Origin of the sequence: Pseudomonas sp. LABIM340, assembly GCF_040017195.2 — a bacterium.
Lineage (GTDB): Bacteria > Pseudomonadota > Gammaproteobacteria > Pseudomonadales > Pseudomonadaceae > Pseudomonas.
Genome location: NZ_CM200227.1, coordinates 667,235 through 720,490 on the forward strand (window position 1 = coordinate 667,235; position 53,256 = coordinate 720,490).

62 protein-coding genes and 3 riboswitches (2 of these 65 only partly in view) are annotated in these 53,256 nt (G+C 64.4%); of the genes, 47 read left to right on the plus strand and 15 right to left on the minus strand.

Annotated features, from left to right (window positions below; genetic code table 11):
* The 32 genes from fusA to bfr all read left to right on the plus strand — a co-directional run.
* Nucleotides 1-1,555, plus strand: the 3' portion of a protein-coding gene (gene fusA, locus ABKS89_RS03220; protein WP_045217356.1) for an elongation factor G. It extends 581 nt beyond the left edge of the window; 1,555 of the gene's 2,136 nt are visible here — the last part of the coding sequence; its start codon lies beyond the left edge, outside the window; the stop codon is at nt 1,553-1,555.
* 29 nt (nt 1,556-1,584) lie between these two features.
* Nucleotides 1,585-2,778 (plus strand): elongation factor Tu, encoded by a 1,194-nt coding sequence (tuf, locus tag ABKS89_RS03225; protein WP_054910987.1) that lies wholly within the window; start codon nt 1,585-1,587, stop codon nt 2,776-2,778.
* 155 nt (nt 2,779-2,933) lie between these two features.
* Nucleotides 2,934-3,245, plus strand: coding sequence for a 30S ribosomal protein S10 (rpsJ, locus tag ABKS89_RS03230; protein ID WP_003243886.1), 312 nt, complete (start codon nt 2,934-2,936; stop codon nt 3,243-3,245).
* 82 nt (nt 3,246-3,327) lie between these two features.
* Nucleotides 3,328-3,963: a 50S ribosomal protein L3 gene (rplC, locus tag ABKS89_RS03235; RefSeq protein ID WP_024767389.1), complete on the plus strand. Its 636-nt coding sequence runs from the start codon at nt 3,328-3,330 to the stop codon at nt 3,961-3,963.
* Nucleotides 3,964-3,977: 14 nt separating this feature from the next.
* Nucleotides 3,978-4,580 carry a 50S ribosomal protein L4 gene (gene rplD / locus ABKS89_RS03240; protein WP_017521904.1) on the plus strand — a complete coding sequence of 201 codons (603 nt, stop codon included), beginning with the start codon at nt 3,978-3,980 and terminating at the stop codon, nt 4,578-4,580.
* Nucleotides 4,577-4,876, plus strand: coding sequence for a 50S ribosomal protein L23 (gene rplW / locus ABKS89_RS03245; protein ID WP_015475322.1), 300 nt, complete (start codon nt 4,577-4,579; stop codon nt 4,874-4,876). Before rplD ends, rplW begins: the two co-directional genes overlap by 4 nt.
* A gap of 11 nt (nt 4,877-4,887) precedes the next feature.
* Nucleotides 4,888-5,709 (plus strand): 50S ribosomal protein L2, encoded by an 822-nt coding sequence (gene rplB / locus ABKS89_RS03250; RefSeq protein WP_024767388.1) that lies wholly within the window; start codon nt 4,888-4,890, stop codon nt 5,707-5,709.
* 16 nt (nt 5,710-5,725) lie between these two features.
* Complete coding sequence (rpsS, locus tag ABKS89_RS03255; RefSeq protein WP_017521902.1) at nt 5,726-6,001, plus strand: 30S ribosomal protein S19; 276 nt, start codon at nt 5,726-5,728, stop codon at nt 5,999-6,001.
* 12 nt (nt 6,002-6,013) lie between these two features.
* Nucleotides 6,014-6,346, plus strand: coding sequence for a 50S ribosomal protein L22 (rplV, locus tag ABKS89_RS03260; protein ID WP_015475325.1), 333 nt, complete (start codon nt 6,014-6,016; stop codon nt 6,344-6,346).
* A gap of 13 nt (nt 6,347-6,359) precedes the next feature.
* Complete coding sequence (gene rpsC / locus ABKS89_RS03265) at nt 6,360-7,046, plus strand: 30S ribosomal protein S3 (protein WP_015475326.1); 687 nt, start codon at nt 6,360-6,362, stop codon at nt 7,044-7,046.
* Between the two features lie 11 nt (nt 7,047-7,057).
* On the plus strand, nt 7,058-7,471 hold the full coding sequence (rplP, locus tag ABKS89_RS03270) for a 50S ribosomal protein L16 (protein WP_009617163.1): 414 nt from the start codon (nt 7,058-7,060) through the stop codon (nt 7,469-7,471).
* Nucleotides 7,471-7,662 carry a 50S ribosomal protein L29 gene (gene rpmC, locus ABKS89_RS03275; RefSeq protein ID WP_003093720.1) on the plus strand — a complete coding sequence of 64 codons (192 nt, stop codon included), beginning with the start codon at nt 7,471-7,473 and terminating at the stop codon, nt 7,660-7,662. Before rplP ends, rpmC begins: the two co-directional genes overlap by 1 nt.
* Nucleotides 7,663-7,664: 2 nt before the next feature.
* A complete protein-coding gene (gene rpsQ, locus ABKS89_RS03280; protein WP_009617165.1) occupies nt 7,665-7,931 on the plus strand; it encodes a 30S ribosomal protein S17 in 267 nt (88 codons plus the stop codon).
* Nucleotides 7,932-7,947: 16 nt separating this feature from the next.
* Nucleotides 7,948-8,316 (plus strand): 50S ribosomal protein L14, encoded by a 369-nt coding sequence (rplN, locus tag ABKS89_RS03285; protein WP_017521901.1) that lies wholly within the window; start codon nt 7,948-7,950, stop codon nt 8,314-8,316.
* 12 nt (nt 8,317-8,328) lie between these two features.
* The gene (gene rplX, locus ABKS89_RS03290; protein ID WP_045215317.1) at nt 8,329-8,643 is read left to right on the plus strand and encodes a 50S ribosomal protein L24; all 315 of its coding nucleotides are present in this window, start codon (nt 8,329-8,331) and stop codon (nt 8,641-8,643) included.
* A 19-nt stretch (nt 8,644-8,662) separates the two neighbouring features.
* Nucleotides 8,663-9,202 carry a 50S ribosomal protein L5 gene (gene rplE, locus ABKS89_RS03295; protein WP_017521899.1) on the plus strand — a complete coding sequence of 180 codons (540 nt, stop codon included), beginning with the start codon at nt 8,663-8,665 and terminating at the stop codon, nt 9,200-9,202.
* Between the two features lie 13 nt (nt 9,203-9,215).
* Nucleotides 9,216-9,521: a 30S ribosomal protein S14 gene (gene rpsN / locus ABKS89_RS03300; protein ID WP_045215313.1), complete on the plus strand. Its 306-nt coding sequence runs from the start codon at nt 9,216-9,218 to the stop codon at nt 9,519-9,521.
* Nucleotides 9,522-9,710: 189 nt separating this feature from the next.
* A complete protein-coding gene (gene rpsH, locus ABKS89_RS03305; RefSeq protein ID WP_015475331.1) occupies nt 9,711-10,103 on the plus strand; it encodes a 30S ribosomal protein S8 in 393 nt (130 codons plus the stop codon).
* Between the two features lie 11 nt (nt 10,104-10,114).
* A complete protein-coding gene (gene rplF, locus ABKS89_RS03310; RefSeq protein ID WP_015475332.1) occupies nt 10,115-10,648 on the plus strand; it encodes a 50S ribosomal protein L6 in 534 nt (177 codons plus the stop codon).
* Between the two features lie 10 nt (nt 10,649-10,658).
* Nucleotides 10,659-11,009 carry a 50S ribosomal protein L18 gene (gene rplR / locus ABKS89_RS03315; protein ID WP_017521897.1) on the plus strand — a complete coding sequence of 117 codons (351 nt, stop codon included), beginning with the start codon at nt 10,659-10,661 and terminating at the stop codon, nt 11,007-11,009.
* A gap of 3 nt (nt 11,010-11,012) precedes the next feature.
* On the plus strand, nt 11,013-11,513 hold the full coding sequence (gene rpsE / locus ABKS89_RS03320) for a 30S ribosomal protein S5 (RefSeq protein ID WP_009617173.1): 501 nt from the start codon (nt 11,013-11,015) through the stop codon (nt 11,511-11,513).
* Nucleotides 11,514-11,515: 2 nt separating this feature from the next.
* Nucleotides 11,516-11,692 carry a 50S ribosomal protein L30 gene (gene rpmD / locus ABKS89_RS03325; protein WP_009617174.1) on the plus strand — a complete coding sequence of 59 codons (177 nt, stop codon included), beginning with the start codon at nt 11,516-11,518 and terminating at the stop codon, nt 11,690-11,692.
* 3 nt (nt 11,693-11,695) lie between these two features.
* On the plus strand, nt 11,696-12,130 hold the full coding sequence (rplO, locus tag ABKS89_RS03330) for a 50S ribosomal protein L15 (RefSeq protein WP_138216856.1): 435 nt from the start codon (nt 11,696-11,698) through the stop codon (nt 12,128-12,130).
* Entirely contained in the window at nt 12,131-13,462 is a 1,332-nt protein-coding gene (gene secY / locus ABKS89_RS03335; RefSeq protein ID WP_024767080.1) for a preprotein translocase subunit SecY, read from the plus strand.
* Nucleotides 13,463-13,486: 24 nt separating this feature from the next.
* Entirely contained in the window at nt 13,487-13,603 is a 117-nt protein-coding gene (gene rpmJ, locus ABKS89_RS03340; protein ID WP_045215308.1) for a 50S ribosomal protein L36, read from the plus strand.
* A 130-nt stretch (nt 13,604-13,733) separates the two neighbouring features.
* Nucleotides 13,734-14,090, plus strand: a complete 357-nt coding sequence (rpsM, locus tag ABKS89_RS03345) for a 30S ribosomal protein S13 (protein ID WP_024767079.1) — start codon at nt 13,734-13,736, stop codon at nt 14,088-14,090.
* A gap of 18 nt (nt 14,091-14,108) precedes the next feature.
* Nucleotides 14,109-14,498, plus strand: a complete 390-nt coding sequence (gene rpsK / locus ABKS89_RS03350; protein WP_003093689.1) for a 30S ribosomal protein S11 — start codon at nt 14,109-14,111, stop codon at nt 14,496-14,498.
* 16 nt (nt 14,499-14,514) lie between these two features.
* Complete coding sequence (rpsD, locus tag ABKS89_RS03355) at nt 14,515-15,135, plus strand: 30S ribosomal protein S4 (RefSeq protein WP_138216857.1); 621 nt, start codon at nt 14,515-14,517, stop codon at nt 15,133-15,135.
* Nucleotides 15,136-15,157: 22 nt separating this feature from the next.
* On the plus strand, nt 15,158-16,159 hold the full coding sequence (locus tag ABKS89_RS03360) for a DNA-directed RNA polymerase subunit alpha (protein WP_009617182.1): 1,002 nt from the start codon (nt 15,158-15,160) through the stop codon (nt 16,157-16,159).
* Nucleotides 16,160-16,202: 43 nt separating this feature from the next.
* The gene (gene rplQ / locus ABKS89_RS03365) at nt 16,203-16,592 is read left to right on the plus strand and encodes a 50S ribosomal protein L17 (protein WP_015475338.1); all 390 of its coding nucleotides are present in this window, start codon (nt 16,203-16,205) and stop codon (nt 16,590-16,592) included.
* Nucleotides 16,593-16,864: 272 nt separating this feature from the next.
* Nucleotides 16,865-18,313 (plus strand): catalase KatA, encoded by a 1,449-nt coding sequence (gene katA / locus ABKS89_RS03370; RefSeq protein WP_348589782.1) that lies wholly within the window; start codon nt 16,865-16,867, stop codon nt 18,311-18,313.
* 134 nt (nt 18,314-18,447) lie between these two features.
* Complete coding sequence (gene bfr / locus ABKS89_RS03375; protein WP_015475340.1) at nt 18,448-18,912, plus strand: bacterioferritin; 465 nt, start codon at nt 18,448-18,450, stop codon at nt 18,910-18,912.
* A 120-nt stretch (nt 18,913-19,032) separates the two neighbouring features.
* Here the strand turns inward: bfr and uvrA are convergent, their stop codons facing one another.
* Nucleotides 19,033-21,867 (minus strand): excinuclease ABC subunit UvrA, encoded by a 2,835-nt coding sequence (gene uvrA / locus ABKS89_RS03380; RefSeq protein WP_348589780.1) that lies wholly within the window; start codon nt 21,865-21,867, stop codon nt 19,033-19,035.
* Nucleotides 21,868-22,081: 214 nt separating this feature from the next.
* On the opposite strand from uvrA, the gene ABKS89_RS03385 reads away from it, so the two are divergent.
* The 3 genes from ABKS89_RS03385 (at nt 22,082) to ABKS89_RS03395 (ending at nt 24,353) form a co-directional block, all read left to right on the plus strand.
* Nucleotides 22,082-23,470, plus strand: coding sequence for an MFS transporter (locus tag ABKS89_RS03385; RefSeq protein WP_138216860.1), 1,389 nt, complete (start codon nt 22,082-22,084; stop codon nt 23,468-23,470).
* An 18-nt stretch (nt 23,471-23,488) separates the two neighbouring features.
* Entirely contained in the window at nt 23,489-23,989 is a 501-nt protein-coding gene (gene ssb, locus ABKS89_RS03390; protein WP_081517086.1) for a single-stranded DNA-binding protein, read from the plus strand.
* Nucleotides 23,990-24,164: 175 nt separating this feature from the next.
* Nucleotides 24,165-24,353 carry a hypothetical protein gene (locus tag ABKS89_RS03395; RefSeq protein WP_348589779.1) on the plus strand — a complete coding sequence of 63 codons (189 nt, stop codon included), beginning with the start codon at nt 24,165-24,167 and terminating at the stop codon, nt 24,351-24,353.
* A gap of 159 nt (nt 24,354-24,512) precedes the next feature.
* On the opposite strand, the gene ABKS89_RS03400 is transcribed toward ABKS89_RS03395, so the two are convergent.
* From ABKS89_RS03400 to cobG, 7 genes are all read right to left on the minus strand, one after another.
* Entirely contained in the window at nt 24,513-26,957 is a 2,445-nt protein-coding gene (locus ABKS89_RS03400) for a TonB-dependent siderophore receptor (RefSeq protein WP_348589777.1), read from the minus strand.
* Between the two features lie 177 nt (nt 26,958-27,134).
* A complete protein-coding gene (locus tag ABKS89_RS03405; RefSeq protein WP_348589776.1) occupies nt 27,135-28,109 on the minus strand; it encodes a FecR domain-containing protein in 975 nt (324 codons plus the stop codon).
* A complete protein-coding gene (locus ABKS89_RS03410; RefSeq protein WP_348589774.1) occupies nt 28,106-28,603 on the minus strand; it encodes a sigma-70 family RNA polymerase sigma factor in 498 nt (165 codons plus the stop codon). The genes ABKS89_RS03405 and ABKS89_RS03410 overlap by 4 nt, the downstream gene beginning before the upstream one ends.
* A 145-nt stretch (nt 28,604-28,748) precedes the next feature.
* Nucleotides 28,749-30,410, minus strand: coding sequence for a precorrin-3B C(17)-methyltransferase (gene cobJ / locus ABKS89_RS03415; protein ID WP_348589773.1), 1,662 nt, complete (start codon nt 30,408-30,410; stop codon nt 28,749-28,751).
* Nucleotides 30,410-31,150 (minus strand): precorrin-2 C(20)-methyltransferase, encoded by a 741-nt coding sequence (locus ABKS89_RS03420; protein ID WP_138216866.1) that lies wholly within the window; start codon nt 31,148-31,150, stop codon nt 30,410-30,412. The genes cobJ and ABKS89_RS03420 overlap by 1 nt, the downstream gene beginning before the upstream one ends.
* Entirely contained in the window at nt 31,150-31,776 is a 627-nt protein-coding gene (locus ABKS89_RS03425; protein ID WP_348589772.1) for a precorrin-8X methylmutase, read from the minus strand. Before ABKS89_RS03425 ends, ABKS89_RS03420 begins: the two co-directional genes overlap by 1 nt.
* On the minus strand, nt 31,769-33,124 hold the full coding sequence (cobG, locus tag ABKS89_RS03430; RefSeq protein ID WP_518300984.1) for a precorrin-3B synthase: 1,356 nt from the start codon (nt 33,122-33,124) through the stop codon (nt 31,769-31,771). The genes ABKS89_RS03425 and cobG overlap by 8 nt, the downstream gene beginning before the upstream one ends.
* Before the next feature lie 78 nt (nt 33,125-33,202).
* Nucleotides 33,203-33,443, minus strand: a riboswitch (cobalamin riboswitch).
* A gap of 67 nt (nt 33,444-33,510) precedes the next feature.
* Between cobG and cbiE the strand changes: the two genes are divergently transcribed.
* The 4 genes from cbiE (at nt 33,511) to ABKS89_RS03450 (ending at nt 37,306) form a co-directional block, all read left to right on the plus strand.
* A complete protein-coding gene (cbiE, locus tag ABKS89_RS03435; protein ID WP_348589769.1) occupies nt 33,511-34,722 on the plus strand; it encodes a precorrin-6y C5,15-methyltransferase (decarboxylating) subunit CbiE in 1,212 nt (403 codons plus the stop codon).
* Nucleotides 34,723-34,724: 2 nt separating this feature from the next.
* Complete coding sequence (locus tag ABKS89_RS03440) at nt 34,725-35,822, plus strand: cobalt-precorrin-5B (C(1))-methyltransferase (protein WP_348589767.1); 1,098 nt, start codon at nt 34,725-34,727, stop codon at nt 35,820-35,822.
* Nucleotides 35,819-36,547, plus strand: a complete 729-nt coding sequence (locus ABKS89_RS03445; RefSeq protein ID WP_138216871.1) for a cobalt-precorrin-6A reductase — start codon at nt 35,819-35,821, stop codon at nt 36,545-36,547. Before ABKS89_RS03440 ends, ABKS89_RS03445 begins: the two co-directional genes overlap by 4 nt.
* Nucleotides 36,548-36,682: 135 nt before the next feature.
* Nucleotides 36,683-37,306 carry a glutathione S-transferase family protein gene (locus ABKS89_RS03450; RefSeq protein WP_138216872.1) on the plus strand — a complete coding sequence of 208 codons (624 nt, stop codon included), beginning with the start codon at nt 36,683-36,685 and terminating at the stop codon, nt 37,304-37,306.
* Between the two features lie 181 nt (nt 37,307-37,487).
* On the opposite strand, the gene ABKS89_RS03455 is transcribed toward ABKS89_RS03450, so the two are convergent.
* Both ABKS89_RS03455 and ABKS89_RS03460 read right to left on the minus strand, forming a co-directional pair.
* On the minus strand, nt 37,488-38,234 hold the full coding sequence (locus ABKS89_RS03455; RefSeq protein WP_348589765.1) for a vWA domain-containing protein: 747 nt from the start codon (nt 38,232-38,234) through the stop codon (nt 37,488-37,490).
* Nucleotides 38,159-39,166: a magnesium chelatase ATPase subunit I gene (locus ABKS89_RS03460; RefSeq protein WP_138216875.1), complete on the minus strand. Its 1,008-nt coding sequence runs from the start codon at nt 39,164-39,166 to the stop codon at nt 38,159-38,161. Before ABKS89_RS03460 ends, ABKS89_RS03455 begins: the two co-directional genes overlap by 76 nt.
* 143 nt (nt 39,167-39,309) lie before the next feature.
* On the opposite strand from ABKS89_RS03460, the gene ABKS89_RS03465 reads away from it, so the two are divergent.
* The 3 genes from ABKS89_RS03465 to ABKS89_RS03475 all read left to right on the plus strand — a co-directional run bounded on the left by ABKS89_RS03465 (nt 39,310) and on the right by ABKS89_RS03475 (nt 41,158).
* Entirely contained in the window at nt 39,310-39,444 is a 135-nt protein-coding gene (locus ABKS89_RS03465; RefSeq protein ID WP_348589764.1) for a hypothetical protein, read from the plus strand.
* Nucleotides 39,445-39,755: 311 nt separating this feature from the next.
* On the plus strand, nt 39,756-40,853 hold the full coding sequence (locus ABKS89_RS03470) for a 3-deoxy-7-phosphoheptulonate synthase (RefSeq protein WP_348589763.1): 1,098 nt from the start codon (nt 39,756-39,758) through the stop codon (nt 40,851-40,853).
* 26 nt (nt 40,854-40,879) lie between these two features.
* Nucleotides 40,880-41,158: a hypothetical protein gene (locus tag ABKS89_RS03475; RefSeq protein WP_518300985.1), complete on the plus strand. Its 279-nt coding sequence runs from the start codon at nt 40,880-40,882 to the stop codon at nt 41,156-41,158.
* A gap of 63 nt (nt 41,159-41,221) precedes the next feature.
* Here ABKS89_RS03475 and cobN read toward each other — a convergent pair whose 3' ends face one another.
* Together cobN and cobW are read right to left on the minus strand one after the other, a co-directional pair.
* Nucleotides 41,222-44,953 (minus strand): cobaltochelatase subunit CobN, encoded by a 3,732-nt coding sequence (gene cobN / locus ABKS89_RS03480; RefSeq protein WP_348589759.1) that lies wholly within the window; start codon nt 44,951-44,953, stop codon nt 41,222-41,224.
* A gap of 99 nt (nt 44,954-45,052) precedes the next feature.
* On the minus strand, nt 45,053-46,105 hold the full coding sequence (cobW, locus tag ABKS89_RS03485; protein WP_348589757.1) for a cobalamin biosynthesis protein CobW: 1,053 nt from the start codon (nt 46,103-46,105) through the stop codon (nt 45,053-45,055).
* Between the two features lie 95 nt (nt 46,106-46,200).
* Nucleotides 46,201-46,395: riboswitch (cobalamin riboswitch) on the minus strand.
* 60 nt (nt 46,396-46,455) lie between these two features.
* Nucleotides 46,456-46,674, plus strand: a riboswitch (cobalamin riboswitch).
* A gap of 102 nt (nt 46,675-46,776) precedes the next feature.
* Between cobW and ABKS89_RS03490 the strand changes: the two genes are divergently transcribed.
* The 4 genes from ABKS89_RS03490 to cobM all read left to right on the plus strand — a co-directional run bounded on the left by ABKS89_RS03490 (nt 46,777) and on the right by cobM (nt 49,076).
* Nucleotides 46,777-46,965, plus strand: a complete 189-nt coding sequence (locus tag ABKS89_RS03490) for a CbtB domain-containing protein (protein ID WP_138216880.1) — start codon at nt 46,777-46,779, stop codon at nt 46,963-46,965.
* Nucleotides 46,966-47,129: 164 nt separating this feature from the next.
* On the plus strand, nt 47,130-47,840 hold the full coding sequence (locus tag ABKS89_RS03495) for a CbtA family protein (RefSeq protein WP_348589755.1): 711 nt from the start codon (nt 47,130-47,132) through the stop codon (nt 47,838-47,840).
* 76 nt (nt 47,841-47,916) lie between these two features.
* Entirely contained in the window at nt 47,917-48,333 is a 417-nt protein-coding gene (locus tag ABKS89_RS03500) for a cobalamin biosynthesis protein (protein WP_348589753.1), read from the plus strand.
* Nucleotides 48,330-49,076, plus strand: coding sequence for a precorrin-4 C(11)-methyltransferase (gene cobM / locus ABKS89_RS03505; RefSeq protein ID WP_348589751.1), 747 nt, complete (start codon nt 48,330-48,332; stop codon nt 49,074-49,076). Before ABKS89_RS03500 ends, cobM begins: the two co-directional genes overlap by 4 nt.
* Before the next feature lie 5 nt (nt 49,077-49,081).
* On the opposite strand, the gene ABKS89_RS03510 is transcribed toward cobM, so the two are convergent.
* The 3 genes from ABKS89_RS03510 to ccoG all read right to left on the minus strand — a co-directional run bounded on the left by ABKS89_RS03510 (nt 49,082) and on the right by ccoG (nt 52,655).
* Nucleotides 49,082-49,513: a bleomycin resistance protein gene (locus tag ABKS89_RS03510; RefSeq protein ID WP_348589750.1), complete on the minus strand. Its 432-nt coding sequence runs from the start codon at nt 49,511-49,513 to the stop codon at nt 49,082-49,084.
* 236 nt (nt 49,514-49,749) lie between these two features.
* Nucleotides 49,750-51,159, minus strand: a complete 1,410-nt coding sequence (gene mapR, locus ABKS89_RS03515; protein ID WP_348589792.1) for a GntR family transcriptional regulator MpaR — start codon at nt 51,157-51,159, stop codon at nt 49,750-49,752.
* Nucleotides 51,160-51,245: 86 nt separating this feature from the next.
* Complete coding sequence (ccoG, locus tag ABKS89_RS03520) at nt 51,246-52,655, minus strand: cytochrome c oxidase accessory protein CcoG (RefSeq protein ID WP_348589748.1); 1,410 nt, start codon at nt 52,653-52,655, stop codon at nt 51,246-51,248.
* A gap of 345 nt (nt 52,656-53,000) precedes the next feature.
* Here ccoG and nirA point away from each other — a divergent pair, with 345 nt between their 5' ends.
* Nucleotides 53,001-53,256, plus strand: partial view of a nitrite reductase NirA gene (gene nirA, locus ABKS89_RS03525; protein WP_348589746.1) — the beginning only. The gene runs 1,421 nt beyond the window's last position; 256 of the gene's 1,677 nt are visible here — the first part of the coding sequence; it begins with the start codon at nt 53,001-53,003; the stop codon falls past the right edge of the window.

Consider the following 53,256-nt stretch of genomic DNA (forward strand, 5'->3'; position numbering starts at 1 on the left):
CGAAGACGACAAAGGCACTTCCTATCGCGAGGAAGAAATTCCCGCCGATATGGTCGAGCTGGCCACCGAGTGGCGCAACAACATGGTCGAGGCTGCTGCCGAAGCCAACGAAGAGCTGATGAACAAGTACCTGGAAGAGGGTGAGCTGTCGATCGAAGAGATCAAGGCTGGCCTGCGTCTGCGTACCATCGCCTGCGAAATCGTACCGGCTGTCTGCGGCTCCTCGTTCAAGAACAAGGGCGTGCCCCTGGTTCTCGACGCCGTGATCGACTTCCTGCCTGCTCCGACCGAGATCCCTGCTATCCAGGGTATCCACCCGGATCACATTGACGACGGCGACGAAGCTCCGAAGGACGATCGTCCTGCCGACGACAATGCTCCGTTCTCGGCTCTGGCATTCAAGATCGCCACCGACCCGTTCGTAGGTACTCTGACCTTCGTTCGCGTCTACTCGGGCGTTCTGGAGTCTGGTAACTCCGTTATCAACTCCGTGAAAGGCAAGAAAGAGCGCGTTGGTCGTATGGTGCAGATGCACGCGAACCAGCGTGACGAGATCAAAGAAGTACGCGCTGGTGACATCGCTGCTCTGATCGGCATGAAGGACGTCACCACCGGTGACACCCTGTGCGACATCGAGAAGCCGATCATCCTCGAGCGTATGGACTTCCCGGAGCCGGTAATCTCGGTAGCTGTTGAGCCGAAGACCAAGGCTGACCAGGAGAAGATGGGCATTGCCCTCGGCAAGCTGGCTCAGGAAGACCCGTCGTTCCGCGTCAAGACCGACGAAGAAACCGGCCAGACCATCATCTCCGGTATGGGTGAGCTGCACCTGGACATCCTCGTCGACCGCATGAAGCGTGAATTCGGCGTTGAGGCGAACATCGGCAAGCCGCAGGTTTCGTACCGCGAAACCATCTCGAAGGACAACATCGAGATCGAAGGCAAGTTCGTTCGTCAGTCCGGTGGTCGTGGTCAGTTCGGTCACTGCTGGATTCGTTTCTCGACTCCGGACGTGGACGACAAGGGCAACATCACTGAAGGCCTGGTCTTCACCAACGAAGTCGTGGGCGGTGTGGTTCCGAAGGAATACATCCCGGCCATCCAGAAGGGCATCGAAGAGCAGATGAAGAACGGCGTTGTTGCCGGCTATCCGCTGATCGGCCTGAAGGCGACCGTCTTCGATGGTTCCTACCACGACGTCGACTCCAACGAGATGGCGTTCAAGATCGCTGCTTCCATGGCGACCAAGCAGCTGGCCCAGAAGGGCGGCGGCAAGGTTCTGGAGCCGATCATGAAGGTGGAAGTGGTGACTCCTGAGGACTACATGGGTGACGTGATGGGTGACCTGAACCGTCGTCGTGGTCTGATTCAGGGGATGGAAGACTCGGTTTCCGGTAAGGTTATCCGTGCCGAGGTTCCGCTGGGCGAGATGTTCGGTTATGCAACCGACGTGCGTTCCATGTCCCAGGGTCGCGCTAGCTACTCCATGGAATTCTCCAAGTATGCTGAAGCTCCGGCGAACGTCGTCGAAGCTCTGGCCAAAAAACAAGCTTGATTCAGCTCTTTTAGTAAGAGGTTACTCTCGTGGCTAAAGAAAAATTTGAACGTAACAAACCGCACGTCAACGTCGGCACCATCGGTCACGTTGACCACGGCAAAACCACTCTGACCGCTGCTCTGACCAAGGTCTGCTCCGAGACCTGGGGCGGTTCCGCTCGCGCTTTCGATCAGATCGACAACGCGCCGGAAGAGAAGGCTCGTGGTATCACCATCAACACCTCTCACGTTGAATACGACTCGCCGGTACGCCACTACGCTCACGTAGACTGCCCGGGCCACGCCGACTACGTGAAGAACATGATCACCGGTGCTGCCCAGATGGACGGCGCGATCCTGGTTTGCTCCGCTGCTGACGGCCCCATGCCGCAGACCCGCGAGCACATCCTGCTGTCCCGTCAGGTAGGCGTTCCTTACATTGTCGTGTTCCTGAACAAGGCCGACATGGTTGACGACGCTGAGCTGCTGGAACTGGTCGAAATGGAAGTTCGCGATCTGCTGAACACCTACGACTTCCCGGGCGACGACACTCCGATCGTGATCGGTTCCGCTCTGATGGCTCTGAACGGCCAGGACGACAACGAGATGGGCGTTTCCGCCGTGCGCAAGCTGGTAGAAACTCTGGACTCGTACATTCCTGAGCCCGAGCGCGCCATCGACAAGCCGTTCCTGATGCCGATCGAAGACGTATTCTCGATCTCCGGCCGTGGCACCGTGGTAACTGGCCGTGTTGAGCGTGGCATCGTCAAGATCCAGGAAGAAGTGGAAATCGTCGGTATCAAGGCGACCACCAAAACTACCTGCACCGGCGTTGAAATGTTCCGCAAGCTGCTCGACGAAGGTCGTGCTGGTGAGAACGTCGGCGTTCTGCTGCGTGGCACCAAGCGTGAAGACGTAGAGCGTGGCCAGGTTCTGGCCAAGCCGGGCACCATCAAGCCGCACACCAAGTTCGAGTGCGAAGTGTACGTGCTGTCCAAGGAAGAAGGTGGTCGTCACACTCCGTTCTTCAAAGGCTACCGCCCGCAGTTCTACTTCCGTACCACCGACGTAACCGGCAACTGCGAACTGCCGGAAGGCGTTGAGATGGTAATGCCGGGCGACAACGTGAAAATGGTTGTCACCCTGATCGCTCCGATCGCCATGGAAGATGGCCTGCGCTTCGCGATTCGCGAAGGCGGCCGTACCGTTGGCGCCGGCGTGGTTGCCAAGATCATCGAGTAATCGCTGATCCGCTCCAGAAAAAGGGACCCTTCGGGGTCCCTTTTTCGTTGAGTTGGTTAAATATTGACACCCTCCAGGCGCATCCGTACAATTGCGCCTCCTTTTAACGGGCGGAGTCCGTCCGTTGGGAATGGCAACTTGGAGTCTGAGGTCAAATGCAAAATCAACAAATCCGTATTCGGTTGAAGGCTTTTGATCACCGCCTGATCGACCAATCTACCCAGGAAATCGTGGAAACCGCGAAACGTACTGGCGCTCAGGTGCGTGGTCCGATTCCTCTGCCGACCCGCAAGGAACGTTACACCGTGCTGATTTCCCCGCACGTCAACAAGGACGCTCGTGACCAGTACGAAATTCGTACCCACAAGCGTGTTCTCGACATCGTTCAGCCGACCGACAAAACCGTCGACGCGCTGATGAAGCTCGACCTTGCTGCTGGCGTCGAAGTACAGATCAGCCTCGGCTAATGCCCTCGGCATTGGTCGTGTAACGCTCTGAAATGGGCGGCCATAGCGGGTGAAAGCCCCGTACACTAAAGAGGTTCTAAAGATGACAATTGGTGTTGTCGGTCGTAAGTGCGGCATGACCCGCATCTTCACCGAAGATGGTGTCTCTATTCCGGTCACGGTCATTGAGGTCGAGCCGAATCGCGTCACCCAGTTCAAAAACGAAGAAAGCGATGGCTATCGCGCTGTGCAGGTAACTGCTGGCGAGCGTCGTGCTTCTCGCGTGACCAAGGCGCAAGCCGGTCACTTTGCCAAGGCGAATGTCGCCGCCGGTCGCGGCGTGTGGGAATTCCGTCTGGGCGAAGAGGAGTTCAAGGCAGGCGATTCCATCTCTGTCGACCTGTTCCAGGCCGGTCAGCTGGTAGACGTTACTGGCGAGTCCAAAGGTAAAGGCTTTGCCGGTACCATCAAGCGCTGGAACTTCCGTGGTCAAGATAACACCCACGGTAACTCCGTTTCCCACCGCGTCCCGGGTTCCATCGGCCAGTGCCAGACTCCTGGTCGAGTGTTCAAGGGCAAAAAAATGTCGGGCCACATGGGTGCTGAGCGTGTAACCGTTCAATCCCTTGAGGTCGTGCGTGTCGATGCAGAGCGCAATCTGCTGCTGGTCAAAGGTGCCGTTCCCGGCGCTACCGGTGGTGATGTGCTGGTGCGTCCGGCAGCCAAGGCTCGCGGTTAAGAGAGGAAGCTGAGATGCAACTGAATGTAAATGGCGCTCAGGCGATCGAGGTTTCCGAGCGTACTTTTGGTAGCGAATTCAACGAGACCCTGGTTCACCAGGCAGTCGTCGCCTACATGGCTGGCGGTCGTCAGGGCACCAAGGCTCAGAAAACTCGTTCCGAAGTCTCCGGTGGTGGCAAGAAGCCGTGGCGTCAGAAGGGCACTGGTCGTGCTCGTGCTGGCACCATCCGTAGCCCCATCTGGCGTGGCGGCGGCGCGACCTTCGCGGCCAAGCCCCAGGATCACTCCCAGAAGCTCAACAAGAAGATGTACCGCGCTGCTCTGCGCTCCATCCTCTCTGAGCTGGTTCGTCTGGACCGTCTGGTTGTCGTTGCCGACTTCGCTGTCGACGCACCGAAGACCAAAGGTCTGGTCAGCAAGCTGGAAGGCCTGGGCCTGAAAGATGTACTGATCGTCACCGAAGGCGTCGATGAGAACCTGTACCTGGCAGCTCGCAACCTGGCCCACGTCGATGTACGTGACGTCCAGGCTTCCGATCCGGTCAGCCTCATCGCCTACGACAAGGTGCTGGTCACCGTGTCCGCCGTGAAGAAGTTCGAGGAGCTGCTGGCATGAACCAGGAACGCGTATTCAAAGTGCTGCTGGGCCCGCATATCTCCGAGAAGGCCACTGGCCTGGCGGACGGCAACAGCCAATTCGTTTTCAAGGTTGCCACTGATGCAACCAAGCTGGAAATCAAGAAGGCCGTAGAAAGCCTGTTCGGCGTGAAAGTACGTCGCGTCACCACCCTGAACGTTCAGGGCAAGACCAAGCGTACCGTTCGCGGCCTGGGCAAGCGTAACGACTGGAAAAAAGCGTACATCGCTCTCCAGCCGGGCCAGGATCTCGATTTCGCAGCTGGCGCTGAGTAAAGGGGTGCATCATGGCAATCGTTAAATGCAAACCGACTTCCGCTGGTCGTCGTTTCGTCGTCAAGGTAGTGAACCAGGACCTGCACAAAGGTGCTCCGTTCGCTCCCCTGCTCGAGAAGAAGTCCAAGTCGGGCGGCCGTAACAACAACGGTCGCATCACCACCCGTCATATCGGTGGTGGTCACAAGCAGCACTATCGTCTGGTCGACTTCCGTCGCAACAAGGATGGCATTCCTGCCATCGTTGAGCGCGTCGAATACGATCCGAACCGTACTGCTCACATCGCTCTGCTGAAATACGCGGACGGCGAGCGCCGTTACATCATCGCCCCCAAAGGCGTGGTGGCTGGCGATCAACTGATCTCCGGTATCGGCGCTCCGATCAAGGCCGGCAACAACATGCCGCTGCGCAACATCCCGGTTGGTAGCACCATCCACGGTATCGAACTGAAGCCTGGCAAAGGCGCTCAGATCGCTCGCTCCGCTGGCGCTTCGGCTCAGCTGGTTGCCCGTGAAGGTGCATACGTAACCGTACGTCTGCGTTCCGGTGAGATGCGTAAAGTCCTGGCTGACTGCCGTGCGACCCTGGGTGAAGTCTCGAACTCCGAGCACAGCCTGCGTTCGCTGGGTAAAGCCGGTGCCAAACGCTGGCGTGGCGTTCGCCCGACCGTTCGTGGTGTTGCCATGAACCCGGTCGACCACCCGCATGGTGGTGGTGAAGGTCGTACCTCTGCTGGTCGTCATCCGGTATCGCCGTGGGGTCTTCAGACCAAGGGTAAGAAGACTCGCGCGAACAAGCGTACCGACAACATGATCGTCCGTCGCCGCAAGTAAATAGAGGGATACGACAGTGCCACGTTCTCTGAAAAAAGGTCCTTTTATCGATCTTCACCTGCTGAAGAAGATCGAAGTGGCGGTAGAAAAGAACGACCGCAAGCCGATCAAGACCTGGTCGCGCCGTTCTATGATCATGCCGCACATGGTTGGTCTGACCATCGCTGTCCACAACGGCCGTCAACACGTGCCGGTTCTGGTCAACGAAGACATGGTCGGTCACAAACTCGGCGAGTTCGCTGCTACCCGCACTTATCGTGGGCACGCTGCGGACAAGAAAGCCAAGCGTTAAGGGGTAAGGAAGATGGAAGTAGCCGCTAAGCTCTCGGGCGCTCGTATCTCCGCCCAGAAAGCCCGCTTGGTCGCCGACCAGATCCGCGGGAAGAAGGTGGGCGACGCGCTCAACCTCCTGGCTTTCAGCAACAAGAAAGCCGCCGAGATCATGAAGAAAGTGCTGGAGTCGGCCGTTGCCAACGCCGAGCACAACGAAGGCGCCGATGTAGACGATCTCAAAGTCTCCACCGTCTTCGTCAACGAAGGTCGTTCGCTCAAGCGCATCATGCCGCGTGCCAAAGGCCGTGCTGATCGCATCGTCAAGCGGTCTTGCCATATCACTGTCAAGGTTGCGGACAAGTAACGGAGTCGATCAGATGGGTCAGAAAGTACATCCCAATGGCATCCGCCTGGGTATCGTCAAGGAGCACACCTCCGTTTGGTACGCAGATAAGCGCACTTACGCCGATTATCTGTTCGCCGACCTGAAGGTACGTGAGTATCTCCAAGACAAACTAAAAAGCGCGTCCGTAAGCCGTATCGACATCCATCGTCCGGCTCAGACTGCACGTATCACCATCCACACCGCTCGTCCCGGCATCGTGATCGGCAAGAAAGGTGAAGATGTTGAGAAGCTGCGTCAGGACCTGACCAAGCAAATGGGTGTGCCGGTGCACATCAACATCGAAGAGATCCGCAAGCCGGAACTCGACGGTATGCTGGTTGCGCAGAGCGTAGCTCAGCAGCTGGAGCGTCGCGTTATGTTCCGTCGCGCCATGAAGCGCGCTGTACAGAACGCCATGCGCATTGGTGCCAAAGGCATCAAGATCCAGGTAAGCGGTCGTCTGGGCGGCGCTGAAATCGCCCGTACCGAGTGGTATCGCGAAGGTCGTGTGCCCCTGCACACCCTGCGTGCCGACATCGACTATGCAACCTACGAAGCGCACACCACCTACGGTGTGATCGGTGTGAAGGTTTGGATCTTCAAAGGCGAGGTCATTGGTGGCCGCCAGGAAGAGCTGAAGCCTGTAGCGCCCGCTCCTCGTAAAAAAGCTGCTAAGTAAGGAGTACGCAAATGCTGCAACCTAAGCGTACGAAGTTCCGCAAGCAAATGACCGGTCACAACCGTGGCCTGGCTCATCGCGGTTCCAAAGTCAGCTTCGGCGAGTTCGCCCTCAAGGCAACCAGCCGCGGCCGTCTCACCGCGCGTCAGATCGAGTCCGCACGTCGTGCGCTGACCCGTCACGTTAAACGTGGCGGCAAGATCTGGATTCGCGTATTCCCCGACAAGCCTGTTACCAAGAAGCCCCTGGAAGTACGTATGGGTAAAGGTAAGGGCGGCGTCGAGTACTGGGTAGCCCAGATTCAACCGGGCAAGGTCCTGTACGAGATCGAGGGTGTATCCGAAGAGCTGGCGCGTGAGGCATTCGCCCTGGCTGCTGCAAAGCTGCCGCTCGCCACCTCCTTTGTTAAGCGGACGGTGATGTGATGAAAGCGAATGAACTTCGTGAAAAATCCGTTGAGCAGCTGAACGAGCAACTGCTCGGCCTGCTGCGCGACCAGTTCAATCTGCGCATGCAGAAAGCAACTGGCCAGTTGGGGCAGTCTCACCTGCTCTCGCAGGTTAAGCGCGATATCGCTCGCGTGAAAACTGTGCTCAACCAGCAAGCAGGTAAGTAATCATGGCTGAAGCTCAGAAAACCGTCCGTACGCTGACTGGCCGCGTCGTCAGCGACAAGATGGACAAGACCGTCACCGTTCTGATCGAGCGCCGCGTAAAGCACCCGATCTACGGCAAATACGTGAAGCGTTCGACCAAGCTGCACGCCCACGACGAAACCAATCAGTGCCGCATTGGTGACCTGGTCACCATTCGCGAGACCCGTCCTCTGGCCAAGACCAAGGCCTGGACTCTGGTTGACATCGTCGAGCGCGCGGTTGAAGTCTAAGGATCGGAGATAGAAGATGATTCAGACTCAATCCATGCTCGAAGTCGCTGACAACAGCGGCGCGCGTCGCGTAATGTGCATCAAGGTGCTCGGCGGTTCCCACCGCCGTTACGCCGGCATTGGCGACATCATCAAGGTCACCGTCAAGGAAGCAATTCCGCGTGGCAAGGTGAAGAAGGGCCAGGTAATGACTGCCGTGGTCGTTCGCACCAAGCACGGCGTACGTCGTACCGACGGTTCCATCATTCGCTTCGACGGCAACGCCGCCGTCCTGCTGAACAACAAGCAGGAGCCGATCGGCACCCGTATCTTCGGGCCGGTGACTCGTGAACTTCGTACCGAGAAGTTCATGAAGATCGTCTCCCTTGCCCCTGAAGTGCTGTAAGGAGTAGCCGTCATGCAAAAAATTCGTCGTGACGACGAAGTCATCGTCATTGCCGGCAAGGACAAGGGCAAGCGTGGCAAAGTGATCAAGGTTCTGGCTGATGACCGTCTGGTCGTTGGCGGTGTGAACCTGGTCAAGCGCCACACCAAGCCCAACCCCATGCTCAACCAGCAAGGCGGGATCGTCGAGAAGGAGGCGCCTCTGCACGTCTCCAACGTCGCCATCTTCAACGCTGAAACCAACAAGGCTGACCGCGTTGGTTTCAAAGTCGAAGACGGCAAGAAGATTCGTGTCTTCAAGTCGACCCAGAAACCGGTTCAGGCTTGAGGGAGCTAGGTAGATCACCATGGCACGATTGAAAGAAATTTATCGGAAGGAAATCGCTCCCAAGCTGAAGCAAGAGCTTCAACTGGCGAACGTGATGGAAGTTCCGCGCGTTACCAAAATCACCCTGAACATGGGTCTTGGCGAAGCTGTCGGCGACAAGAAAGTCATCGAGAGCGCCGTAGCTGATCTGGAAAAGATCGCGGGTCAGAAGCCGGTTGTGACTTACGCTCGTAAGTCCATCGCTGGTTTCAAGATTCGTGAAGGCTGGCCGATCGGCGTGAAAGTCACCCTGCGTGGCGATCGCATGTACGAGTTCCTGGACCGTCTGCTGTCGATCTCTCTGCCGCGCGTTCGTGACTTCCGCGGTCTGAACGCCAAGTCCTTCGACGGCCGTGGCAACTACAGCATGGGCGTCAAAGAGCAGATCATCTTCCCGGAAATCGATTACGACAAGATCGATGCCCTCCGCGGTATGGATATCACTCTGACCACCACCGCGCGTTCGGATGATGAGGGTCGTGCACTGCTGCGCGCCTTCAAATTCCCGTTCCGCAACTGATTGGAGTAGGACCATGGCTAAAGAGAGCATGAAGAACCGTGAGCTGAAGCGTCAGCAAACGGTAGCCAAGTACGCCAAAAAGCGTGCCGAGCTGAAAGCGATCATCGCTAATCCGAGCACTTCCGCAGAAGACCGTTGGAATGCCCAGGTCGCCCTTCAGAAGCAACCGCGTGACGCGAGCGCCAGCCGCCTGCGTAACCGTTGCCGCCTGACCGGTCGTCCGCACGGTTACTACCGCAAGTTCGGCCTGAGCCGTAACAAGCTGCGTGAAGCAGCAATGCGCGGTGACGTACCGGGCCTGGTGAAAGCCAGCTGGTAAGTGCTAGACGGGGTCGGCAACGACTCCGTTGATCGCTTTGCGAAGCAAGCCCCCATGTGGGGCTTGATTCGTTTTTAAGCGATCTCTAGAATACCCGGCTCCCCCGAGTCCGGGTTTTAGTTCGTCCGGCGTTTTGAGGGCGAGTTGTGAAGTTGAAGGCTTATCTTTTGTATCAGGAGCATTAAGCCCATGAGTATGCAGGACCCGTTAGCAGACATGCTAACTCGCATCCGTAATGCCCAGATGGCTGAGAAGACCGTCGTGAGCATGCCGTCTTCCAAGCTGAAAGCGGCAGTCGCCAAAGTCCTCAAGGACGAAGGCTATATTGCGGATTTCCAAGTCACCGCCGAGGCCAAGCCTCTGCTGTCGATCGAGCTGAAGTACTTCGAAGGCAAGCCTGTCATCGAGGAAGTGAAGCGAATCAGCCGTCCTGGCCTGCGCCAGTACAAATCCGTAGACCAGCTGCCGAAAGTTCGTGGCGGCCTGGGCGTTTCGATCGTCTCCACCAACAAAGGTGTGATGACTGACCGTGCTGCCCGTGCCGCTGGCGTCGGTGGCGAAGTGCTCTGCACTGTGTTCTAAGGGGAATCAGCATGTCTCGCGTTGCTAAGAACCCCGTCATTCTGCCCGCTGGCGTTGAAATCAAGCTGGCTGGTCAGGAACTTTCGATCAAGGGTGCCAAAGGCGCTCTCGAGCTGAAAGTACATCCGTCCGTCGAAGTCATTCAGGACAACGGTGAGCTGCGTTTCGCTGCGCGTAACGGCGACCAGCAGACCCGTGCCATGGCCGGTACTACCCGTGCTCTGGTCAACAACATGGTAATCGGCGTCAGCCAGGGCTTCGAGCGCAAGCTCCAGCTGGTTGGTGTTGGTTACAAGGCGCAGGCCAAAGGCCAAGTGCTGTCCCTGGCTCTCGGCTTCTCCCACCCGGTTGATTACGAACTGCCTGCCGGCATCGTCGCGGAAACCCCCAGCCAGACCGACATCCTGATCAAGGGTATCGACAAGCAGCTGGTCGGCCAGGTTGCCGCGGAAATCCGCGACTTCCGTCCGCCGGAGCCGTACAAAGGCAAGGGCGTGCGTTACGCCGACGAAGTCGTCCTTCGTAAAGAAGCCAAGAAGAAGTAGGGCATAGCAAATGAGCGTCAAGAAAGAAACCCGTCTGCGCCGCGCTCGCAAGGCTCGCCTGAAGATGCGCGAACTGGAAGCCGTACGCCTCTGCGTGTACCGCTCCTCCCAGCACATCTACGCCCAGGTCATTGCAGCCGACGGCGGCAAGGTCCTGGCCAGCGCCTCGACCCTGGACAAAGAACTGCGCGAAGCTGCCACCGGCAACGTCGACGCAGCCAAGAAAGTTGGTCAACTGGTCGCGGAACGCGCCAAGGCTGCCGGCGTCACTCAGGTGGCGTTCGACCGTTCTGGCTTCAAGTACCACGGTCGTATCAAGGCCCTGGCTGATGCCGCTCGTGAAGGCGGTCTGGAGTTCTAAGTTATGGCAAACAACGATCAAAAGCGCGACGAAGGCTACATCGAGAAGCTGGTTCAAGTGAACCGCGTCGCCAAAACCGTAAAAGGTGGCCGTATCTTCGCCTTCACCGCGCTGACCGTGGTTGGCGATGGCAAGGGCCGTGTTGGCTTCGGTCGTGGCAAGGCGCGTGAAGTGCCCGCTGCTATCCAGAAGGCAATGGAAGCTGCTCGCCGCAACATGATCCAGGTTGATCTGAACGGCACCACCCTGCAGTACCCGACCAAGTCCGCCCATGGCGCCTCCAAGGTGTACATGCAGCCGGCTTCCGAAGGTACCGGCATCATCGCCGGCGGCGCCATGCGCGCTGTCCTGGAAGTTGCTGGTGTGCAGAACGTTCTGGCGAAGTGCTACGGCTCCACCAACCCGGTGAACGTGGTCTACGCAACCTTCAAGGGCCTGAAGAACATGCAGTCCCCTGAGTCGGTAGCGGCCAAGCGTGGCAAGAGCGTCGAGGAGATTCTCTAACCATGGCAACTGTCAAAGTTACCCTGATCAAGAGCCTGAACGGCCGTCTGGCCAATCACAAGGCTTGCGTCAAAGGCCTCGGCCTGCGTCGCATTAATCACACCGTCGAAGTTCAGGACACTCCTGAAAACCGCGGCATGATTAACAAGGCCTACTACCTGCTGCGTGTGGAGGGTTAATCCATGCAACTGAACGATCTGCGTTCCGCGCCGGGTGCCCGTCGCGAAAAGCACCGTCCGGGCCGTGGCATCGGTAGCGGTCTGGGCAAGACTGGTGGCCGTGGTCACAAAGGTCAAACCTCCCGCTCCGGTGGCTCCATCGCTCCGGGCTTCGAGGGTGGTCAGCAACCGCTGCACCGTCGTCTGCCGAAGTTCGGCTTCAACTCGCTGAAAGCCATGGATCGCGCAGAAGTGCGCACTTCCGAACTGGCCAAGGTCGAGGGTGATGTCGTAACCGTGCAATCCCTGAAGGATGCCAACGTGATTAACCAGAACGTACAGCGTGTGAAAGTCATGCTGTCGGGCGAAGTTACTCGCGCAGTCACCCTGAAAGGCATCGGCGCCACCAAGGGCGCTCGTGCGGCTATCGAAGCAGCTGGCGGCAAAATCGAGGACTAAATGGCTAAGCAAGGTGCTCTCTCTGCGCTGAGCAACGGTGGTGGTTTGTCCGAGCTCTGGGCACGTCTGCGTTTCCTGTTCCTGGCGATCATCGTCTATCGGATCGGTGCGCATATCCCAGTCCCGGGCATCAACCCCGATCGCTTGGCGGCACTGTTCCGGCAGAACGAGGGGACCATTCTTAGCCTCTTCAACATGTTTTCCGGCGGCGCGCTGGAGCGCATGAGTATTTTTGCACTGGGGATCATGCCGTACATCTCGGCATCGATCATCATGCAGCTCATGACCGCTATCAGCCCGCAGCTGGAGCAGTTGAAGAAAGAGGGTGAGTCTGGGCGTCGTAAGATCAGCCAGTACACCCGCTACGCAACTCTCGTCCTGGCACTCGTCCAGGCCATTGGCATGTCCATTGGTCTGGGTAGCCAGGGCGTGGCCTTCTCCAACGACTTCGGCTTCTACTTCGTGTCGGTCACCACCTTCGTGGCGGGTGCACTGTTCATGATGTGGCTGGGTGAGCAGATCACCGAGCGGGGTGTCGGCAACGGCATCTCCATGCTGATCTTCTCCGGTATCGTCGCAGGCCTGCCCCGAGCAATCGGTCAGTCCTTCGAGTCCGCGCGTCAAGGTGACATCAACATCTTCGCCCTGATCGCCATCGGCCTCCTGGCTGTGGCAATCATCGCGTTCGTGGTGTTCATCGAGCGGGGTCAGCGCCGTATCGCCGTGCATTACGCCAAGCGCCAGCAAGGTCGCAAGGTGTTTGCCGCCCAAACGAGCCATCTGCCGCTGAAAGTGAACATGGCGGGTGTAATCCCCGCGATTTTCGCCAGCAGCATTCTGCTGTTCCCGGCATCCCTGGGTGCCTGGTTCGGTCAGTCGGAAGGCCTGGGTTGGCTGCAGGACGTCGCGCAAGCGATCGCTCCTGGTCAGCCGCTGAACATTCTGCTGTTTAGTGCAGGGATCGTTTTCTTCTGCTTCTTCTACACAGCGCTGATGTTCAACCCGAAGGACGTGGCGGAAAACCTCAAGAAGTCCGGTGCATTTATTCCGGGTATTCGTCCGGGCGAACAGTCGGCTCGCTACATTGATGGCGTTCTGACCCGTTTGACCATGTTCGGTGCCCTGTACATGACGGCTGTGTGCCTGCTGCCCCAGTTCCTGGTCGTAGCTGCCCACGTACCGTTCTACCTTGGCGGGACCTCGTTGCTGATCGTGGTCGTGGTTGTGATGGACTTTATGGCTCAAGTACAATCGCACCTCGTTTCGCACCAGTACGAATCCCTCATGAAGAAAGCCAACCTGAAGGGCTATGGCAGCGGTCTGCTGCGCTGACCCGTAAGGTTCGAGGAGTCACTGATGAAAGTTCGTGCATCGGTTAAGAAGCTGTGCCGTAACTGCAAGATCGTCCGTCGCGAAGGCGTCGTTCGTGTGATCTGCAGCTCGGAGCCGCGTCACAAGCAGCGCCAAGGCTGAGTGTGAACCACGCGTTATAACCCGGCAGCTAGTGTGCTGCCGGGTTGATTATTTGTTTTTACAGCGCTAATATCCGCGCCCTTTCTTGGCTCCCTGGGCGCCGGGTAGCTGTCAATTGGAGTTTTTCTGAATGGCCCGTATTGCAGGCGTAAACATTCCGGATAACAAGCACACTGTTATCTCGCTGACCTACATCTATGGTGTTGGTCGCACTACCGCACAGAGCATCTGTGCAGCCACCGGCATCAGCCCGGCTGTAAAGATCAAAGAGCTGAGCGAAGAGCAGATTGATTCGCTGCGTACCGAGGTGGCCAAGCTGACCACCGAAGGTGACCTGCGTCGCGAAATCAACATGAACATCAAGCGTCTGATGGACCTCGGTTGCTACCGCGGTCTGCGTCATCGTCGTGGTCTGCCGGTTCGCGGTCAGCGCACCAAGACCAACGCGCGCACCCGTAAGGGCCCGCGTAAGCCGATCCGCAAGTAATCGCTTAGGAATCTAGTCATGGCAAAACCTGCTGCTCGTCCTCGCAAGAAAGTCAAAAAGACGGTGGTCGACGGGATCGCGCATATCCACGCATCCTTCAACAACACCATCGTTACCATCACTGATCGTCAGGGCAACGCTCTGTCCTGGGCTACCTCCGGTGGTTCGGGCTTCCGTGGCTCGCGTAAGAGCACCCCGTTCGCTGCCCAGGTAGCGGCCGAGCGTGCCGGCCAGGCTGCTCTGGAATACGGTCTGAAGAACCTTGACGTCAACGTCAAAGGCCCGGGCCCGGGTCGCGAGTCGGCTGTTCGTGCGCTGAATGCCTGCGGTTACAAGATCGCCAGCATCACCGACGTAACCCCGATCCCGCATAACGGCTGCCGTCCGCCGAAAAAGCGTCGCGTGTAATAGGAGACAGTGAGAAATGGCTCGTTACATTGGTCCCAAGTGCAAACTGTCCCGCCGCGAAGGCACTGATCTTTTCCTGAAGAGCGGCGTTCGTGCCCTCGACTCGAAATGCAAGGCAGAACAAGTTCCCGGTCAGCACGGCCAGCGCCGTGGTCGCCTGTCCGACTACGGTCTGCAGCTGCGCGAGAAGCAAAAAGTTCGTCGTATCTACGGCGTCCTCGAGCGTCAATTCCGTGGCTACTATCAGGAAGCGTCCCGCCGCAAGGGCTCCACGGGTGAAAACCTGCTGCAGCTGCTTGAGTGCCGTCTGGACAACGTCGTCTACCGTATGGGCTTCGGTTCCACTCGTTCCGAATCCCGTCAGCTGGTGTCTCACAAGACCATCAGCGTCAACGGTCAGACCGTAAACGTACCGTCCTACCAGGTCAAAGCTGGTGACGTGGTTGCTGTTCGCGAGAAATCGAAGAACCAGCTGCGTATCGCCCAAGCTCTGGACCTGTGCGCCCAGCGCGGTCGCGTTGAGTGGGTCGAAGTGGACTCCGACAAGAAAGCTGGCACCTTCAAAAGTGTCCCGGCTCGTGCCGATCTGTCCGCCGACATCAACGAAAACCTGATTGTCGAGCTCTACTCCAAGTAAGGGCTAGAAAATAGGTGCATCCATGCAGAGTTCGGTAAATGAGTTCCTGACCCCCCGCCACATCGATGTGCAGGTGGTCAGCCAAACCCGCGCCAAGATCACTCTCGAGCCTCTCGAGCGTGGTTTCGGCCATACCCTGGGCAACGCGCTGCGTCGCATCCTGTTGTCCTCCATGCCTGGCTGTGCGGTAGTCGAGGCCGAGATCGACGGTGTACTCCACGAGTACTCCGCCATCGAAGGTGTGCAGGAAGATGTCATCGAGATCCTGCTCAACCTGAAAGGCCTGGCTATCAAGCTGCACGGTCGTGACGAAGTGACGCTGACCCTGGCGAAAAAGGGCTCGGGTGTGGTGACCGCTGCCGATATTCAGCTGGATCATGATGTCGAGATCGTCAACGGTGACCATGTTATCGCCCACCTGGCCGATAACGGCGCGCTGAACATGAAGCTGAAAGTCGCTCGTGGCCGTGGCTACGAGCCGGCTGATGCCCGTTCGAGCGATGAAGACGAAAGCCGTAGCATTGGCCGTCTTCAGCTCGACGCCTCGTTCAGCCCCGTACGTCGTGTTGCCTACGTGGTCGAGAACGCCCGTGTCGAACAGCGTACCAACCTGGACAAGCTGGTCCTCGATCTGGAAACCAACGGCACCCTGGACCCTGAAGAGGCTATCCGTCGCGCCGCTACCATCCTGCAACAGCAGCTGGCAGCGTTCGTGGACCTCAAAGGCGACAGCGAGCCTGTTGTTGAAGAGCAGGAAGACGAGATCGATCCGATCCTGCTGCGTCCGGTCGATGACCTTGAGCTGACCGTCCGTTCGGCCAACTGCCTGAAGGCAGAGAACATCTACTACATCGGTGACCTGATTCAGCGCACCGAAGTAGAGCTGCTCAAAACGCCGAACCTGGGTAAGAAGTCCCTGACCGAAATCAAGGACGTTCTGGCCTCTCGCGGTCTGTCCCTCGGTATGCGCCTCGACAACTGGCCGCCGGCAAGTCTCAAGAAAGACGACAAGGCTACTGCCTGATCGTCGTAGCTACCGAACGTAAAGTTTGGAAAGGAATTGAACCATGCGCCATCGTAAAAGTGGTCGTCACCTGAGCCGCACCAGCGCGCACCGCAAGGCTATGTTCCAGAACATGGCTGTGTCGCTCTTCGAACACGAACTGATCAAAACCACCCTGCCCAAGGCCAAGGAACTGCGTCGCGTTGCCGAGCCGCTGATCACCCTGGCTAAAGTGGATAGCGTTGCCAACCGTCGTCTCGCTTTCGACCGTACCCGTTCGAAAGAAGCCGTAGGCAAGCTGTTCAACGAACTGGGCAAGCGCTACGCCAACCGTCCGGGCGGCTACCTGCGCATCCTGAAGTGCGGCTTCCGCGCCGGCGACAATGCCCCCATGGCATACGTCGAACTGATTGACCGCGCTGTTGGCGGCCAAGCAGTAGAAGCTGCAGAGTAAGGTTTACGCCTTATAAGAAACCGGGCCCTGTGCCCGGTTTTTTATCGCCTATTGAAAAGCTTTTATCTATCGATCAGCCCGAATCAATTAATTGGCTGATCTATGCCCTTGTCACCGATCCTTAACGACGCCGACTTCTACTGCTTGCTGAGCTGGATCAACAGCCGCAACGCCGGTGGAGGCGCTTAATTGTCCGATTGGGATGTCGGGCCGCGCTCACTGCCATGGTGATCCGCCGGTCTTCGAACACCCCGCCGTTGAGGAGAGTAACGATGAGTGACAACACCCGCCTGATGACTGCTGCCGGAGCGCCGGTCGCCGATAACCAGAACGTCCAGACCGCCGGCCCGCGGGGCCCGATGCTGCTGCAGGACGTCTGGTTCCTGGAGAAACTGGCGCACTTCGACCGCGAAGTGATCCCTGAGCGCCGGATGCATGCCAAGGGCTCTGCTGCCTACGGCACCTTCACCGTCACCCACGACATTACCCAGTACAGCCGCGCCAAGCTGTTCTCCGAGGTCGGCAAGCAGACTCCGTTGTTCCTGCGCTTCTCCACGGTGGCCGGTGAGCGTGGCGCGGCTGACGCGGAGCGCGATATCCGCGGCTTCGCCATGAAGTTCTACACCGAGGAAGGCAACTGGGACCTGGTCGGCAACAACACCCCGGTCTTCTACTTCCGCGACCCGCTGAAGTTCCCCGATCTGAACCACGTGGTGAAGCGCGATCCGCGCACCAACCTGCGCAACGCCACCCTGAAGTGGGACTTCTTCTCGCACCTGCCCGAAGCCCTGCACCAATTGACCATCGACTTCAGCGATCGCGGTCTGCCGCGCAGCTACCGCCACGTCCACGGCTTCGGCAGCCACACCTTCAGCTTCATCAACGCCGGCAACGAGCGCTTCTGGGTCAAGTTCCACTTCAAGACCCAGCAAGGCATCGAGAACCTGAGCAACGAGGAAGCCGCCAAGCTGGTCGGCGCCGACCGCGAAAGCTCGCAACGTGACCTCTACGACGCCATCGAACGCGGTGACTTCCCGCGCTGGAAGATGTACGTGCAGGTGATGCCGGAGAAGGAAGCGGCGACCTACCGCTACAACCCGTTCGATCTGACCAAGGTCTGGCCGCACGGCGACTACCCGCTGATCGAGGTGGGCTACTTCGAGCTAAACCGCAACCCGGCGAACTACTTCGCCGAGGTCGAGCAGTCCGCCTTCAGCCCGGCGAACATCGTCCCCGGCATCGGCTTTTCGCCGGACAAGATGCTCCAGGGCCGTCTGTTCTCCTACGGCGATGCGCACCGCTATCGCCTGGGCGTGAACCACCACCAGATCCCGGTGAACGCTGCGCGCAACAACCCGCGCATCTACCACCGCGACGGCGCCATGCGGGTGGACGGCAACAACGGCGACATGACTGTCACCTACGAGCCGAACAGCTTCAACCAGTGGCAGGAGCAGCCGGACTACTCCGAGCCGCCGCTGACCCTGGAAGGCAGCGCGGATCACTGGAACCACCGCGTCGACGGTGACTACTACAGCCAGCCGGCCGCGCTGTTCCGCCTGTTCGACGAAGCCCAGCGGCAGCGTCTCTACGAGAACATCGCCGGTGACATGGCGGGTGTGCCAGAGGCCATCCAGCGTCGTCAGCTGGCACTGTTCTTCAACATCGACCCGGCCTACGGTGAAGGTGTCGCCAAGGCGCTGGGCCTGAAGCTGGACTAAGCTGAAACCGTTCCACTTGCCGCCCTCTTCGGAGGGCGGTTGCGTTTGTGGGGCATTGCGGACTTGACCCCGGTCATGGCCAGTCGCGACCATAGCGCCGTTTAATTCGCTGTCACGTCCCAGGGAGAAGGCTGATGCAAGGCCACGCCGAGGTTATCGATTATCTCAACACGCTGCTGACCGGTGAGCTGGCCGCTCGCGACCAGTACTTCATCCACTCGCGCATGTACGAGGACTGGGGCTTCACCAAGCTCTACGAGCGCCTCAATCACGAAATGGAAGAGGAAACCCAGCACGCCGACGCTCTGCTGCGCCGCATCCTGTTGCTCGAAGGCACCCCGCGCATGCGCCCGGACGACATTCATCCGGGCAAGACCGTGCCGGAGATGCTGGAGGCCGACCTGAAGCTGGAGCGCCACGTACGCGCCGCCCTGGCCAAGGGCATCGCCCTGTGCGAGAAGCACAAGGACTTCGTCACCCGCGACATCCTGCGCGTGCAGCTGACCGATACCGAGGAAGACCACGCGTATTGGCTTGAGCAGCAGCTGGGCCTGATCCAGAAGATGGGCCTGGAGAACTACCTGCAGTCGCAGATCTGATCTGTATCTTGCTGGAGCGCGCGAGGCGCGCTGATCGCGGGCATAGTCCGCTCCTACAAGATCCAAAAGAAAAGCCCCTGTGCCAATCGGCAGCAGGGGCTTTTTTCATGCCGGTGCGGATCAGGCCCGATCGCGCTCCAGCAGCGGCTTTAGGAAGTGTCCGGTGTGCGACACCGCCAGCTCCGCGATCTGCTCCGGCGTGCCGGTGGCGATGATCTGGCCGCCCTTGGAGCCGCCCTCGGGGCCGAGGTCGACCAGCCAGTCGGCGGTCTTGATCACGTCCAGGTTGTGCTCGATCACCACCACGGTGTTGCCGTGGTCGCGCAGGCGGTGCAGCACGTCCAGCAGTTGCTGGATATCCGCGAAGTGCAGGCCGGTGGTCGGCTCGTCGAGGATGTACAGGGTCTTGCCGGTGTCGCGCTTGGACAGCTCGCGGGACAGCTTCACCCGCTGCGCCTCACCACCGGACAGCGTGGTCGCGCTCTGGCCCAGCTTGATGTACGACAGGCCGACGTCCATCAGTGTCTGCAGCTTGCGGGCGATGGCCGGCACGGCGTCGAAGAACGCGCGGGCGTCCTCGATGGTCATGTCCAGCACCTCGGTGATGCTCTTGCCCTTGTAGCGGACTTCCAGGGTCTCGCGGTTGTAGCGCTTGCCTTTGCAGACGTCGCAGGGGACGTAGATGTCCGGCAGGAAGTGCATCTCCACCTTGATCACGCCGTCGCCTTGGCAGGCCTCGCAGCGGCCGCCCTTGACGTTGAACGAGAAGCGCCCCGGACCGTAGCCGCGCGAGCGGGCTTCCGGCACGCCGGCGAACAGCTCGCGGATCGGCGTGAACAGCCCGGTGTAGGTCGCCGGGTTGGAGCGCGGGGTGCGGCCGATCGGGCTCTGATCGATGTCCACCACCTTGTCCAGGTGCTGCAGGCCGTCGAACGAGTCGTAGGGCGCGACTTCCAGCGTGGTGGCGCCGTTGAGCGCGGTGGCGGTGATCGGGAACAGGGTGTTGTTGATCAGCGTCGACTTGCCTGAGCCGGAGACGCCGGTGATGCAGGTGAACAGGCCAACCGGGATTTCCAGGTTGACGTTCTGCAGGTTGTTGCCGCGCGCGCCCTTGAGCTTGAGCAGTTGCTTCTTGTTGCGCGGGGTGCGCTCGGCGGGCACGACGATCTTGGTGCGGCCGGACAGATAGGCGCCGGTGACCGAATCAGGATGGTCCATGACCTGTTGCGGCGTGCCCTCGGCGACGATCTGCCCGCCGTGCACGCCGGCACCGGGGCCGATGTCCACGACGTAGTCGGCGAGACGGATGGCGTCCTCGTCGTGCTCGACCACGATCACCGTGTTGCCCAGGTTGCGCAGGTGGGTGAGGGTGCCCAGCAGGCGCTCGTTGTCGCGCTGGTGCAGGCCGATGGAGGGCTCGTCGAGGATGTACATGACGCCCACCAGGCCGGCGCCGATCTGGCTGGCCAGGCGGATGCGCTGGGCCTCGCCGCCGGACAGGGTATCGGCGCTGCGGTCCAGGGTCAGGTAGTCGAGGCCGACGTTGACCAGGAACTGCAGGCGCTCGCGAATCTCCTTGAGGATCTTCGAGGCGATCTCGCCGCGGCGGCCGGTGAGGGTCAGGCTCTCGGCGTACTCACAGGCGGTGCCCACTGGCATCGAGGTGATCGCCGGCAGGGTCTTGTCGCCTACCCACACGTGGCGCGCTTCGCGGCGCAGGCGGGTGCCATGGCAGTCCGGGCAGGGCTGGGTGCTGAGGAACTTGGCCAGCTCCTCGCGCACGGTGGCCGACTCGGTCTCGCGGTAGCGGCGCTCCAGGTTCGGCAGGATGCCCTCGAATGGGTGCGCGCGCTTGACGATGTCGCCACGGTCGTTGAGGTAGCGGAACTCGACGTTCTCGCGGCCCGAGCCGTTGAGGATGAACTTCTGGTGGTCCGGGTCGAGATCCTGGAAAGGCTCTTCCAGGCTGAAGCCGAAGTGCCCGGCCAGCGAGCCGAGCATCTGGAAGTAGTAGACGTTGCGCCGGTCCCAGCCGCGGATCGCGCCCTCGGCCAGGGTCAGCTCGCCGTTCACCACCCGGCGTGCGTCGAAGAACTGCTTCACGCCCAGGCCATCGCAGGTCGGGCAGGCGCCGGCCGGGTTGTTGAAGGAGAACAGCTTGGGTTCCAGCTCGCTGATGGAGTGGCCGCAGATCGGGCAGGCGAAGCGGGCGGAGAAGATCATCTCTTCGCCTTCTTCATCGTCCATCGGTGCCACCAGCGCGATGCCGTCGGCCAGGTTGATCGCCGTCTCGAAGGACTCCGCCAGGCGCTGCTGCAGGTCGCCACGCACCTTGAAGCGGTCGACCACGATATCGATGGAGTGCTTGAGCTTCTTGTCCAGCTTGGGCACTTCATCCAGTTCGTAGAGCTTGCCGTCGACGCGGGCGCGGACGAAGCCCTGGGCGCGCATCTCCTCGAATACCGCCAGGTGCTCGCCCTTGCGCTCGCGGATCACCGGGGCCAGCAGCATCAGCTTGCGGCCTTCGGGCAGCGCCAGCACCTGGTCGACCATCTGGCTGACGGTCTGCGCTTCCAGCGGGATGTCGTGGTCCGGGCAGCGCGGAATACCCACGCGTGCATAGAGCAGGCGCAGGTAGTCGTAGATCTCGGTGATGGTGCCCACGGTGGAACGTGGGTTGTGGGAGGTGGATTTCTGCTCGATGGAAATCGCCGGCGACAGACCTTCGATGGTGTCGACGTCGGGCTTTTCCATCATCGAGAGGAACTGCCGGGCGTAGGCCGACAGGGATTCCACGTAGCGGCGCTGGCCCTCGGCGTAGAGCGTGTCGAAGGCCAGGGAAGACTTGCCGGAACCGGACAGGCCGGTGATCACGATCAGCTTGTCGCGCGGCAGGGTCAGGTCGATGTTCTTCAGGTTGTGGGTACGTGCCCCACGGATGAGGATCTTGTCCACTGCGGCCTCGCATGGCGGGCGAAAACTATCGATTATACGGGGCGTTTCCGGCACGCGGCAAAGTGGCGCGTGTGTGCCCTTGGACTTCGGGGCTGCTAGAATGCCCGGCTATTTTTCGGCGTTGGCGACAGCCGGCTCTTCGCGGACTGGAAGGGCACGCCGGTACGGGAGCAATGAAGCGCAATCCCGACATCCGTCTTCCCACGAGGGGCTTATGCACGATTCCCACACTGAGCGCATGAGTGGCACAGAACTCCGGGCAACCTCCGGCCTGGCGTTGCTCTATGCCTTCCGTATGCTCGGCATGTTCATGCTGCTGCCGGTCATGATGACCTACGGCATGGACCTGATCGACTCGACACCGGCCCTCATTGGTTTTGCCATGGGTGCCTACGGCCTGACCCAGGCGGTGCTGCAGATTCCTCTGGGCACCTTGTCCGACCGCATCGGCCGCCGCGCGATCATCGTCGTCGGCCTGCTGGTATTCGCCATCGGCGCCGGCGTGGCCGCCAGTTCCGACACCATCTGGGGCGTCATCGCCGGCCGGGTGATCCAGGGCGCCGGGGCGATTTCCGCAGTGGTCATGGCGCTGCTCTCGGACCTGACCCGCGAACAGCACCGTACCAAGGCCATGGCCATCATCGGCATGAGCATCGGTGTGTCCTTCGCCGCCTCGATGGTCGCCGGCCCGGTGCTGACCCACTGGTTCGGCCTGCACGGCCTGTTCTGGTTCACCTCCGGCATGGCGCTGGTAGGCATCCTGATCATCCTGTTCATGGTGCCGGTGCCCGATCACCGCATGCAGCACCGCGAATCCAGTGTCGCCAAGCAGTCGCTGATCCCCACCCTGAAGAACGCCGACCTGCTGCGCCTGGACGTCGGCATCCTGGTATTGCACGCGATCCTCATGGCCAGCTTCGTCGCACTCCCGCTGGCACTGGTGGAGCGCGCCGGCCTGCCGAAGGAGCAGCACTGGTGGGTCTACCTGACCGCGTTGCTGATCGGCTTCTTCGCCATGGTTCCCTTCATCATCTACGCCGAGAAGAAGCGCCAGATGAAACGTGTGCTGAGCGGCGCCGTGGCGACCCTGATGCTCTGCGAGCTGTTCTTCTGGGAGTTCGGCAACAGCCTCAAGGAACTGGTGTTCGGCATCGTCGTCTACTTCACCGCGTTCAACCTGCTGGAGGCCTCGTTGCCGTCGCTGGTGAGCAAGGTGTCGCCGGCCGGCGGCAAGGGCACGGCGATGGGCGTGTACTCCACCAGCCAGTTCCTCGGCGCCGCCGTGGGTGGCATCCTGGGTGGCTGGATGTACCAGCATGGCGGGCTCGACGGGGTGTTCATCGGCTGCGCCGTGCTGGCTGCCATCTGGCTGGCGATTGCTGTTACCATGCGTGAACCTCCGTATGTAACGAGTATTCGCCTGCCTTTGTCCGACGAGGCGCTGCGCGATGCTTCGTTGGCTGAGCGTTTCAAGGCATTGCCCGGTGTGAGCGATGTGATGGTGGTCGTGGAAGAAGCGGCCGCTTATGTCAAAGTGGATTCCCAACAAGTTGATCGCACGTCCCTCGAGCGCCTAGCCGGTGCCGAGCAGGCGACGTGCTGAAGCCTTTAGGAGAGCGTCATGGCCCGTGGGGTTAACAAAGTCATTCTGGTGGGTAACGTTGGTGGCGATCCGGAAACCCGCTACATGCCCAACGGCAACGCGGTGACCAACGTCACCCTGGCCACCAGCGAGAGCTGGAAGGACAAGCAGACCGGCCAGCAGCAGGAGCGTACCGAGTGGCACCGCGTGGTGTTCTTCGGTCGCCTGGCGGAAATCGTCGCCGAGTACGTGCGCAAGGGTTCGCAGATCTACGTCGAAGGCAGCCTGCGTACCCGCAAGTGGCAGGGTCAGGACGGCCAGGACAAGTACACCACCGAAATCGTGGTCGACATCAATGGCAACATGCAGCTGCTGGGTGGCCGTCCGGGCGCCGGTGGTGATGATGCTCCGCGCGCTCCCCGCGAGCCGCAACAGCAGCGTCCGCAGCAGGCCCAGCGCCCTGCGCCGCAGCAGCAGTCCCAGCCCGCGCCGCAACCGGCTCCGGACTACGACAGCTTCGACGACGACATTCCGTTCTAAGCCGAACGAATCGTCACCAAGAGCGCAGCCTTCAAGCTGCGCTTTTGCGTTTCTGGGACGCTCGTTTTGGCGAATCCTTGCAAGGGTCTTTCTCGAAAGTGGCTATTTAATTAGCTAGCTAATTAAATGATTCTGGCATTGCCTTGATGTACGGCAAAACCGGAGAAGAAAAGACATGAGCATCACAGTGACCGAGCGTGACGACGACCATAAATCCCGCGAATTCCGCGCCCACGGTGGGCGTTGCTGGGATGTGCACCAGGAAGGCCAACTGGTCGGCATCTTCCACACCGAGGGCGAGGCGCAGGCCTACCGGATGTCCCTGGAACTGGAGGCGCGCTACCGCCACGCGGCGGAGTTCTAGAACATGAAAAGCCCCGTGGCGACGGCTGCTCCACGGGGCTCAATAGCTCGGATGGCCGGTAGGGTGAATAACCTGGAGCAGGTTATCCGCCCTACGTGCTGCCGAGACGTCTGTTCGCGAGCAAGCTCGCTCCTACAAAGAGCGCTGTCCGATTGATGATCAGAACTGGTAGTTCACCGTCGCGGTGACGTTGCGCTTCTCGCCGAAGTAGCAGAAGTCCAGGCTGTAGCAGGACGCCACGTAATCCTTGTCCAGCAGGTTGTTGGCGTTGAGGCTGACATCCAGGCCCTTCAGGCCGACGCGGGACAGGTCGTAGCCGATGCGTGCATCCACCAGGGTGTAGTCCGGTACGCGCAGGGTGTTTTCCTTGTCCGCCCAGGTCTCGCCGACGTAGCGGGCGCCGCCGCCGATAGTCAGCCCGTCCAGCGGGCCTGCATTGAAGCCGTAGTCGGCCCACAGCGAGGCCATGTGCTTGGGCGCCTGGTTCGGGGTGTGGCCCTGGTTGCCGTCCAGCGATTTTGTGTAGGTGATGTCGGTGTAGGTGTAGCTGCCGAGCACCTTGAGGTTATCGGTGAGCTGGGTGTGGGCCTCCAGCTCCAGGCCTTGGGAGCGCACTTCACCCACGGAGGTGTAGAAGTTGTCCTGCGGCTCCTTCGACGCGACGTTCTCCTGGGTGATGTGGAAGATCGACGCGGTGTACAGGCTGCGGCTGCCCTCGGGCTGGAATTTCAGGCCGGCTTCCCACTGCTTGCCCTCGGTCGGCTCCAACGGCGTGCCGGACTGGTCGGAGTAGGCGTTGGGGTTGAACGACTCGGAGTAGCTGATGTACGGCGCGATGCCGTTGTCGAACAGGTACAGCGCGCCGATGCGCCCGGTGAATTTCTTCCAGTCGTCGTCGGCCTTGCTGCCGCTGCTGCGGTTCTTGTCCTCGACAGTCACCCAGTCCTCGCGCATGCCGAGGGAGAAGCGCCAGTTGTCGATGTCGATCAGGTCCTGCAGGTAGACGCCGGTCTGTTCCAGGCGCCGGGTGTGGTTGTCGTCCGGGTAGTAGCTGATGGCGTCGTTGCCGTACTGCGGGTCGAACGCATCCAGCGGCTGCGCCGAGCCGGAGCGCCAGTCGACGGTGGTGCGGCGGCGCTGGTAGTCCAGACCCATCAGCAGGGTGTGCTTGGCCGAGCCGGTGTTGAACTCGGCTTGCGCCATGTTATCCACGATGTACGCCTGCAGGTGCTCGCGGGCGCCGGAGAAGTAGCGGTTCAGGGTGTTCTCGTCCGGCGCAGTCCAGCCGTAGGCATAGACCTGCGAGAGATCGACGTCGGAATCCAGGTAGCGGAAGTTCTGCCGCGCGGTCCACACGTCGTCGAAACGATGTTCCAGCTGGTAGCCGAACATGCGCTGGGTACGGTCGAAGTCGTCCTTGCTCGGCTCGCCGTCGAAGAACTCGCGGGAGATCTTCTGGCCGTTGTGGTGGAACAGTGCGCCGTCCGCCGGCACGCCGCCGTGGTAGCCGCCGTTCGGGTCGTGCTGCAGGTAGCCCTGCAGGGTCAGGGTGGTGTCGTCGGTGAAGTCGATGGCCAGGGTCGGGGCGATGGCATAGCGCTCTTCCTTGACGTGGTCGAACTGGGTGTCCGACCCCTTGCCCAGGCCGACCAGGCGGTAGGCGATGCGCTTCTCCTCATCCAGCGGGCCGCTGAAGTCGAAGCCCATTTCCTTCTGGCCCATGTTGCCCACGGTGCCGGTGATCTGGTGGTAGCCCTCGTACAGCGGCTTCTTGCTGGTCAGCGCCACCAGGCCGCCGGGCAGGCTGCGGCCGTAGAGCACCGAGGACGGGCCCTTGAGCACGTCGATGCGCTCGAGGAAGTACGGGTCGATCTGCATCGAGCTGAAGGTGCCGCTGTCGCCCATGGCCTTCAGGCCGTCGAGGTAGATGTTGTCCACGCTGTTGTCGGCGAAGCCGCGCATCACCACGTAGTCGTAACGGTTCGAGGCACCGACCTGGCCGGTGAAGATGCCGGGGGTGTAGCGCATGGCTTGCTGCACGGTCTTGGAGGCAGTGTCGTCGATCTGCTCGCGGGTGATCACCGAGACGCTCTGGCTGGTTTCCAGCAGGGACTTGGATGTCTTGGTGGCGATCTGGCTGTGGGTCGCCAGGTAGCCGTCTTCCTCGCCCAGCGCGTTGCCGAGGGCGAACACGTCGCTGGACGGCATGGCCAGCACGTCGCTCGGCGCGGCCGCGCGCAGCACGTAGTTGCCGTCGCCCTGGTCCAGGGCTTCCAGCGGAGTATCGACCAGCAGGCGCGAGAGGCCCTGGTCCACCGAGTAGGTACCGTTCAGCCCGGCCGAATTCAGGCCGCGGGTTTGCTCCGGCGTGGCCGACAGGGTGATGCCTGCTTCGCGGGCGAAGCTGTTGAGCACCTCGTCCAGGGGGCCGGCGGGAATCGCGTAGGCGCGGCTGCTGGTGATGGCGGCAGCGTCTGCGGCGAAGGCGCTCAGCGGCAGGTTGGCTCCCAGGCTGGCGCACAGCAGCGCGCCGCGCACGGCATGGGCCAGCCGGCTGGCGCGGGGCAGGGCAGGGGAGGGCTTCGGAGCGTGGACGGCTGGCATGCTGGGACTTCCGTGGACAAGGGGAATGATCGGGTTATTCCTCCTTGCCGATCCGGGCGGCGAAACCCGACAAAAATAATTCTCGTTTGAGAAATAAAACTGTTTGGCGCTGATTTGTAGGAGCGGGCCACGCCCGCGATCGCGCCCATGGGGCGCTCCGACTGGTGGATACGGCCGTCAGCTTCGGGCGCTCACCGTCACCCACCAGTCCGTGCGCTTCTCCACCCGCACCGGCAGGGTCTGCGGCAGCAGGGCCAGCAGCTTGTCGGTGTCGTCCAGGCGGAATACGCCGGACAGTCGCAGATCGGCCACGCTGGCATCGCAATGCAGACGACCATGGCGATAGCGGCCGATCTCGGCGAGGAAGTCCGCCAGGCGCATGTCGCGGGTGACGATCAGGCCGTCGGCCCAGGCGGCGCTGTCCATGTTGCTGCGTTCGGCCAGCAGGGCGCTGTCACCGTTGATCTCGTAGGTCTGCCCGGCTTCGGCGATGGCGGTGGTCTGGCCGCGCACGCGCGGGGCGATGGCCACCGAGCCCTCTTCGACGCTAAGGCGTGTGGAGCGCTCGTCCTGGCGCAGCACGAAACGGGTGCCCAGGGCTTCGAACAGGCCGTCGCGATTGCGCACGCGCAACGGGCGCGCAGCGTCCTGGGCGGTGCTGACGAGAATCTCGCCGCGCTCCAGCACCAGCAGGCGCTGGCGCGGATCGAAGCGCACGTTCACCGCGCTGTCGGTGTTCAGTTGCAGCAGGCTGCCATCGGCCAGGGTGAAGCGCTGGCGCTCGCCGGTGGCGGTGCTGTAGTCGGCCATCCAGCTTTGCCAGGGCGCGACGTCGCGGGCCAGCCACAGCGCGGAGGCGCCGATGGCGAAGGTCGAGAGCAGCTTGAGCGCCTGGCGCCGCTGCAGGCGCTGGCTGGTGTTTTCAAGCGTCTCCAGCGCCACGCGAGCGCCGGGCACGGCCTGGTAGCCGGCGGCCAGTTCACTGTTCAGCGCTTGCACCCGCAGCCAGGCGGTTTCGTGCTCGGGGTTGGCCTGGCGCCAGTGCTCGCAGGCGCTGAGCAACTCAGGATCGGCATTACCGCTCAGTCGCAGGGTCCATTGGATGGCCTGCTTCACCACCCGCGGATCGGGCGTGGCGCTGGCGCCGCTCACTCGGCGTACCGCAACTGGTAGCAGTGGAACAGCGCTTCGGCGATGTAGCGCTCCACCGAGCGTACCGAGACGCCCAGTTCTTCTGCGATCCGTGCATGGGGCATGCCTTCGCACTGGGCCAGCAGGAAAGCGCTGCGCACCTTCGGCTTGAGGCCGTCGAGCAGGCGGGCGATGTTCTCCAGCAGCTGGAGGATGGTGTGCCGGTCTTCCGCCGACGGCACCTGCGCTTCCGGCAGATGGGCGATGGAGTCGAGGTAGGCGCGCTCCAGTTCCTGGCGTCGCCAGTGATCGATCACCAGGCCGCGGGCGACGGTACGCAGGAAGGCGCGCGGGGTGTGCAGTTCGACGCGCTCGGGCCTGTGCAATACGCGCAGGAAGGTGTCCTGGGCCAGGTCGGCGGCATCGGCGGCATTGCCCAGCCGGCCGCGAAGCCAGTTGTGCAGCCAGCCGTGATGGTCGCTGTAGAGCGACTGGACATCGAAGGTCGAGGACATGGGCGCGCAAAGGTTGCAAATGATAATTTATCGCATTTTCAACAAGGCGATGGCCATTTGCAAGATATGTCTGAAGCTCCGGTGTTTCCTGTAGGAGCGGGCCATGCCCGCGACCACGCCCGTGGGGCGTTCCTACAGTTTTGCTTCAGCGATACCAGCGCGGCGTATACACCCAGTCGCCACCGCCGGCGCGGGGGAAGCGCCGGGTCAGGGACGAGCCGATGATCACCAGCGTGCGCATGTCCACCATCTCAGGCACCAGCTCACCGAGGGTGACGACGCGCAGCGCCTCCGCCGGGCGGCCGATATCGCGGCCGAGCACCACCAGGGTTTCCGGCGTGCGGTGGCGGCGGACGATTTCCAGCGCGCGCCCCAGTTGCCAGGGGCGTGCCCTGGAGATCGGGTTGTAGAAGGCCATGGCAAGGTCGGCGGCGCCGGCATGGTCCAGGCGCTGCTCGATGGTGTCCCAGGGCTTGAGGTTGTCCGACAGGGAAATCAGACAGAAGTCATGCCCCAGCGGCGCACCGGCCTTGGCGGCAGCCGCCAGCGCAGCAGACACGCCCGGCAGTACCTCCAGCTCCACGCCATGCCAATGCGGGTCGCTGCTCTCGTGCAGGGCTTCCATCACCGCGGCGGCCATGGCGAACACGCCGGGGTCGCCGGAGGAAATCACCACCACGCGCCGGCCGCTGGCGGCCAGTTCGAAGGCATGACGGGCGCGCTGCATTTCCTCGCGGTTGTCGGTGCAGTGGCGCACCTGGTCGTCGCGCAACGGCTCGGCCATCTTCACGTAGGTCTCGTAGCCGAGCAGGTCCTGGGCTTCGTCCAGCGCGCGGCGCACGGCGGGGATCATGAAGTCGCTGGCGCCGGGGCCCAGACCGATCACGCTGAGTCGTCCGCGCGGCTGACCGATGCCTTGGGCTTCAGCTGGCGTGGCGGCGCGGTGCAGGTGGAAGGAGTCGCCATGCAGCACGGCCGGCGGAAATTCGTCGTCGCTGTGGATAAACCTCAGCGGCACGTTCAGCTCACACGCGGCCTCGGCCAGCGCCGGATCGGCCATGCGGCAGCGTGGCGCCACCAGCGCGGCCAGCGACGCCTCGGCCAGCCCGGCCTGCGCCAAGCCCTGGCGAATGCGCTCGGGCAGTTGCGAGTCCACCAGCGTGACGTGGGCGAGGACGATGCGCGGATGGATGCGCAGCTCGTTCTGCGCGATGCCCTCGGCGCACGCATCGATACGCAGGGTATGCGCGGCGTCGTCGGCCAGCGGCAGGTCCAGTTCGTCCAGCCAGGGCGCGTCGCCTTCGATGCGCAGGGTGTCGCCGCCCAGCAGGTCGGAGACGAAGCGCTTGCCTTGTTCGATATCCGCCAGCGCATAGCCCGGTGGCGGATCAAGCAGGCAGGCACCGAAACGCAGCTCGCCACTGGTGGTGATGGCGGGCGCCACTTCCAGTGCGGCGGCCATCTCGCGTGCCATGCGGTTCACACCGCCGAGCCCGCCGAGCAGCGGTACCACGGCGCTGCCGTCTTCGGCGACGGCCAGAACCGGCGGCTCCGCGCCCTTGTCTGCCATTGAGGGGACCAGCAGCGGGGCGAGAGTGCGAATGACGATGCCGGCCGCGCACAGGGCGATGATCGGGGTGTCGTCGCGGTAGAGCTGGCGCAGGGTATCGCCGAAGTTTGTGTAGGACTCATCGGCTCCTTCGACACGGTCCTTCAGACCCAGCACACGCGCCTGTGGATAAATACCCTGCAGGCGTCGCGCCGTGGCCAGCGCACCCTGACCGAGAGTGACAATGGCAGCGCGCATCAGCCGTTCCACCGCTGGCCGGGGATGACGATCATCGAGAAGTACGGCGAGGCCATCGGGTCGACTTCGTCCAGCGCGACGATGCGCTGCTCGCGCATGGTCGCGCGCTCGACGTAGTGGGCACCGCCGTCACGGCCCAGCTCGCGCAGCACGCGACGGACCTTGTCGAAGTTGCGGCCAAGCTTCATCACCACCGCCGCATCGGCGTCGGCCAGGCGACGCTTGAGTTCGTCCTCCGGCAGCACGCCGGACAGCACCGACAGGCTCTGGTTGCGATACACCAGCGGCACGCCGAGCACAGCCGCGCTACCAAGCATCGAACAGACGCCGGGTACGACTTCGGTGTCATACCGCTCCGAAAGACGGTCATGCAGGTACATGTAGGAACCGTAGAAGAACGGGTCGCCCTCGCAGATCACCGCCACGTCGCGGCCGGCATCCAGGTGCATCGCCACTTGCGCAGCGGCGCTGTCATAGAAGTCGCTGATCACGCCTTCGTAGGTCAGCGGAGGCTCCAGCTTCTCGGTGGTCACCGGGTAGACCAGCGGCAGGCGTTGCTGCTCATCGAGCAGATGCTGCTCGATGATGGCGAAGGCGTTGCCGCCCTGGCCGGCGTGGTGCTTGGCCTTGGCCACGAAGTAGCCGATCACCGGGGCGGCGCGCAGCAGGCGCAGGGCCTTGAGGGTCAGCAATTCCGGGTCGCCCGGGCCGACGCCCAGGCCGATGAGGCGGCCGGTCATCACTCCACCTCCGTGGCCAGGGCGTTCACCGCGGCGGCGGCCATCGCGCTGCCGCCACGGCGACCGCGGACAATCACGTAGGGCACGCCACGGCTGTCGGCGGCGAGGGCGTCCTTGGACTCCATGGCACCGACGAAGCCCACCGGGAAGCCGAGGATCAGCGCCGGTTTCGGTGCGCCGGCATCGAGCATTTCCAGCAGGTAGAAGAGCGCGGTCGGCGCGTTGCCGATCACCACCACGCTGCCTTCCAGGTGTTCGCGCCAGTGCTCCAGCGCCACCGCCGAGCGGGTGTTGCCCAGCTCGCGGGCGAGCCCCGGGACGTCCGGATCATTGAGGGTGCAGATCACCTCGTTGTGTGCCGGCAGGCGCGCGCGGGTGATGCCCTCGGCGACCATCCGCGCATCGCAGAGGATCGGCGCGCCAGCGGCCAGTGCCGCACGGCCGATGGCCCCGGCGCCGGCGGAGAAACGCAGGTCCTGCACGACGTCGACCATGCCGCAGGCGTGGATCACCCGCACGGCGAGTTTCTCAAGGTCGGTGGGGATGCCGGACAGGTCGGCTTCCGCGCGGATGGTGGCGAAGGACTGGCGGTAGATCGCCTGGCCGTCGCGAATGTAATCAAGCATCGGTGAGGGCTCCGGGTGCGGCCAGCAGGTCGCCGGCGGCATCGAGGGAAAGGTTGCGCGCCAATGGCTGGCCGAAGCCGGCCACGCCATCGGCGCGACGGAACAGGTCATAGCGGCCGTCGGCGACGGCCAGCAGGGTGTAGGGGGCGACGTGGGCGGCGGCGCAGGAGCGCGGGCAGCCGCACAGGTGTACGCCGGCTGGCGGCGCGTGGCGCAGGCGTTCGGCCAGACGCAGCGCATCGGCCTTGGTGTCGGCCAGCCCACGAGCGCAACCGCTGGAACCGCTGCACGCGACGAGGCGCGACAGCGGCTGCGCGGCGTCGATCCCCAGGCCGAGGTTGGCCAGCGCGCCGAGCACGACGGCTGCATCGGTTTGTGCCACGTCAGGGAGGATCAGGCTTTGCCAGGGCGTCAGACGCAGCTGTCCGACGCTGAAGCGCTCGGCAAGATCCGCGAGGCCGAACAGGGTGGTGCTGTCGAGTCGTCCGAGGACGAATCTCGCGCCGACCATGGCGCGTTCCGGCTGGCGCTGGGGCTGAATCCCGAGATGGCCGAAGGCCTGTGGTGCAGGACGTCGCCAGTTATCCACAGCCGGCCCGAGTTGCAGCGCGAACGGCAGGCGTTGCTGCAGGCGCTCCAGCAGCACTTCATCGCGGAGCATCTCGCGCAGGTGGCGCATGCGCGTCTGGCCGTCGCCGACGAGATCGAGGAACAGGTGCAGCAGGGCTTCCACCAACTGCGGTACCTGCCCGGCGGGCACGGCGGCGAGGGCCGGGCGATCGCTCTCGCGCTGCGGCGGGCAACCGGCCAGGCCGAAGGCGAACAGCGGCGCCGCATCGTCGGACAGGGCCGACAGCCAGAGATCGTTGGGATGCTCCAGCATCGCCAGCGCTTCGCCGGCGTCCAGCTGAATGCCGAACTTGGGTGACAGGTCGTGGAAGCGCGGGGTGCGTTCCAGCAGGTCGAGCAGCTGGCGCGCCAGCGGGCTCGCATCGAAAGCGCTGCCAGTGCCCAGGCCCAGAGCCGGACTGACCAGCAGGTTGCGCACGTCGTCCGACGCCAGTTCACGCGGGCCGAGGCCGGCGGCCAGCAGCTCGCGGCTCAGCGCATTTTCGGCGCCGGTATGTACGCCGCGAATCTGCAGGTTGGCGCGGTTGGTCGCCTCCAGCACGCCGTCAGCATGGCGTTCGGCAGCCAGGGCGATGGCGCGCGCGGCGTCGGCGTCGAGTTGCCCACAGGGCAGCTTGATACGGCAGATGCCACCATCACGGGAGGCCACGATACGCAGCAGACCGGGGCAGGCATGCGGGCGGACGGGCAGGGCTGAGGAGTCTTGCACGGAGGTCACCAGGGCTGGGTCGCGGTGACCTGCGAATCCCCCACAGGGGACTTCACGACACCGATACACCCCGCTCGATGTCTGCACGCGCGACTGGTTTCGTCGGCAGGTCTCCTGGCTGGCAGGTCCTCATCCAGCGCGGCCTTCCCGGTTGCCCAGTGGCCTGGCCGGCGGCACGGAACCTCGTTCTCGTGTCGCCGCATTGCGCGGACTCGCTGCTTACAGTTGCGGGGGCAGCCACGGCTTAACCGTGTTCCCTCTTCGGCTCTGAGAAACCTCACCTCAAAAGGCGAAGCGTCCTACGAGCACCGACGAAGCGGGTATTATGCCTGCTTTGCCCGAGGTCAGGAAAAGCCTGCCCGTCGGATCGATCGTCGCACCCCTGAGGACATTTCATGACGCCCTGGCTGACCATCGTCGGCATCGGCGAGGACGGCTATGCCGGCCTCGGCAAGGCCGCGCGCCGCGCCCTGCTCGCCGCCAGCGAAGTGTTTGGCGCGCCACGCCAGCTGGAGTTGCTGCCGCATTGCCTGGGTGCCCGTCGCCAGGCCTGGCCGAGCCCGTTCAGCCTGGAGCCGGTATTGCTTCGGCGCGGTGAGCCGACCTGCGTGCTGGCCAGCGGCGACCCGATGCTGTTCGGCGTCGGTGCGAGCCTCGCCCGTCAGATTCCGTCCGAGGAAATGCAGGTGCTTTCCGCGCCGTCTTCCGCCTCTCTCGCGGCGGCACGAATGGGCTGGGCGTTGCAGGACTGCACGCTGCTGTCGCTGGTGGCGCGCCCGTTGGCCGCACTCAATGCGCAGATCCACGACGGCGCAAAGCTGCTGATCCTCAGTAACGATGGCAGCAGCCCGGCCGCCATAGCTGCGCTGCTGCGCGAGCGAGGCTTCGGCGTCAGTCGCCTCAGCGTGCTGGAACACCTGGGCGGCGAGGCGGAGCGACGCATCGACGGGCTCGCCAGCAACTGGTCGCCGGGCGAGACCGCCGCGCTGAATCTCGTCGCGGTGCAATGCGTGGCAGGTGCCGACGCCGTTCGTCTGCCGCTGACCGTTGGCCTGCCGGACGATGCCTACCGCCATGACGGCCAACTGACCAAGCGTGACGTGCGTGCCGTGACTCTGTCGCGGCTGGCGCCGAAGCCCGGCGAGCTGCTCTGGGATGTCGGCGCCGGCTGTGGCTCCATCGGCATCGAGTGGATGCGCGCGCATCCAGGCTGCCGCACGCTGGCCATCGAAGCCAACGACGGGCGCCAGGAGCACATCCGTTTCAACCGCGACGCCCTCGGCGTGCCGGCGCTGCAACTGGTCTGCGGCGCCGCGCCGGAAGCCTTGCAGGGGCTGGAGCGCCCCGACGCGATCTTCATCGGTGGCGGCGTGACCCTGCCCGGCGTGTTCGAGCAGTGCTGGGAACAACTCAAGCCCGGCGGCCGGCTGGTCGCCAACGCCGTCACCCTGCAGAGCGAGTCCATGCTGCTGAGCTGGCGCGCGCGCATCGGTGGCGAGCTGACCCGCCTGTCGGTGTCCCAGGCCCAGCCGTTGGGCGGTTTCGATACCTGGCGCGCGGCGTTGCCGATCACCCTGCTGGAAGTGCGCAAGCCCCTGGCCGACTGACGATGCGCGAAGAGACTTGCGAAGAACCCCGTCCGCTGCGCAGTGGCTACACCACCGGCAGCTGCGCCACCGCCACCAGCCTGGCGGCGGCGCGCCTGCTGCTGACCGGTGAGGCGCTGGACGCGGCGCAGATCGCCCTGCCCAAAGAGCGCAGCGCGACCCTGCGCCTGGAGTTCTGCCGGCTCACCGCCGAGGGCGCCGAAGCCGGCACGCTGAAGGATGCCGGCGACGACCCGGACGTGACCCACGGCGCGCTGGTCTTCACTCGCGTCGCCCTGAGCGACGAGCCCGGTGTGCGCTTCCACGCGGGAGAAGGCGTCGGCACCGTCACCAAGCCGGGGCTGGTGCTGGCGGTGGGCGAGCCGGCGATCAACCCGGTGCCGCGGCAGATGATGCAGGGCAACCTCGCCGCGCTGGCGGCCGAGTGCGGCTACGCCGGCGGCTTCGACGTCACGATCAATATCGAGGGCGGCGCCGAGCTGGCGCTCAAGACCATGAATCCGCGCCTGGGCATCCTCGGCGGCCTGTCGATCCTCGGCACCACCGGCATCGTCCGGCCGTTCTCCTGCTCGGCGTATATTGCCTCGATCCAGCAGGGCATCGACGTTGCCCGCGCCAACGGCTTCCGTCATCTCGCCGCCTGCACCGGCAACGCCAGCGAGGACGCCATGCGCCGTCGCTACGGCTTCGACGACACCGCGCTGATCGAGATGGGCGACTTTGCCGGCGCCGCGCTCAAGCACCTGCGCAAGGTGCCGGTGGAGCGCTTCAGCGTCTGCGGCGGCTTCGGCAAGATCAGCAAGCTCGCCGCCGGCCACATGGACCTGCACAGTCGCCACTCCAGCATCGACCTGCCGCAGCTGGCCGAGTGGGCGGCGGAAATTGGCGCGTCGCTGGAGCTGCAACAACGCATGCGCGCAGCCAACACCAGCCAGCAGGCGCTGGCGCTGTGCCGCGCCGACGGCATCGCACTGGGGGACGCCGTCTGCGCCCGCGCGCTGGCCTTTGCCCGGCGCATCGTGCCCCTGGAAGTGACGCTGGAAGTCTTCGCCATCGACCGCCAGGGCAGCCTGGTGGGCGAAGCGCTGGAGGTGCGATGAAACGAGTATTGCTGCTGGGCGGCATTGGCGAGGCGCTGGCCATTGCCCGTCGTCTCGGTCCGCAACACCTGTACAGTCTTGCCGGCCTCGGCAAAGTGCCGGACGACCTCGCCTGTGAAGTGCGGGTGGGCGGTTACGGCGGCGCCGAAGGCCTTGCGGACTTCATCCGCGAACGCGGTTTCGACCTGCTGCTCGATGCTACCCATCCCTACGCCGCGCAGATCAGTGACAATGCCGCCCGCGCCGCGCAGCTGGCTGGCGTGCCCTGTTGGGCGCTGCGTCGTCCCGGTTGGCAGGCGGGCGACGCTGACGACTGGCGCGAGGTGGCCGGCTGGCCGGCGCTGATCTCGGCGCTGGATGATTTTCGCCGCCCGCTTTTCACAATGGGCCGCGAGCCGCTGGAGCATCTGGGCGAGATCCCCGCCCATCAACACTGGACCGTGCGTTGCCTGCAAAGCCTGCCCGGCAACGCGCGGGCCGAAGTGCTCGGCGCCCGGGGGCCGTTCACCCTCGAGGGCGAACGCGAGTTGTTCACCCGTCTGGGTACCGACGTGCTGGTCAGCAAGAACAGCGGCAGCCAGGCCACCGAGCCGAAGCTTCAGGTTGCCCGTGAACGCGGTGTGCCGGTGCTGATCCTGGCGCGGCCGGAACTGCCGGAAGTGGACCGGGAATTCGGCAGTGTCGAGGCGCTCTGGCTGGCGCTGGAGCCCCTCGCAGCCGATTGACGGAACGTCCTGCGCCGCGGGCGTCCACAGCTTCGTAGCGACTCGCGGGCAAGCTCGCGGTTGCGTCAAGACCGCGCTTCTCCGCCGCCCCGCCAGCCTCTATGCTGGGCCCCGGTTTTCACAGGGAGTGACACCATGCTGCGAATCCTCGGCCGCGCCTCATCGATCAATGTGCGCAAGGTGCTCTGGACCTGCGCCGAACTGAACCTGCCCTATGAACGGGAAGACTGGGGCGCGGGCTTCCGCTCCACCGCCTCGGCGGAGTTCATCGCGCTCAACCCCAACGCCATGGTACCGGTCCTCGTTGACGGCGACTTCGTGCTCTGGGAATCCAACGCCATCTGCGGCTACCTCGCTGCCCAGTATCCCCAGGGCGAATTGCTGCCGACGTCACCGCGCGAGCGGGCGCTGGTGGAGCAGTGGATGGGCTGGCAGGCCACCGAGCTGAACAACGCTTGGCGCTACGTGTTCATGGCCAGGGTGCGCAACAGCCCGAGCCATACCGACGAATCCGCCATCGCGCTGAGCGAGGCGCAGTGGAACCACTGCATGGCCCTGCTGGACCGCCAGCTGGCGCACACCGGCGCGTTCGTCACCGGTGCCTGCTTCAGCCTCGCCGATATCGTGCTCGGCCTGTCGGTGAACCGCTGGTACCTGACGCCCATGCAGCGCCCCGATCTACCGGCAGTGGCGGCCTACTACGAGCGGCTGAGCGAGCGGCCGGGGTTCCTGTTGCATGGGCGCAATGGGGAGCCGTGATTCGGGATGTCTCGGCGCGGCGAATATCCCTCACCCTAGCCCTCTCCCGAGGGGAGAGGGGGCCGTTCTGCGTGACGTTCGACATTGACTTCAGCCGGTGGACTCCGAACCGGCGCTTCGCTCAGGACAGTCCCATCTCCCTCTGAGCGGGGCGCGCAGCCAGGGTTAGGGTGAGGGGCTCTCAGTCAGTCTGCACCGATATGTCACTGATCTGCCGATAGCCCGCCTCAAGCTCTTCCGCCAACTTCCTGGCTCTGCCAAGTCGCACGGCTCCACCCTCGATATCCACCAGCACCGTCGGGCAGTTCAGCGGCTGCAGCGCCGGCCAGTCGCGCAGGCGGCCGTCGGTCAGCACCAGCAGGCGCTGACTCTCGCCCGGCTTCTGTCGCTGGCGCTGGTCCAGCCACTCGCGCGCTTGCTGCAGCGCCTCGATCAACGGGGTGCCGCCGCCGGCACCGAGTTGCCCCAGCCATTCCTGCAACTGACTCGAAGCCTTCTGGCCCTGCCACAGCCAGCGCGGTTGTGCGCCCGTGGCATACAGCACGGCGAGGCGTGCGCGTTGCCGGTAGGCCTGTTCGAAGGTGTCGGCGAGCAGGCCCTTGGCCTGGGCGAGGGCGCCGTGGCGGCGGGTGCTGGCGGAGGCGTCGACTATCACCAGCCAGAGTTCGCCGGGCTGGCGACTGCGGGCGCGCAGCACCAGGTCGGCGCGGCGTTGCGGGCGGCCGTTGCGCAGGGTGGCAGGCCAGTCGATACGGCCGTGCGCACCCGTTTGGCGGGCGCCGCTGCGGCCGCCGGCGAGCTGGCCGGGTCGGGGGTTGGCATCCGCGCCTGGGGCCGGGCGCGGGCGGATGCTCAGGGCTTTTTTGGCCAGCCCGTCAGTTGCCGGCGTTCGCCCATGGCGACGCTCTGCGCGGGCAGTTCGCCCCATTGGCCTTCGCCGCTGGAGGCATTGGACGGTGCCTGGGGTTGGCTGGACGACGACTGCGGCGGCGTGCTCGATTGCGCTGGCGGATGGCGGCGGCGATGGGCGAGGGCGAAGTGCTCGACCGCGTCGATGTCCTGCGCCTCAATCGTGTTGGCACCACGCCAGGCGGCATGAGCGCGAGCCGCGCGCAGCCACACGAGGTCGGCGCGCAGGCCGTCGACACCGGCGGCGTGGCAGCGCTCGGCGATGGTCTCCAGCGCAGCATCGTCCAGGGGGATCGCGGCCAACTGCTGGCGCGCGTCGCCGCAGCGTTGCTGCAGTGCCTGCTGCGCATCCAGCCATTGCGCGAGGAACGCCTGCGGGTCGGCATCGAAGGCCAGCCGGCGCCGGACGATCTCGGCGCGCTCGCTCGGTGCGGGCGTTCCTTCCAGCTGCACCTTGAGGCCGAAGCGGTCCAGCAGTTGCGGGCGCAGTTCACCTTCCTCGGGGTTCATCGTGCCGATCAGCACGAAGCGCGCCGGGTGGCTGTGGGACAGGCCGTCGCGTTCGATCAGGTTGACCCCGCTGGCGGCCACGTCGAGCAGCAGGTCGACGAGGTGGTCGGGCAGCAGGTTCACTTCGTCCACATAGAGCACACCGCCGTGGGCATGGGCCAACACGCCGGGGGAGAACTGCGCGCGTCCTTGGCCCAGCGCCGCGTCCAGGTCGAGGGTGCCGACGATGCGTTCCTCGCTGGCGCCCAGCGGCAGGGTGACGAAGCGCCCGCCGTCCAGCAGGTCGGCGACGCCGCGTGCCAGGGTGGACTTGGCCATGCCGCGCGGCCCTTCGATCAGCACGCCGCCGATGGCTGGGTCGATGGCTGCCAGGCACAGGGCCAGCTTCAGCTCATCGGCGCCGACGACGGCTGCCAGTGGGAAATGGGGAAGGGCGCTCATGGGGATTTCCTGCGGATTTCGTCCGTGCATGGTAGCGAACCGGGTGCAGGAGGTGCGACCAATGTCCATCGGAACGATAGATTCAAGTCATTGATCGGCGCTGCGCGATGCAGTACCTTGGCTTCACTTCCACGGAGAACATCATGCCGTCCAGCCTGTCCGTCCAGTCCCTCGCCCGCCTCGGTGCCATCGGCTCCGTGGCTGCTCGCGCGCAGGTCCTGGCCGCTGCTGCCGGCTATTTCTTCTATGGGTATTGGTTTAGCCAAAGGCGCGCCTGATACCCCACAGGCGCCCTAGCAAGCAGGGTCGCCAACCAGACAGATTCATGAAACCCCGGTCGGCAACCCGACCGGGGTTTTTGTTTTTCCGGCCCACAAGGCCAACACATTGCCAACGAATTGAAGCGGGCCAAAACGCCCGGACAGAGGATCAAGCCATGACCGCCTACACCACTGATTACCGCTATTACCGCAACTCCGACTGGCGATTTAGCAGCGCGCTGCGTGCCACCCAACGAGCCTTGCCACGAACACTTAGATAGAGCGCCGAGCGCGGAAAGACCACCGCGCCGGCCAAGGATGCCAGTCAGATGAACGCTTCCACCTCCACCCTGATCCGCCCCGAACACGCAGCCACCGCCGAAGTCCTCGACCTCCCGCTGCCTTCCGCCCGCCGCCGCGAACACCCGCTGCCGAGCCCCGCCGAACTGCGCCAGCGCCTGCCGCTGTCCGCCGCCATGGCCCACCGCGTCCGCGAAGGCCGCGAGTCGATCCGTGCCGTCCTCGATGGCCGCGACCCGCGCCTGCTGGTCGTCATCGGCCCCTGCTCGCTGCACGACCCCGTCTCAGCCCTCGAGTACGCAGACCGCCTCGCCGAACTGGCGCCGCAGGTGAGCGACCAGCTGCTGCTGGTGATGCGCGCCTACGTCGAGAAACCGCGTACCACCATCGGTTGGAAAGGCCTGGTCTACGACCCGCAGCTGGATGGCACTGGCGACATGGCCGGCGGCCTGGAACTGTCGCGCAGGCTGATGCTGGGCATGCTCGAACGTGGCCTGCCGATCGCCACCGAGCTGCTGCAACCGCTGGTGGCCGGCTACTTCGACGACCTGCTGGGCTGGGCCGCCATCGGCGCGCGCACCAGTGAATCCCAGGTACACCGCGAGATGGTCAGCGGCCTCGACCTGCCGGTGGGCTTCAAGAACGGCACCGATGGCAGCATCGGCATCGCCACCGACGCCATGCGCTCGGCGGCTCACCCGCACCAGCATTTCGGCATCGATGCGCTGGGCCGTCCGTCGCTAGTGCAGACCCAGGGCAATCCGGACACCCATCTGGTGCTGCGCGGCGGCCATGCCGGGCCGAATTTCGACGCAGCCAGCGTGCAGCAGATTCGCCAGGGGCTGGAAAAGCTCGGACTCGACGCGAGCATCATGGTGGATTGCAGCCACGCCAACAGCGGCAAGGACCCACTGCGCCAGCCGGCGGTGCTGGACAGCGTGCTCGACCAGCGCGTGGCCGGTGATGCCTCGCTGCGCGGCGTGATGCTGGAGAGTCATCTGTTCGACGGCTGCCAGCCGCTGTCCGGCGAGCTGCGCTACGGCGTCTCGATCACTGACGGCTGCCTGGGCTGGAGCGGCACCGAGGCGCTGTTGCTGGGTGCGGCGGAGCGGCTGCGCCGGGGCTGAAACCGATTCCCCTGTAGGAGCGGCCCGTGCCCGCGATTCGCGCGCATGGCGCGCTCCTACACTGGGTGCATGCGCACAGGGAGCGCTGCGATATGTGGGAAGTGCTGGATGCCTTGCTTGAACCCTTGTACGGCCCTGCGTTGTATGCAGTGGGCTGGCCGATCGTGAAACTGCTCACGCTGGGGCGCTTTCCGCGGCCGGGGCTGTCCCGCTCCTACTGCATGGAAGCGCAGTGGGTGCGTGGAGCGGGAGTGACTCTTCTGGTCCTGCTGGGCGCTGCGGCGCTGGGCCTGTTCTCGGGCTGACTTGTCAGACGGATTGATGGGTATCGCTTCGCTCCACGCCATCCTGCGAGAGCGCGAAATCCCTCACTGCTCCTCGCTGTCCACCAGCAGGTTCTCCAGCATCTCGCGGTACTCCCCCGGCTCTTCCCACAACCCGCGCTGCTGCGCTTCCACCAGGCGCTCGGCGATGTCGCGCAGGGCTTCGGGGTTGTGCTGGCGGATGAACTCGCGGGTGTCGTCGTCCAGCAGGTAGGCGTCGGCCAGCAGGCGGTACTGGTGGTCGTCCACCAGTTCGCTGGTGGCGTCGAAGGCGAACAGGTAGTCCACCGTCGCCGCCAGTTCGAAGGCGCCTTTGTAGCCGTGGCGCTTCATGCCGGCGATCCATTTCGGGTTCACGGCGCGGGCGCGCACCACGCGGCCGAGTTCTTCCTTCAGGGTGCGGATGCGCGGGTTGTCCGGCTGGCTGTGGTCGCCGTGGTAGCTGGCCAGCGACTGCCCCTGGATGACCTCGGCGGCGGCGAGCATGCCGCCCTGGAACTGGTAGTAGTCGTTGGAATCGAGGATGTCGTGCTCGCGGTTGTCCTGGTTGTGCAGCACTGCCTGCAGGCCGGAGAGGCGCTGGGCGAAGCGTTCGCGCGCCGGGGTGCCGTCGTCGCTGGCGCCGTAGGCGTAGCCGCCCCAGTTCAGGTAGGCCTCGGCGAGGTCGTCGCGGCTGTCCCACTGGCGTGATTCGATCACGCCCTGCACGCCGGCGCCGTAAGCGCCGGGCTGCGCGCCGAAAATGCGCCAGCCGGCCTGGCGGCGGGCTTCGTCGAGGGCCAGTCCATCAGACTGCAAACGCGCCTGGTCGGCACGGACACGAGCGGCCAACGGGTTCATATCGTCCGGCTCGTCCAGCGCGGCGACGGCCTGTACGGCGGCGTCGAACAGACGAATCAGGTTGGCGAAGGCATCGCGGAAGAAGCCCGAGACTCGCAGCGTCACGTCGACCCGCGGACGGTCGAGCAGGGTGATTGGCAGGATCTCGAAGTCTTCTACGCGCTGGCTGCCGGCCTGCCACACCGGGCGTACGCCGAGCAGTGCCAGGGCTTGGGCGATGTCGTCGCCGCCGGTGCGCATGGTCGCCGTGCCCCACACCGAGAGGCCGAGCTGGCGCAGGTGGTCGCCGTGGTCCTGCAGGTGGCGTTCGAGCAGGCGGCTGGCGGACTGGAAGCCGAGGCGGAAGGCGGTGGGCGTGGGCAGGTTGCGCACGTCCACGGTGAAGAAGTTGCGCCCCGTGGGCAGCACGTCGACCCGCCCGCGGCTGGGCGCGCCGCTGGGGCCGGGTGGGACGAAGCGGCCGTCGAGGCCGGCGAGCAGGTGGCCGATTTCGCTGGCGCCGCAGGCGTCCAGGGTCGGGGCGATCTGCTGCTGAAGTTGCGCGAGGACCGCCGCGCTGGCGCTGCCGGGTGCGCTGACGATGCCGTCGATCAGGCGCAGGGCGAACAGCTCCAGACGCTCGCGGGTGTCGCCGTTGCTACGCCAGGGTTCGTCGCTCACGGCGAGCAGCACATCCGGGCGCGGGCCCTCCCAGGCCTCGGCGAAAGCTTCGTCCAGCGGGTCGCGCCCCAGTTGCAGATCGTCACTCAGCGCGCGCAGCAGGCTGGCGTTGCCGCCGCGCCCATCGCCTCGCGGGATGCGCACCAGCGACAGCAGCGTGTCGCGGCGCAGCTCGCCTGCGGGCGATTCGCCGAACACATGCAGGCCATCGCGAATCTGCGATTCCTTGAGGTCGCACAGGTAGGCGTCCAGCTGCGGCAGCCAGCTTTCCGCATCGTCGCTCAGTTGCAGGCCCAGCTCGCGGTCCAGCGAGGTTTCGCGCACCAGCGTGAGGATGTCGCCACGCAATTCGGTGGCGCGGCGCGGGTCGAGCAGGGAGGCGTCGTAGTACTCGTCGGCCAGGCGTTCGAGGTCGCGCAGCGGGCCGTAGTTTTCCGCGCGGGTCAGCGGCGGCATCAGGTGGTCGATGATCACCGCCTGGGCGCGACGCTTGGCCTGCGCGCCTTCGCCGGGGTCGTTGACGATGAACGGGTAGAGGTTCGGCAGCGCGCCGAGAATCGCGGCCGGCCAGCATTCCTCGGAGAGCCCGACACCCTTGCCCGGCAGCCATTCGAGGTTGCCGTGCTTGCCGACGTGGACCACCGCGTCGGCGCCGAATACCTCGCGCAGCCAGAAGTAGAACGCGAGATAACCGTGTGGCGGAACCAGCGACGGGTCGTGGTAGATCGCCGCAGCGTCGAGCTGGTAGCCGCGCGCCGGCTGGATGCCGACGAAGCCGAGGCCCAGGCGCAGGCCGGCGACCATCATGCGGCCGCTGCGGAACATCGGGTCCTGCTGCGGTTCGCCCCAGCGTTCGCGCACGGCTTGCTGGTTGGCTTCGGGCAGGCGCGCGAAGCAGGCGAGGTAGTCGTCCAGCGCCAGGCTCTGCGCGCAGGGGCGCAGGTCGAGGCTGTCGAGGTCGTTGCTGACACCGCCGAGAAGCTGTTGGATCAACGCGGTGCCGGAGTTGGGCAGGCCGGCGACCGGATAGCCCTGGGCTTCCAGCGCGCGCAGGATATTCAGCGCGGCGGCCGGCGTGTCCAGGCCGACACCGTTGCCGATGCGCCCGTCACGGGTCGGGTAATTCGCCAGGATCAGCGCCACGCGCTTGTCGGCGTTGGCCTTGCGCGAGAGCAGCATCCAGCGCCGTGCCAGCTCGGCGGTGAAGTCCATGCCGGGAAGATGCGGCAGGTAGCAGACCACGTCGCTCTGGCTGCGCTCGCTGCGCCAGGCCAGGCCCTTGAAGCTGATCGGCCGGGTGATGATGCGGCCGTCCAGCTCCGGCAGCGCGACGTGCATGGCCAGGTCGCGCGGGCCGAGGCCCTGCGGGTTGGCGTGCCAGAGGTCGTGATTGTCCAGCGAGCAGATGGCTTGCAGCACCGGCACGTCGCGTCGGAAGGGCCGGTCCTGCGGCGCTTCCGGGTTTGACTGGGCGAAGCCGGTGGTATTGATGATCAGCTCGGCGTCGGCGGCATCCAGCAGGTTTTCCACCGCCTCCAGGCAGGCGACCTCCTTGAGGCTGGCCACGGCGATGGGCAGCGGGTTGATGCCCTGGGCCTGCAAGCGTTCGCAGAAGGTGTCGATGAAACCGGTGTTCGCCGCTTGCAGGTGCGTGCGATAGAACAGCAGCGCGGCGACCGGGCACTCGGGGCCCCAGTCGGCCTGCCAGCGGGCGAGGTCGCTGCTGCCAATCTGCGGGTGATAGACCGCCACGCGCGGTAAGGTCTGTGGCTCGCTCCAGGCGTAGTCACGCTGCAGGTGACGGCTGGCCAGGCAGGCGAAGAACTGCCGGGCGTTTTCCATGCCTCCCTGGCGCAGGTACTGCCAGAGACGCTCGGTATCCTCAGGTGGGACGCTGCACAGGGCGCCGAGTTCGGGGTCGGGCTTGTCGTCGCCGGGCACCGCGATCAGCGTGGCGCCGCGCTCGGCCAGCGCCGCCAATTGCTCCATGCCGTAGCGCCAGTAACCGACGCCGCCGTGCACCGAGATCAGGATGACCCTGGCGTGCTGCAGCACCTCGTCGATGTAGAGGTCCACCGAGGCGTGATTCTGCAGCTGCATGGGGTTGGCCAGGCGCAGGCTCGGGTAGTCCTCCGGCAGCTCGCGCGCCGCCTCGGCGAGCAGCGCCAGGTGCGAGTCGCCGCTGCAGAGGATCACCAGCTCGGCGGGCGTCTGGGCCAGGTGGGCGATGCCGTCGTCAGGGACGAAGCCGCCGGGTTGGGTGCGCAGCAGGTGCATGGGCTTGCTCGGTTCGGGCTGTTTGTAGGATGGGTGGAGCTTGCGATACCCATCACCGCCGGTGGGTATCGCTGCGCTCCACGCCACCCTACGAAGTCATCAGGTCAGGGCAGTACGCAGCTCGTTGGCGATGGTGTCCTGGTCCAGCTCCTGGCCGATCACCACCAGGCGGGTGCCGCGGGTTTCGTCGCTGCGCCAGGCGCGGTCGAAGTGCTTGTCGAAGCGTTTGCCTACGCCCTGAACCAACAGGCGCATGGGCTTGCCGGGGATGGCGACGAAGCCCTTGATGCGCAGCACGGCGTGGCGCTCGACCAGCGCGTTCAGCGCATCGAGCAGGGCGCGCTCTTCCACTTCCGGCAGGTCGACGTGGAAGGAGTCGAACTCGTCGTGGTCATGATCGTCATGGCCTTCGTGGTCGTGGTGGGTCGGGCGGCTGTCGATGTGCAGCTCGGCCTCGGCGTTCAGCCCCAGCAGCACCGAGAGCGGCAGCTGGCCGGAGTTGGCTTCGACGATCTTCACCGCCGGCGGCAGCTCCTCGGCGACTTCAGCGCGCACGCGGGCCAGGGCTTCGGCGTCCAGCAGGTCGGCCTTGTTCAGCACCACCAGGTCGGCGCTGGCCAGCTGGTCTTCGAAGAGTTCGTGCAGCGGCGATTCGTGGTCCAGGTTCGGGTCCTGCTTGCGCTGCTCGTCCACCTGCTCGGGGTGGGCGGCGAAGGTGCCGGCGGCCACGGCCGGGCTGTCGACCACGGTGATCACCGCGTCAACGGTGCAGGCGTTGCGGATTTCCGGCCACTGGAAGGCCTGCACCAGCGGCTTGGGCAGGGCGAGACCCGAGGTCTCGATGAGGATCTGGTCGAGGTCGCCACGGCGCGCTACCAGTTCACGCATCACCGGGAAGAATTCTTCCTGCACGGTGCAGCACAGGCAGCCGTTGGCCAGTTCGAAGACGCGGCCGACCGCTTCTTCTTCACTGCAACCGATGGAGCACTGCTTGAGGATTTCGCCGTCGATGCCCAGCTCGCCGAATTCGTTGACGATCACCGCGATACGGCGGCCTTCGGCGTTATCGAGCATGTGGCGGAGCAGGGTGGTCTTACCGGCACCGAGGAAGCCGGTGACGATGGTGACGGGGAGTTTGGCCAGGGTTTTCATGCGCGCCTCGCAAGCGAAATTGGGAGGGCGGATGAAGGGCGCGCGCGCGGGTTCGCCGCGCAACGAAGGTCGCCACCGGATCACCCCGCCCGGTTGTCTTGATGCTGCTCGAGGCAGGTCTCCTGGCTCACAGCCTTTTGTTGTCTCCTCGCCTTCCCGCCCGAATCGGCAGTGGCGTGTGAAGAGACAGGCTGTTCACAGTTGCGGGGGCAGCCGTGGCGCATCCGAAGATTTCCACGTTCCCTCTTAGCTCCGGCCAGTGCCGGAGAACCTCGAAGGGAGGAAGGCTACGCAGCGCGGCCGGGCCGGTCAATCGCCGGGGATCGGTTGACGCCTGCAGGCGAGCGTGGTCTGCTTGCGCGGTTTCAGGTGTCTCGCGCCGACGCGCGCGAGGTGAAACGGGAAGCCGGTGCGTCCGCAAGGACCAGTCCGGCGCTGCCCCCGCAACGGTAAGCGCATCGAGGGTCGTCAGTAGCCACTGTGCCAAGGCATGGGAAGGCTGACCCATCCGGCGAGAGTCTCTCGCTGGCGTCGCAAGCCCGGAGACCGGCCTGGAATCCTTCGTTTTGGCAACCCGCGGTGGGCGGGCGCAGGCCGTGGCGCGACCGATCCGGCGCGTTCGAATGCGTTCAACCTCTGCGTTCTCACTCTAGATTTCAGAGGGAACGTTCATGTCCAGCAGCATCCTGACGCAACAGGCGTCGAGCACTTCCATCCCCCTTTCCAAGCGCATCAGCCTGGCCGTCGGCGCCAGCCTGCTCGGTGCGCTGCTGGTGTATTTCGCCGGCTTCTCGCACATCGACGCGGTACATAACGCCGCCCACGATACTCGCCACAGCGCAGGCTTCCCCTGCCACTGATGCGGTTCTGAGTTCAATCGGCTGCGCGTCGGCCAGGCTGCGTTGGAGAATCGCCGTGGACTGCTCATGGACAACAGTCCACTCCGCGTCCCCGGCGATCCTCCGCCTTGCCTGGCTCTAGCTCGCTCGATTCGATGGCTCGGAGAAGGAAAAGGAAAAAACTCATGATCAAACGTATCGCCCAGACCGCCGGTTTCGCCGGTCTGATCGCCGCGCTGGTGCTGACCGTAGTCCAGCTGCTGTGGGTATCCCCGCTGATCCTCAAGGCGGAAACCTATGAGAAATCCGATCCGGCCGCCGCGCTGGTCGAGGAGCACGCCCACGAGCATGCCGACGGTGCTGCTGCGGGCCACCACCATGACGCGGAGGCCTGGGAGCCGGAAGACGGCTGGCAGCGCATCCTCTCCACCACCGGCGGCAACCTGGTGGTCGCGGTGGGCTTCGCCCTGATGCTGGCCGGCCTGTTCACCCTGCGCGCGCCGGGTAAAACTTCCGAAGGCTTGCTCTGGGGGCTGGCCGGTTTCGCCGTGTTCACCCTCGCGCCGTCCCTCGGCCTGCCGCCGGAAGTTCCCGGCACCGCCGCCGCCGACCTGACTCTGCGGCAGACCTGGTGGATCGGCACCGCCGCCGCCACCGCCGCCGGCCTCGCGCTGCTGGTGTTCGGCCGTCACTGGGCGCTGCGCATTGTCGGTCTCGCCCTGCTGGTGGTGCCGCACGTGGTCGGCGCGCCGCAGCCGGAAGTGCATTCCAGCCTCGCGCCGGAAAGCGTCGCCCACGAGTTCATCGTCGCCTCGCTGGTCACCAACGCCGTGTTCTGGGCTGCCCTGGGCCTGGTCGCCGCCTGGATGTTCCGCCGCTTCGCGCCGTCGACCTGATTCGCCGCTATGCTCGACCCCGCAGCCGGCCTGGCCGTCTGCGGGGTTTTTATTTTGATCTGCAAGGAGAGCGACCATGACACTGGTTGCCGGCCTCGGTTGCCGCCGGGGTTGCCCGCTCGATGAACTGCGCGCCCTGCTGCGCGATATGCTGGCCGAGGCCGGGCTGGAGGAGTCGAACCTCACCGCCCTGGCCAGCGCCACGCTGAAGGCCGACGAGGAGGGACTGACAGCCCTGGCCGCCGCCCTCGATCTGCCGCTGGCGCTGTTCACGCCGCAAGAGTTGGCGGCCTGCGAAAAGCGCCTGGGCGACCCTTCCGAAACCGTGCGCACGGCCACCGGCAGCGCCAGCGTGGCCGAGGCGGCGGCATTGCTGCAGGCCGAGGCGCAAGGCGGTGCTGCGGCACGCCTGCTGGTAGGCAAGCGCCGCAGCGAGCAGGCCACCTGTGCGCTGGCCTTCATCCCCATCGAACCCGCACAGGAGCCGTCATGACGGTCTACTTCATCGGCGCCGGCCCCGGCGATCCCGAGCTCATCACGGTCAAGGGCCAGCGGCTGATCCGCACCTGCCCGGTGATCCTCTATGCCGGCTCACTGGTGCCGCCGGCCGTGCTGGAAGGGCACCGCGCCGAGCGCGTGGTGAACACCGCCGAGCTGAACCTGGAAGAGATCGTCGCGCTGCTGGCGCAGGCCCAAGCCGAGGGCAAGGACGTCGCGCGAGTGCACTCCGGCGATCCCTCGCTGTACGGCGCCATCGGTGAGCAGATCCGCCACCTGCGCGAACTGGGCATCGCCTACGAGATCGTCCCTGGCGTCACCGCGACTTCCGCCTGCGCGGCGATTCTCGGCTGCGAGCTGACCCTGCCGGATATCTCCCAGACGCTGATTCTCACCCGCTACGCGAGCAGGACGCGGATGCCCGAAGGCGAGTCGCTGGCGGAACTGGCGCAGCACCGAGCGACCCTGGCCATTCACCTGGGCGTCGGCCAGTTGGCGAACATCGTCGCCGAGCTGCTGCCGCACTACGGCGCGGACTGCCCCATCGCGGTGATCCACCGCGCCAGCTGGCCGGACCAGGACCAGGTCACCGGCACCCTCGGCGACATCCTGCCAAAGGCAGAGGCCAAGGGCTTCCGGCGCACCGCGCTGATTCTGGTGGGCAAGGTGCTCGGGGCGGAGGGGTTTGCCGATTCGTCGCTGTACAGCGCGGGGCATGCGCATCTGTATCGGCCGTAGCGAAATCAGTCGGCTGGCAGCGGCCGCGATCCAAGGCTCTGGGCGAAGCGCAACAGGTAGCCGTCCGGGTCCTGGACGAGGAAATTGCGCTCCCCGTACAACTGTTCGTCCTGCCGGTACCAGCGATCCTCAACGGGTTTGCGTAGCGAGATACGCGCCTCGTTCAGTGAACTCACCAGCGCCTGAATATCGGGGCAGCGGATGGAGAAGTTGATGCCTCGTCCCAGTGGTGGGTCCAGTGGGCGCACGCTCCATGGCGAGTCGGAATGCCAGTCCTGCTCCAGCATGAGCTGGCTGTCGCCAAAGGAAAGAAAGGCGAAGTCGTCTTCGCGGCGCTGGTACTCGATGGCGAAACCGAGCACCTCGCAGTAGAAGTGCAGGCTTCTCGTCAGGTCCGCGACGATCAGCTCCGGCACCAGGGCGTTCATCTTCAGCATGTCGGTGTTCTCACGCCAGCCACTGATCCCCGCGCGGCAGCATCCCGCGCCGCAGGTACCAGCGCACCCACAGGTGCACGCCGAGCGCGGCGCTCACTGTGAGCAGGATCATCAGGCCTTCCGCTTCCATGGCAGCTTCCCTCGTCCGGGTTTCCTGCCTGACAGGGTAGGCCTGCGACAAAGCGCCGCACAGATACAGATCGTTTCCGAATGTGCGGATCAGTCCGGCTGCCGCTCTACAGCGAGTGAATGATCCGCCCGAGGGTTTCCATGGCCTGTTCGCTGGCCGTGGTCCACGGGTGGCCATAGTTCAGGCGCAGGCAGTGGCCGAAGCGCCGCGTCGCCGAGAAGATCGGCCCCGGCGCGAGGCTGATGCCCTGGGCATGGGCGAGCTGGAACAGCTTGAGCGCGTCGATGTGCTCGGGCAGCTCCAGCCACAGGAAGTAGCCGCCGCTGGGCCGGGTGACGCGGGTGGCGGCGGGGAAGTGCCGGGCCACGGCGGCGAGCATCGCGTGCTGCTGGCTTTCCAGCGCATGGCGCAGCTTGCGCAGGTGGCGGTCGTAGCCGCCGTGCTGCAGGTAGTCGGCGATGGCCGCCTGGGCCGGCACCGAGGCCGACAGGCTGGTCATCAGCTTGAGCCGCTCGATCTGCTCGGCGTAGCGCCCGCCGGCGACCCAGCCGACCCGGTAGCCCGGCGCCAGGCTCTTGGAGAAGGAGCTGCAGTGCATCACCAGCCCTTCGCTGTCGAAGGCCTTCACCGGCTTGGGCGCCTGGGCGGCGAAGTACAGTTCGGCGTAGACGTCGTCCTCGATCAGCGGCACCAAGTGCTGGGCCAGCAGCGCGGCGAGGGCGCGCTTCTTGTCCTCGGCCATGCTCGCGCCCAGCGGGTTCTGGAAGTTGCTCATGAACCAGCAGGCCTTGATCGGCAGGCGCGCGAGGCTGTCGGCGAGCACGTCCAGATCGATGCCTTCGCGCGGGTGCACAGGGATTTCCACGGCCTTGAGTTTCAGGCGCTCGAGCACCTGCAGGCTGGCATAGAAGGCGGGCGCCTCGATGGCGACCAGGTCGCCCGGCTGGGTGACCACCTGCAGGCACAGGTTCAGCGCTTCCAGCGCGCCGTTGGTGACCACCAGCTCCTCGACCGGCAGCGGCATGCCGCCGACCATGTAGCGCAGGGCGATCTGCCGGCGCAGTGCATGGCTGCCGGGGGCGAGGTCGGCGACCACCGAGCGTGGGTCCATGTCGCGCACGGCGTGGGCCATGGAGCGCGCCAGGCGCGGCAGGGGGAACAGTTCCGGCGCCGGGAAGGCCGAGCCGAAGGGCACGGTGTCCGGGTCCTTGATCGAGCTGAGCACCGAGAACACCAGTTCGCTGACGTCCACCTCGGTGGTCTGCGCGTCGTGGCGGGCGATTTCCGGCTCGGCCAGCGCGCGCTGTACGTGCTCGCGGACGAAGTATCCCGAGCGCGCGCGGGCGACGATCAGCCCGCGATCCTCCAGCAGGTAATAGGCCTGGAACACCGTGGAGGCGCTGACCCCGTAGGTGCGGCTGGCGTGCCGCACCGAGGGGACTTTCTGGCCGGGGGCGAGCACGCCGCTGCGGATCAGGCCGGCGATCTCGTCGGCGAATTTCTCGTAGCGCTTCATCTTGTCCTGCACGGCGGCCTGAGGGGCGGAAGAATCCGCCCACTCTAGGCGCTGCGCCGAGGTCACGCCAAGCTCCCTGGCCATGCTCAGCGCCTCGGCGAGACGAAGGTGCTGGCGGCGTCGATCGCCTCGTTGCCGTCGCTGACCCTGAAGTGCAGCGGCACCGAACCCCCGGCGCTGCTCTGCGCCAGGCTTGCCACCGAGATGGCGAAGTCGCGGATCTCGCCCGGCTGCAGCATCAGCTCCGGCACGCCCTGCAGGCGGTAGCCGGCGCCATCGGCGAGGCTCAGCTGGTAATGCTGCGGCTGCTGGGTCTTGTTGATCAGCTTGAGGTTGTAGATGTTCTCGATCTCGCCGACGGCGTTTTCGCGGAACAGGCCACGGTCGCGGGCGACGTCGAGGTTGATCAGCGGCCGTGCCTCCAGCGCCCAGACGAAGGCGCCGATCATCACCAGCAGCACCGCTGCGTAGCCGATCAGGCGTGGGCGCAGCAGGTGGGTCTTGCCGCCTTCCAGCGCGCTTTCCGAGGTGTAGCGCACCAGGCCACGGTCGTAGCCCATCTTGTCCATCACCGAGTCGCAGGCGTCGATGCAGGCGGCGCAGCCGATGCAGGCGATCTGCAGGCCGTCGCGGATGTCGATGCCGGTGGGGCAGACCTGCACGCACTGGAAGCAGTCGATGCAGTCGCCCAGGCCCTGGGCCTTGGGATCGGCGTCCTTCTTGCGCGCGCCGCGGGACTCGCCGCGCGCCGCGTCGTAGGAAATGATCAGGGTGTCCTTGTCGAACATCACGCTCTGGAAGCGCGAGTACGGGCACATGTGGATGCACACCTGCTCGCGCAGCCAGCCGGCGTTGGCATAGGTGGCGGCGGCGAAGAAGGCGACCCAGAAGGTGCTTTCCAGGTCGAGCCTGAGGGTGAACAGGTCCGCCACCAGCGGCCGCACCGGGGTGAAGTAGCCGATGAAGGTGATCGCCGTGACCAGGCTGATCAGCAGCCAGAGGCCGTGCTTGGCGCCCTTGCGCAGGACTTTCTCGGTACTCACCGGGCCCTGGTCGCGCTTGATGCGCTGGTTGCGGTCGCCCTCGGTGACCTGTTCGGCCCACATGAAGACCCAGGTCCACACGCTCTGCGGGCAGGTGTAGCCGCACCAGACGCGGCCGGCGAACACCGTGATGAAGAACAGGCCGAAGGCGGCGATGATCAGGATCGCCGAGAGCAGGATGAAATCCTGCGGCCAGAAGGTCGCGCCGAAGATGTAGAACTTGCGCTCGGGCAGGTCCCAGAGGACCGCCTGGCGGCCGTTCCACTGCAGCCACAGGGTGCCGAAGAACAGCAGGAACAGCAGGCCACCACCCAGGCGCCGCAGGTCGCGGAAACGCCCGGCGAAGCGCTTGGTGTAGACCGTCGGGGTCACCGCCGACAGCGGTTTGGGCGGCGGGGTGAAACGTTGCGGTGCGTCGATCTCGATGACCTTCGCTTGGATTCTTTCGCTCATTGTCGTGGCCCATCAGGCAGAAGAGGCGCCGCGACTGTACGAATCGGTCTGCACCCGAAACAGATTCAGGTCCGCCGGAAAAAACCATATCAGATGGCTGAAAACGCTCCGCCCCGCGCTGCTGGCGGTCTGGCGTGCTGCGCGATGGGGCGGCTGATCGGGCCTGTTGCGGCAACCGGTCGCAGGCCCGTCGGGGCAGGCGCGGGACGAATCTGATCCGGTTTTTCCCGCGCGATCTGCCGCTGTTTTGCACAGCAGGCGGCGGCCACTATTCGGTCAACCGCAAAGTAGCGCGCTGGACGACAGAAGCAGGCCGCTACGCAACGTCCCGAAGGTGGCCTGGCGATGTACCGATACGATGATTATGACCGCGCCCTGGTGCGCGAACGGGTGGCGCAGTTCCGTGACCAGGTGCAGCGGCGCCTGAGCGACGAACTGAGCGAAGAGGAATTCCTGCCGCTGCGCCTGCAGAACGGCCTGTACCTGCAGAAGCACGCCTACATGCTGCGGGTGGCGATTCCCTACGGCACCCTGTCCAGCGAACAGATGCGCACCCTGGCCTGGATCGCCCGCGAGCACGACCGCGGCTACGGCCACTTCA

What these genes read in the sequence shown, in the direction of transcription:
- rpsN (WP_045215313.1), top strand. Translation starts at nt 9,216, where the DNA reads ATGGCTAAAGAGAGCATGAAGAACCGTGAGCTGAAGCGTCAGCAAACG.
- rpsH (WP_015475331.1), top strand. Translation starts at nt 9,711, where the DNA reads ATGAGTATGCAGGACCCGTTAGCAGACATGCTAACTCGCATCCGTAAT.
- cobW (WP_348589757.1), bottom strand. Translation starts at nt 46,105, where the DNA reads ATGAAAACCCTGGCCAAACTCCCCGTCACCATCGTCACCGGCTTCCTC.
- cobJ (WP_348589773.1), bottom strand. Translation starts at nt 30,410, where the DNA reads ATGCGCGCTGCCATTGTCACTCTCGGTCAGGGTGCGCTGGCCACGGCG.
- rplB (WP_024767388.1), top strand. Translation starts at nt 4,888, where the DNA reads ATGGCAATCGTTAAATGCAAACCGACTTCCGCTGGTCGTCGTTTCGTC.
- rplX (WP_045215317.1), top strand. Translation starts at nt 8,329, where the DNA reads ATGCAAAAAATTCGTCGTGACGACGAAGTCATCGTCATTGCCGGCAAG.
- rplF (WP_015475332.1), top strand. Translation starts at nt 10,115, where the DNA reads ATGTCTCGCGTTGCTAAGAACCCCGTCATTCTGCCCGCTGGCGTTGAA.
- rpsK (WP_003093689.1), top strand. Translation starts at nt 14,109, where the DNA reads ATGGCAAAACCTGCTGCTCGTCCTCGCAAGAAAGTCAAAAAGACGGTG.
- ABKS89_RS03495 (WP_348589755.1), top strand. Translation starts at nt 47,130, where the DNA reads ATGATCAAACGTATCGCCCAGACCGCCGGTTTCGCCGGTCTGATCGCC.
- cobM (WP_348589751.1), top strand. Translation starts at nt 48,330, where the DNA reads ATGACGGTCTACTTCATCGGCGCCGGCCCCGGCGATCCCGAGCTCATC.
- rpsQ (WP_009617165.1), top strand. Translation starts at nt 7,665, where the DNA reads ATGGCTGAAGCTCAGAAAACCGTCCGTACGCTGACTGGCCGCGTCGTC.
- ABKS89_RS03450 (WP_138216872.1), top strand. Translation starts at nt 36,683, where the DNA reads ATGCTGCGAATCCTCGGCCGCGCCTCATCGATCAATGTGCGCAAGGTG.
- ABKS89_RS03460 (WP_138216875.1), bottom strand. Translation starts at nt 39,166, where the DNA reads ATGAGCGCCCTTCCCCATTTCCCACTGGCAGCCGTCGTCGGCGCCGAT.
- ABKS89_RS03420 (WP_138216866.1), bottom strand. Translation starts at nt 31,150, where the DNA reads ATGACCGGCCGCCTCATCGGCCTGGGCGTCGGCCCGGGCGACCCGGAA.
- ABKS89_RS03360 (WP_009617182.1), top strand. Translation starts at nt 15,158, where the DNA reads ATGCAGAGTTCGGTAAATGAGTTCCTGACCCCCCGCCACATCGATGTG.
- ABKS89_RS03400 (WP_348589777.1), bottom strand. Translation starts at nt 26,957, where the DNA reads ATGCCAGCCGTCCACGCTCCGAAGCCCTCCCCTGCCCTGCCCCGCGCC.
- ABKS89_RS03490 (WP_138216880.1), top strand. Translation starts at nt 46,777, where the DNA reads ATGTCCAGCAGCATCCTGACGCAACAGGCGTCGAGCACTTCCATCCCC.
- rplC (WP_024767389.1), top strand. Translation starts at nt 3,328, where the DNA reads ATGACAATTGGTGTTGTCGGTCGTAAGTGCGGCATGACCCGCATCTTC.
- rpsJ (WP_003243886.1), top strand. Translation starts at nt 2,934, where the DNA reads ATGCAAAATCAACAAATCCGTATTCGGTTGAAGGCTTTTGATCACCGC.
- mapR (WP_348589792.1), bottom strand. Translation starts at nt 51,159, where the DNA reads ATGAAGCGCTACGAGAAATTCGCCGACGAGATCGCCGGCCTGATCCGC.
- rplW (WP_015475322.1), top strand. Translation starts at nt 4,577, where the DNA reads ATGAACCAGGAACGCGTATTCAAAGTGCTGCTGGGCCCGCATATCTCC.
- ccoG (WP_348589748.1), bottom strand. Translation starts at nt 52,655, where the DNA reads ATGAGCGAAAGAATCCAAGCGAAGGTCATCGAGATCGACGCACCGCAA.
- secY (WP_024767080.1), top strand. Translation starts at nt 12,131, where the DNA reads ATGGCTAAGCAAGGTGCTCTCTCTGCGCTGAGCAACGGTGGTGGTTTG.
- rplD (WP_017521904.1), top strand. Translation starts at nt 3,978, where the DNA reads ATGCAACTGAATGTAAATGGCGCTCAGGCGATCGAGGTTTCCGAGCGT.
- rplP (WP_009617163.1), top strand. Translation starts at nt 7,058, where the DNA reads ATGCTGCAACCTAAGCGTACGAAGTTCCGCAAGCAAATGACCGGTCAC.
- ABKS89_RS03425 (WP_348589772.1), bottom strand. Translation starts at nt 31,776, where the DNA reads ATGCTTGATTACATTCGCGACGGCCAGGCGATCTACCGCCAGTCCTTC.
- rplR (WP_017521897.1), top strand. Translation starts at nt 10,659, where the DNA reads ATGAGCGTCAAGAAAGAAACCCGTCTGCGCCGCGCTCGCAAGGCTCGC.
- rpsE (WP_009617173.1), top strand. Translation starts at nt 11,013, where the DNA reads ATGGCAAACAACGATCAAAAGCGCGACGAAGGCTACATCGAGAAGCTG.
- bfr (WP_015475340.1), top strand. Translation starts at nt 18,448, where the DNA reads ATGCAAGGCCACGCCGAGGTTATCGATTATCTCAACACGCTGCTGACC.
- ABKS89_RS03500 (WP_348589753.1), top strand. Translation starts at nt 47,917, where the DNA reads ATGACACTGGTTGCCGGCCTCGGTTGCCGCCGGGGTTGCCCGCTCGAT.
- ABKS89_RS03410 (WP_348589774.1), bottom strand. Translation starts at nt 28,603, where the DNA reads ATGTCCTCGACCTTCGATGTCCAGTCGCTCTACAGCGACCATCACGGC.
- cbiE (WP_348589769.1), top strand. Translation starts at nt 33,511, where the DNA reads ATGACGCCCTGGCTGACCATCGTCGGCATCGGCGAGGACGGCTATGCC.
- ssb (WP_081517086.1), top strand. Translation starts at nt 23,489, where the DNA reads ATGGCCCGTGGGGTTAACAAAGTCATTCTGGTGGGTAACGTTGGTGGC.
- rpsC (WP_015475326.1), top strand. Translation starts at nt 6,360, where the DNA reads ATGGGTCAGAAAGTACATCCCAATGGCATCCGCCTGGGTATCGTCAAG.
- rpmD (WP_009617174.1), top strand. Translation starts at nt 11,516, where the DNA reads ATGGCAACTGTCAAAGTTACCCTGATCAAGAGCCTGAACGGCCGTCTG.
- rpsM (WP_024767079.1), top strand. Translation starts at nt 13,734, where the DNA reads ATGGCCCGTATTGCAGGCGTAAACATTCCGGATAACAAGCACACTGTT.
- ABKS89_RS03440 (WP_348589767.1), top strand. Translation starts at nt 34,725, where the DNA reads ATGCGCGAAGAGACTTGCGAAGAACCCCGTCCGCTGCGCAGTGGCTAC.
- ABKS89_RS03455 (WP_348589765.1), bottom strand. Translation starts at nt 38,234, where the DNA reads ATGGGGCGAACTGCCCGCGCAGAGCGTCGCCATGGGCGAACGCCGGCA.
- ABKS89_RS03395 (WP_348589779.1), top strand. Translation starts at nt 24,165, where the DNA reads ATGAGCATCACAGTGACCGAGCGTGACGACGACCATAAATCCCGCGAA.
- rplE (WP_017521899.1), top strand. Translation starts at nt 8,663, where the DNA reads ATGGCACGATTGAAAGAAATTTATCGGAAGGAAATCGCTCCCAAGCTG.
- ABKS89_RS03470 (WP_348589763.1), top strand. Translation starts at nt 39,756, where the DNA reads ATGAACGCTTCCACCTCCACCCTGATCCGCCCCGAACACGCAGCCACC.
- ABKS89_RS03385 (WP_138216860.1), top strand. Translation starts at nt 22,082, where the DNA reads ATGCACGATTCCCACACTGAGCGCATGAGTGGCACAGAACTCCGGGCA.
- cobN (WP_348589759.1), bottom strand. Translation starts at nt 44,953, where the DNA reads ATGCACCTGCTGCGCACCCAACCCGGCGGCTTCGTCCCTGACGACGGC.
- ABKS89_RS03445 (WP_138216871.1), top strand. Translation starts at nt 35,819, where the DNA reads ATGAAACGAGTATTGCTGCTGGGCGGCATTGGCGAGGCGCTGGCCATT.
- rplN (WP_017521901.1), top strand. Translation starts at nt 7,948, where the DNA reads ATGATTCAGACTCAATCCATGCTCGAAGTCGCTGACAACAGCGGCGCG.
- ABKS89_RS03510 (WP_348589750.1), bottom strand. Translation starts at nt 49,513, where the DNA reads ATGCTGAAGATGAACGCCCTGGTGCCGGAGCTGATCGTCGCGGACCTG.
- rplO (WP_138216856.1), top strand. Translation starts at nt 11,696, where the DNA reads ATGCAACTGAACGATCTGCGTTCCGCGCCGGGTGCCCGTCGCGAAAAG.
- rpsD (WP_138216857.1), top strand. Translation starts at nt 14,515, where the DNA reads ATGGCTCGTTACATTGGTCCCAAGTGCAAACTGTCCCGCCGCGAAGGC.
- rpmC (WP_003093720.1), top strand. Translation starts at nt 7,471, where the DNA reads ATGAAAGCGAATGAACTTCGTGAAAAATCCGTTGAGCAGCTGAACGAG.
- rplV (WP_015475325.1), top strand. Translation starts at nt 6,014, where the DNA reads ATGGAAGTAGCCGCTAAGCTCTCGGGCGCTCGTATCTCCGCCCAGAAA.
- ABKS89_RS03465 (WP_348589764.1), top strand. Translation starts at nt 39,310, where the DNA reads ATGCCGTCCAGCCTGTCCGTCCAGTCCCTCGCCCGCCTCGGTGCCATC.
- rplQ (WP_015475338.1), top strand. Translation starts at nt 16,203, where the DNA reads ATGCGCCATCGTAAAAGTGGTCGTCACCTGAGCCGCACCAGCGCGCAC.
- katA (WP_348589782.1), top strand. Translation starts at nt 16,865, where the DNA reads ATGAGTGACAACACCCGCCTGATGACTGCTGCCGGAGCGCCGGTCGCC.
- rpmJ (WP_045215308.1), top strand. Translation starts at nt 13,487, where the DNA reads ATGAAAGTTCGTGCATCGGTTAAGAAGCTGTGCCGTAACTGCAAGATC.